A 54663-nucleotide genomic window follows, 5' to 3' on the forward strand; every position below is an offset into this window, starting at 1 on the left:
TTGGACATATGCGTGATGGCGACGAGCTTGGTGCGCTCGGTCAGGCATTTCTCGAAGGCTTCGAGGTCGAAGGCGCCGTCGTCGGTGACCGGCGCCCAGACGAGCTTCGCGCCCTTGCGCTCGCGCAGGAAATGCCACGGCACGATGTTGGAATGGTGCTCCATGATCGACAGGACGATCTCGTCGCCTTCGCCGATATGGGTCATGCCCCAGCCATAGGCGACCGTGTTGATCGCCTCGGTCGAAGACTTGGTGAAGACCAGCTCGTCGACCGAACCGGCATTGAGGAAACGGCGCACCTTTTCGCGCGCGCCTTCATAGGCATCCGTCGCGGCATTCGACAGGAAGTGCAGGCCGCGGTGAACGTTGGCATATTCGTTTGAATAGGCGTGGCTGATGGCGTCGATCACCTGTCGCGGCTTCTGCGCAGAGGCGGCGTTGTCGAGATAAACGAGTGGCTTGCCATAGACTTCGCGCGACAGGATCGGGAAGTCGCGGCGCACCGCCGCGACGTCATATCCGGTCTGGGCGGTGAGATGATCAGCCATGATTGTCCAGCCAGTCGGTGATGATCCCTTCCAGCGCCTCGACCAGCGCCTCGTCTTCCAGTTCCTCGACCACTTCCGCCACGAAGGCATTGATCAGCAGGCCGCGCGCCTTCTTTTCCGGAATGCCGCGCGCCATCAGGTAGTAGAGGTGATTGTGATCGATGTCGGTGACCGTCGCGCCATGGGCGCACTGCACGTCGTCGGCAAAAATCTCGAGTTCGGGCTTCACCGAGAACTCGCCGTCGTCCGACATCAGCAGCGTGTTGCAAGCCATGCGGGCATCGGTCTTCTGGGCGTCCGGCGCGACGCGGATCATGCCCTGGAACACGCCTTTGGCGCGGTCGAACACGACGCTGCGGACGATTTCCGTCGACGTTGTGTTCGGCACGTCGTGGCCGAGCGTCATGGTCAGGTCGGTGTGGGTCTCGCCACCGAGCAGGTTGACGGCGCGCAGCTTGAAGTCCGAGCCTTCACCGGCCGTGCGAAGGTGGATTTCCTGGCGCACCAGCTTGCCGCCGGCCTTGACGACGAAAAGGCGGAACTGGGCATTGGCGCCGAGTTCGACCTTGATCTGGCCGAGATGGGTATCGTCCGGACCTTCAGTCTGCAGGATGATCCAGGTGACCTCCGCGCCGTCGTCGATCTTCAGATCGGCGACGCTGGAGACGAGGCTTGCCCCTGCGCCATTGCCCAGATGGCGCTCGATTACCGTCGCGCGGCTTTCCTTGCCGAAGCGGGCGGGAAACCGGACATGCACCGGGCCGCAGGAATGAACGCTCTGCAACTCGATCGGCGCGTCAAGGCTGGCGCCGTCTTCGATGTGCAGTTCGATGCCGTCGCGCACGAAGCTGCCGTTCAGACGGCCGATCGTATCATCGCCATCGCGGGCGAAAAGCTTGGCGGCAGCGGAACCGTTCGCCAGGCTGTCGCGATAGGCGGTCGCCTGGACGCCGTCCGGCATCGGGCCAAGGTCGGCCCTGCCCTGCACGAGGGACAGCACGGTGGCGCCGGCAACGACCGGTGCCACCACGGTGGCGGTGGCGGACAGGTCGAGGGCCGGGACACCGCGCATCAGCGCCTTGAGGTCGGTATAGTGCCAGGCCTCGATGCGGCGGGTCGGCAGGCCGGCCCGCTTCAGTTCGTCGAACAGGCGGTCACGGGCGACGAGCACGTCGCCATCGCCCGGCAGCCCGCCGATCTGGTTCGTATAAGCCTCGATCAACTGGGTTTCGGCCGCCGTCAGACGGTTCGCTGCTTGCAGTGTCATCGTCGGAACTCCTTTCCGGCCGATCAGGCCGCTTCTCCGATGATGTCGGCATAGCCGTTGGCTTCGAGGTCGAGCGCCAGGCTCTTGTCGCCGGTCTTGATGATCTGGCCCTTGTAGAGGACGTGGACGGTGTCCGGGACGATGTAGTCGAGCAGGCGCTGGTAGTGGGTGATGACGATAACGGCGCGATCCGGCGACTTCAGCGCGTTGACGCCGTCGGCAACGATCTTCAGGGCGTCGATATCGAGGCCCGAATCGGTCTCGTCAAGCACGCAGAGCTTAGGCTCCAAGAGCGCCATCTGCAGGATTTCGGCACGCTTCTTCTCGCCGCCGGAGAAGCCGACATTGAGCGGCCGCTTCAGCATGTCCGGGTTGATCTTCAGCTCGGCCGCCGCTTGCTTGACCCGGCGCATGAAATCCGGGGTCGTCAGTTCAGCTTCGCCGCGGGCCTTGCGCTGCTCGTTCATCGCCACCTTGAGGAACTGCATGGTAGCGACGCCCGGGATTTCGACCGGGTACTGGAAGGCGAGGAAGATGCCCTTGGCGGCGCGCTCGGCGGCGTCGAGTTCCAGAATGCTCTCGCCATTGTAGAGAATGTCGCCCTCGGTGACTTCATAGTCTTCGCGGCCGGACAGGATGTAGGAGAGCGTCGACTTGCCCGAGCCGTTCGGGCCCATGATGGCAGCCACTTCGCCGGCCTTGACCGTCAGGTTCAGGCCACGGATGATTTCGGTGCCGTCTTCGGCGATGCGGGCGTGGAGGTTTCTGATTTCAAGCATAATGTTCTTCCTGTCTCTCAACGCGCGAGCAAGCTCAGCGCACGTCGTATGTTCAATTTCCAAAGAGGGCGCGGATGAAGGGAAAAACGAAGGCAGAGATTGCTCCCGCACCTAGTCCCACGACCGCACGTGCCAGCCTGTTCGGTACATTCGGGGCGAAGACGGCAATTCCGCCGCACACCAAAGCGTAGTAAATCAGGCCGACAGCATCCATCACCCCACGCTCCCCTCGAGCGAGATGCCGATCAGCTTCTGCGCTTCGACGGCAAATTCCATCGGCAGTTCCTGAATGACCTCACGGACGAAGCCGTTGACGATCAGGGCGATCGCCGCTTCCTGCGGAATGCCGCGCTGCAGGCAGTAGAACAGCTGGTCCTCGGAGATCTTCGAGGTGGTCGCCTCGTGCTCGAACTGCGCCGTCGAGTTCTTCGCCTCGATATAGGGCACGGTATGCGCGCCGCACTTGTCGCCGATCAGAAGACTGTCGCACTGGGTAAAGTTGCGCGCATTCTCCGCCTTGCGGTGGGCCGAAACCTGGCCGCGATAGGTGTTGTTGGAGAAGCCGGCGGAAATGCCCTTGGAGATGATGCGGCTCGACGTGTTCTTGCCGAGATGGATCATCTTGGTGCCACTGTCGATCTGCTGGTGGCCGTTCGACACGGCGATCGAGTAGAACTCGCCGCGCGAACCGTCGCCGCGCAGTATGCAGGACGGATATTTCCAGGTGATCGCCGAACCGGTCTCGACCTGGGTCCAGGAAATCTTGGAATTCTTGCCGCGGCAATCGCCCCGCTTGGTGACGAAGTTGTAGATGCCGCCTTTGCCGTCCTTGTCGCCCGGATACCAGTTCTGGACGGTGGAATACTTGATCTCGGCATCGTCCAGCGCCACCAGTTCGACCACGGCGGCGTGCAGCTGGTTCTCGTCGCGCTGCGGCGCGGTGCAGCCCTCGAGATAGGAGACGTAAGCCCCTTCCTCGGCGATGATCAGCGTGCGCTCGAACTGGCCGGTGTTCTTCTCGTTGATGCGGAAATAGGTCGACAGTTCCATCGGGCAGCGAACGCCCTTCGGCACGAAGACGAAGGAACCGTCGGTGAAGACCGCGGTATTCAGCGTCGCATAATAGTTGTCGGTGACCGGCACGACCGAGCCGAGATATTTCTGCACCAGCTCGGGATGCTCGCGGATCGCCTCCGAGATCGACATGAAGATGACGCCGGCCTTCTTCAGCTCTTCCTTGAAGGTGGTGACGACCGAGACGCTGTCGAACACGGCGTCGACGGCGATCTTGGAGGTCTGCACGCCGGCCAGGATCTCCTGCTCGCGCAGCGGAATGCCGAGCTTCTCATAGACCTTCAGCAGTTCCGGATCCACCTCGTCGATCGAAGTCGGGCCGGTCGTGCTCTTCGGCGCGGCATAATAATAGAGGTCGTTGAAGTCGATCTTCGGATAATTGACGCGCGCCCATGTCGGCTCTTCCATGGTGAGCCAACGCTTGTAGGCGTCGAGCCGCCACTGGAGCATCCAGTCCGGTTCGTTCTTCTTTGCGGAAATGAAGCGGATAATGTCTTCCGACAAGCCCTTGGGAGCCTTGTCGACTTCGATCATCGTCTCGAAACCGTATTTGTACTGGTCCACATCGATCTGGCGCACCTGATCGATCGTTTCCTGCACAGCAGCCATTCGCGTTCTCCAATCTTGCCGGATCAAAGGCCGGCAGCTTGTCAACGTATTGAGCGGAAACCCGCACTTATGTAGTTGCCAGAGGCGTGTTTTTCACCCTCGCGGCAAGGAGAAAAATGGTTATTGCCAATTTTTCCCGGTCTTTCATGCGGCTTCGCCGGAGATTTTCCGGCGCCCCGCGATCTTCGCAAATATCTCGACCGTGCGGTCGATATCGTCTTTCGTCGTCGTCGCCCCGAGCGAGATGCGCAAGGCGCCCGTCTTGGCGTCCTGCCCCATGGCGGTCAGCACATGGCTGGCGCCGAGTTTGCCGGACGAACAGGCGGCCCCCGCAGAGAGCGCAACCCCCTCCAGATCGAAGGCGATCTGGCCGGTTTCCGCCTTCAGACCCGGCAGGGTGAAGAAACTCGTATTGGCGACCCGCCCGACAGTCTCGCCATGAATGACGAGATCCGGCGCCGCGCTCCGCATGCCTTGCTCCAATCGGTCGCGCAAGGCGCCGATTGCCGCATTTCTGGCCTCGAACCCGGTTCGTGCCCAGGCGGCAACCGCGCCGAAGCCGGCGATCGCTGCGACATTCTCCGTCCCCGCCCGGTGGCCCTTCTCCTGGCCGCCGCCACGGATCAACGGCGCGGGCATCAGGGTTTCGCCGCGGGCGATCAGCGCGCCGGCCCCCTTCGGTCCACCCAGCTTGTGGGCCGAAAGAATGAGGAAGTCGGCACCGATCTCCGGCAGATCGAGCGGAATTCGCCCGGCCGCCTGCACCGCATCGACCAGCAGCAGGCCACCGCGTCTATGTACGATCGCGGCGACCTCCCGGATCGGTTGGATGATGCCGGTCTCGTTGTTGACCGCCATCACCGCCACCAGCGGCAGCCCCGTCGAGGCGTCATGGGCGGAAAGAAGCCGCTCCAGCGCTTCGAGATCCGTCAACCCGGCAGAGGTCACCGGAATCTCGCCGATCTGTTCAGGCGCGAATCGGCCACCCTCGCGCACAGCCGGATGCTCGATCGCCGAAACATGGAGCCGGCCGATCGGCAACGGCGCCTTTCCCATCCTGTAGGACGGCGTCAGCACCAGATTGGCGGCTTCGGTCGCACCGGCGGTGAAGACGACGTTCGCCGGCGTGGCACCGACAAGCGCTGCGACCTCGCGGCGGGCCGTCTCGATGACGGCCCTGGCGGCGCGACCCTCTGCATGCACGGAATTGGGGTTGCCCGTCAGAGCAAGTGCATCGAGCATGACGGAGCGCGCCGCCTCCATCAGGGGGGCGGTGGCATTCCAGTCGAGATAGATGCGCTCCTTGGCCATATCGGGTCCGTGTCGCGCCCGCTGGCAGCCAGCAAGCGCATTTTCCTTGAAATTTCCGTCGGGCTTGTCCTATGACACCTTCGACCTTGGATGGACAGCCACCCAGTTTCGAACAATTCTAAACTGGGTTTTATGAAAGTTGACTGACTTCGTCAAGTCAGCTGACAGGAAATGCTTGTCCAGGAACCACAGAAATTTGCACGGACCGGAGACCCAATGCCTGAAGTGATTTTCAACGGCCCGGCGGGCCGCCTCGAAGGACGGTACCAGCCGTCCAAGGAGAAAAGCGCGCCGATCGCGATCATCCTGCATCCGCATCCGCAGTTCGGCGGCACGATGAACAACCAGATCGTCTACCAGCTCTTCTACATGTTCCAGAAGCGCGGCTTCACGACGCTGCGCTTCAACTTCCGCGGCATCGGCCGCAGCCAGGGCGAATTCGACCACGGCGCGGGCGAACTGTCGGATGCGGCTTCCGCGCTCGACTGGGTGCAGAGCCTGCATCCCGATTCGAAGAGCTGCTGGGTCGCCGGCTATAATTTCGGCGCCTGGATCGGTATGCAGCTCCTGATGCGCCGGCCGGAGATCGAGGGCTTCATCTCGATCGCGCCGCAGCCCAACACCTATGACTTCTCCTTCCTCGCCCCCTGCCCGTCGTCCGGCCTGATCATCCATGGCGACGCCGACAAGGTCGCGCCGGAAAAGGACGTCCAGGGCCTTGTCGACAAGCTGAAGACGCAGAAGGGCATCCTGATCACCCAGAAGACGCTGCCCGGCGCCAACCACTTCTTTTCCGGCCAGACGGAAACGCTGATGGCCGAATGCGAGGACTATCTCGACCGTCGCCTCGAAGGCGAACTGGTCCCGGAACCGGCCGCCAAGCGTATCCGCTGAGCCTCGGTCATGCAATTATAGAGAACGCCGGTCAAAAGGCCGGCGTTTTTTATTGCACGGATTTTGCTTGTGGGGGACCGGATAGGCACAACCGGCGTTGACAAAGCACGGCAAGATTGTTCTGACTTGAACAATAGTCACCTGATTTTTCAACACGTCCTCAGACCTGCCAATATGCCCGACGCCCTGTCATTCGATGCGATCGGCTTTGCCGGCGGCGGAAACCGCTGCTACTGGCAGAGCGGCTTTTTCCTGTCGCTGAACCTGCGCTATCCGCAGCGTCCATCCTATTATGTGGCGGTGTCTGCGGGCGCCTATCACTGCGCGATGAACCTGGCCGGTATCGGCGAGCGGGTGCGCAACGCGGCCTTCAGCTTCGCCGAACGCAATATCCCGGACTTCGACTGGGCCGCGCTGAAGGAGCGCCGTTCGCCGCTCGTCGTCGGCGGCCTATACCGGCAGTTCTTGGCAGAGCAGTTCGGTGAGGGTGAACTGGCGGCACTCAAGGCCGCGCCGCCAATGCTGATCCAGCTGGCGCGCCCGCCGGGCTGGATGCCGGGTGGACTTGCGGCGCTCGGCTCGATCGCTGCCTACCAGATCGAGAAACGCCTGACCGGCGGCGCCCATTCCAAGGCCGGCCGCTATCTGGGGCTGACACCCGCCTGGATCTCCACGCACGAGCTTTCGTCCGCGGCCGATCTGGTCGACGCCATGATGGCAACCTCGTCGGTGCCGCCCTTCATGCCGGTAGGCCGCATCGCCGAACGCGACCATCTCGACGGCGGGCTGGTCGACAATCCGCCAACGATCCGGCTTGCAGAGACCGAAGCGACGGGCGGCCGGACGCTGCTCTTGACCACGCGCTACGGCCGCCTGCCGCTGGCCTCGCCCAACCGCGTCGTAGTCGGTCCGAGCGAGGACATCCGCGTCAACAAGTTCACGGTTTCGGACGCCGCCGGCCTCAGGCACGCTTTTGAGGTGGGCCTGAGAGACGGCGCGACCTTCGCCAAAACCATGCCGAGGCTATTTGGCCGCTGACGGCGATAGGGCCTCGGCACGCGCCAGGACACCGCCTGCCACCGGCGCCTTTACCCCCGTCGTCCCCGGAAAGGTAAGCGGCAGCCGTTTCAGCGAGCGCACGGCAAGATAGGCCCAGGCCTCGGCCTCCGTCGCATCGCCGTCGAAACCGGCCTCTTCCGCCGTCAGGACGGTCGCGCCGCTTCGCGCGGCGATCTCGGTCAGGTCGGCCATGATCGTGCGGTTGAGCCGCCCGCCGCCGCTGATGATGTAGGTTTGCGGCGCATGGGGCAAATGCCCCGCGGAACGCAGAATGGCTGCGGCTGTCACATAGGCCAGTGTGCGGGCGCCGTCGTGCAGCCCCGCCTCATCCGATTGCGGCGGGCGAAAATCACTGCGGTCGAGCGAACGGCGCTGGTCGGTGGTGAAGAAGGGGTGATCGAGATAGCGCTCGGCGAGATCCATGAGCACCTGGCCCTCGGAAGCGATCCTGCCGCCCTGGTCGAAAGGCACGCCGGCATTGACCTCCACCCACTGGTCGATCAGCGCATTGCCCGGACCGCTGTCGAAGGCGAGGATTTCCCCCTCGGCACCGATATAGGTGAGGTTGGAAATGCCGCCGATATTGACGAAGCAGATCGGGCGGGCGGCCTGCTTGAGCGAGGCCGCGAGCGCCGCGTGATAGGCGGGCACCAGAGGTGCGCCCTGCCCGCCATGCGCCATGTCGTTGGCACGCATGTCATGGACCACGTCAATGCCGGTTTCCCGCGCAAGTAGCGCACCATCGCCGATTTGCACGGTCAGCCGCTGGTCCGGGCGATGCAGGACGGTCTGCCCGTGAAAACCGATCACGTCGATCTCACCCGCCGATAGATTGTGGGCACCGAGGAAGGCCTTGACCGCCCCCGCGTGACGAAGCGTCAGGTCGTGCTCCAGTTCAGCGAGACAACCCGGACGCGCCGAGCGCTCGGTCATCGTCCTGGCGTCTTCCAATCCCTGCTTCAGGCGATCACGGAAGGCCGGATCATAGGGAATGATGAGAAATGGCCCTCGCTCGACGAAGCTTTCGCCGTCCGTTTCCAGCATGGCGACGTCTATCCCGTCCATCGAGGTGCCGCTCATCAGTCCGATCGCCCGCATCCTGCCACCCACAAGGTCTCTCCATCGATTCGAATGAATGTCATCAGTGTTATTCATGGCCGAAACGGGTGCACATTTCAAAAAACAATGCTAAAGCCGCCGGCAAATTCCCGTTCCCGATACATTCCAGAAGGCCTGAAGGTCATGACGAAGTTCAAGTCCGATTTCCTCCGCACCATGCAAGAGCGCGGCTTCATTCATCAGATTTCCGATGAAAGCGGCCTCGACGACCTGCTCGCCAAGGAGAGCGTGACGGCCTATATCGGCTTCGACCCCACGGCGCCGTCGCTGCATGCGGGCGGCCTTATCCAGATCATGATGCTACACTGGTTCCAGGCCACCGGCCACCGGCCGATTTCGCTGATGGGCGGCGGCACCGGCATGGTCGGCGACCCTTCGTTCAAGGAAGAGGCCCGCCAGTTGATGACCGTCGAGACGATCGAGAGCAACATTGCCTCGATCAAGCGCGTCTTTGCCAATTACCTGGACTACGACAAGGGGCCCAAGGGCGGCGCCCTGATGATCAACAATGCCGAATGGCTGCGTTCGCTCAACTATCTGGAATTCCTGCGCGACGTCGGCCGGCACTTCTCGGTCAACCGCATGCTGTCCTTCGACAGCGTCAAGACGCGCCTCGACCGCGAGCAGTCGCTGTCCTTCCTCGAGTTCAACTACATGATCCTGCAGGCCTACGACTTCGTCGAACTGGCCAAGCGCTACGACTGCCGCCTGCAGATGGGCGGCTCCGACCAGTGGGGCAATATCATCAACGGCATCGACCTTGGCCATCGGATGGGCACGCAGCAGCTCTACGCGCTGACCTCGCCGCTCCTGACCACGTCGTCGGGCGCCAAGATGGGCAAGTCGGTGAACGGCGCTGTCTGGCTCAATCCGGACATGCTCTCGGCCTATGATTTCTGGCAGTACTGGCGCAATACCGAGGATGCCGACGTTCCGCGCTTCCTCAAGCTCTACACCACCCTGCCGATGGCTGAGATCGGCCGCTTGGCGAGCCTCGGCGGTTCGGAGATCAACGAGGTGAAGAAGATCCTCGCGACAGAGATCACCGCCATGCTGCACGGTCGCGAAGCCGCCGAGCAGGCGGCGGAGACCGCGCGCAAGACCTTCGAGGAAGGTGGGCTTTCGGAAAACCTGCCGTCGATTGAAATTCCAGCTGCCGAACTCGAGGCCGGCATCGGTCTCCTGTCGCTGATCGTGCGCGCGGGCCTTGCCGCCTCGAACGGCGAAGCCCGCCGTCATGTCCAGGGCGGCGCCGTGAAGATCAACGATGCTGCCGTCAGCGACGAACGCATGGCGATCGGCATGGGTGAGATGACCGCAGACGGCGTGATCAAGCTGTCCCTCGGCAAGAAGAAGCACATGCTGGTGCGCTCCGTCTGACAGGATGGCGGCGCCGGGCGTTTCCACCGCCCGGCCATCGCCACGGAGTGGCGAAGCGCCAGGACATGCTGCTCCCGGCCCGACCAAAAAAAGACGTCGTCCGGAAAATAAATTTATCGGCCTTCCGACCCGATCCGCGCCTCGCTCCGCATTCTTGCTGCGTGAGGCGCAAATCCGGTCGCACGACAAGCGTCGGTTCCTGGCCATTCCGCAACCCGCGCATCGCCGGCCACCACTCTCTCGGCGCCCCGCGATATTCTATTTTTCTCTTTTGGATCAGAGCCTTATATCCTATATCGCTCCAGCCCACTTGTGCCGATTCGTTAAAATTCGAGCCAAACTTTCGACAAAATATAATAAATTACAATTTCAATTTTATACTTGTTTTATTATCGTTTTTCCTTGTTTTGATTAGATTTAACCTCGGTTTTTACTTCGCAATTTTGCGAGAGATCAAAATCTCCCTGTCATTGTCTCCTCAACACGGGGAGACGACCAATGACAACAAAAAGAACTCTGGGTATTGGACTCTTGGCCATCGCAATGTCCGGCGCTCTCGCGCTTCCGGCCATGGCACTGCCGGCAAATATGCGGGTCGTCGGAAAGGCAAATCCGCCGATCGGCCACTATGAATTCTGCAAGACCTATGGCGGCGAATGCGTTGCGGCGAGCCGGGATGGCGGCCCAGCCCAGCTCACCGAAACGAGCTGGAAGACCCTGCTCGACGTCAACTATACGGTCAACAGCTCGATCACGCCGCTGACCGACCAGGACATTTACGGCGTCGAGGAGCGTTGGGCCTATCCGCGCACGGTCGGCGATTGCGAAGACTTCGCGCTGCTGAAGCGCAAGATGCTGATCGATCGCGGTTTCGCCCCGTCCGACCTCCTCCTCACCGTCGTGCTGCAGCCGAATGGCGAAGGACATGCCGTGCTGACGGTGCGCACCGATCACGGCGACTTCGTCCTCGACAACATGCGCAACAAGGTCATGCTGTGGTCCGAGACGGAATACACCTATCTCAAGCGCCAGTCGTCCGACGATCCGGGACGCTGGGTCAAGCTCCAGGACGGTCGGGCTACGGCCGTCGGTAGCGTCAAGACGAACTGAGGTCGCCGCCCGACGCGGCAGCCCTTGAGCCCCTGGCCCGGTCCGTCCCCCGCATACCCCGTCCCCGACCGGAGCCAACGAGCCGGTCCCGCCATAAGCGGGACCGGTTTTTTCTTGCGCGCCCTTGCCCTGCCCGCACAGGCCTTAACCGCCCGTTAACCATAGTCGCCGAGTGTCGATCTTATCGCGAAGGCGAGAATCGGCGGGGCGAGACGGTCGTCGCCCGGAACGATACTGGCCCTTCGTTTGCCGTTGCCTCGGGGGCAGAACCATGGAAGCAACCCGCATCGCGAAAGAAACCGAAGAGCAGGCCCCTCTGGTCTCGGTTCGATTTCTGATCATTCTGACAGCGGCCGTCACAGCCCTTGCACTTCTGTCTCTGGCCATCAGCCTGCTCGGTGATCGCATAGGCGAACGCTGGTCACTGGCGGGCCACAGCGCGAGTGCCGAGCCTGTCGACGTCTCAATCGGCCTCGATCGCCTGCATGTTCCCGCCAATGCGATCCGCTTCGAGGATCAGAGAAGGAGCGGCAGGTCCGAGCGCCTCGACCTTTTCGTGCTCTGGCCGGAGATGACAGGCTACAGCAAGGGGAACCGCCGGCGTTTCGATGACCTTGCGCACGCAAAATCGCTGATCTTCCTGCAACTGTCGCAAAGCACGATGTCGCGCGACATGTCGGGACGGGTCGATCCCATTTACTCGCATCTCTTCACTGGAACCCCGGAAAGCGGCCCTTTCGGCCTTTCCCTCCATCGCTTCCGGGCCGGCACGGGGTATGATCGCGAAGTCCTCTTAACCGCGCCGCGGCCCGGGCAGGCCGACTACGCGGTGCGCTGCCTGCTGCCAGGCCCCGGCGACCTGCCGAGCAATAGCGATTGCCAGCGCGACATTCACGCCGGACGCGACCTGACGGTGCTCTACCGCTTTTCCAGCGAACTGCTTTCCGACTGGCAGCAGATCGACAAGGCCATCGAGGCCTATATTCGCGACCGCGTCATCAGCGGGTCGACGTCCCCGAATCCGCCAATGCGCAGCAATACGGCAACGAATGATTCATTATAAACCTCTTGGTAAGGCTGTTTCCGTACTCTGGTCGGAGTGGTCGCGTGGGGGTGCGTCCGATCCGAAATTCAGCATGTGAAGAGTCTTGCGGTGAAAAATACATTCCGACGCCTTAATCTCGCTTCCCAGATGCGCAAGCTGGCCGTTGCCGCCCTGGTATTCGTGACTGCATTGGGCATGAGCGCCTCACTGGCCGCAGCAAAGCCGACCTATGGCGGCATCGTCGTCGACGCGAAGACCGGCAAGGTTCTCTACAGCGAGAATGCCGACAGTCTGCGCTATCCGGCATCGCTCACCAAGATGATGACCCTTTACCTGACGTTCGAGGCTCTCGAAGCCGGCCGGATCCGACTTGGCGATAAGGTGCCGGTCTCGGCCAATGCCGCCAAGGAGCCGCCGTCGAAGCTCGGGGTCGGCGCCGGCCGCTCGGTCACCGTCGAGCAGGCAATCCTGGCTCTCGTCACCCGTTCGGCCAACGATATTGCCACCGCGCTCGGCGAATTCCTCGGCGGCTCCGAGCAGCGATTCGCGCAGATGATGACCGCCAAGGCCCGCAGCCTCGGCATGACCAAGACCACCTATCGCAATGCCCACGGCCTGCCGAACACAGCGCAGATGACCACCGCCCGCGATCAGGCGCGTCTCGGCATCGCTCTTCGCCAGCACTTCCCGCAGTATTACGGCTATTTCTCCACCCGCAGCTTCAAGTTCGGCAAGCAGACCATCGGCAACCATAATCGCCTGCTCGGCGCAGTGCGGGGCGTCGACGGCATCAAGACCGGTTTCACCCGCGCCGCCGGCTTCAACCTGGTCACCTCCGCCCAGGCGGACGGCCGCTCGATCGTCGGCGTCGTCATGGGTGCGCCTTCGGGGGCCAACCGCAATGCGCGCATGACCAAGCTGGTTCAGGCCTACCTGCCCAAGGCGTCGCGCGCGGGAGGCGGCGACCTGATCGCCAAGATGAACACGTCGGTCGCGCCGGCCGCAGCCGCAATGGCCGCCGAAGCCCCGAATATGGCTTTGGGCGTGCCCTCCCTGCCGTCCACCGGACCGCTGCCGGAAGTGCGCTACGAGGCGGCACCCGTCGCTTCGGCCTATGCCGCACCCGCCAGCCCCTCTGCCGCCGCGGCAGCGCTGGACGCCACGCGTGGAGCCGGACCCCAGCCGCTCGGCGCAGGCATGCCTGTCCCGCAGCCGGCCCCGGCCTATATGCCCGACAGCCAGGCCTCGATCGCGCCTGCCAGCGCGCCTCAACCGGCGGCCCAGCCGGAAGCTGTGGCATCCGCAGATATCGACCAGACGACAACCGCCTCCACCCAGCCTTCCGGATGGGTGATCCAGGTCGGCACCTCGCCGGACCGGGAACAGGCCATGACCCTTCTGCGCAATGCGCAGGACAAAGGCGGAAAGGTATTGCGTTCCGCCACCCCCTTCACGGTCGCCTACAAGACCGGATCCGAGCAGCTCTATCGCGCACGCTTCGGCGGGTTCGGCGACCAAAAGATGGCCGTCAACGCGTGCAAGTCGCTGAAGAAAATAGGCATCGGCTGCTGGGCGGCGTCGCAGTAGCAACCGGTTTTCCACCTCGATTTTTGTATCGTGTACGAGGTAATCGCAATGGCATCGAACGAGAATCACTTCGATCTCGCCCCGACCCAGGACAATAGCGGCAAGGATGGCCGCTACAGCCTGCACCCGCTGCATGAGGCGGCCTATCGCCTCGCCGATCTCGGACTCCAGCGCAAGCGGGGCTCGCGGACCAAGGACCTGATCGGCCTGCTGCTCTGCCATGGCGCCCGCGCCTGGCGCTATTCGCAGCCGGAGGCAAGCATCCATCTTCATGTCTCGACGCATGGCGGCCGTCTTCCCGTCGTCCTGCGTCTGCGCTGAACCTCCGATTCTGGTGCCCGAAGAGGAAACCATGCCGCTCTATTCGCTGGGCAATCTCACGCCCAAGCTTCCGCCATCGGACCGGTTCTGGATTGCGCCTGGAGCCCATGTGATCGGCCAGGTCGAGCTTGGCGAGGATGTCGGCATATGGTTCGGCGCCGTGCTTCGCGGCGATAACGAACCGATCGTCATCAGTGCCCGCAGCAATATCCAGGAAGGCGTGATGATCCATACGGACCCGCACTTTCCGGTCACGATCGGCACCGGCTGCACGATCGGCCATCACGCCATCATCCATGGTTGCACGATCGGCGACAATTCCCTGGTCGGCATGGGAGCGACGATCCTCAATGGCGCCAGGATCGGCAGGAACTGTCTGGTCGGCGCCAATGCGCTGGTGACGGAGAACAAGGAATTTCCCGACAATTCGCTGATCGTCGGCTCGCCGGCCCGGGTCGTGCGCAGCCTCGACGAAGCGGCTGCTGCGGGCCTTGGCCTTTCAGCGGAAAACTACGTGCGCAACTGGCAGCGCTTCGCCCGCGATCTCAAGGAAATCTGACGCGCCCCTGGGCAGCCGCTCGAGGCCTCAGGCCGCACAGGCGGCGCACACCCCGCGTAGCTCGATGGTCGTCTTTTCGGCCTTGAAGCGCTTGGACTTGGCCCAGTCGGCCAGCCGATGATCGATGGCGTGGTCGTGGAATTCCTCGACCCGACCGCATGTGTTGCAAATGGCGAAGGCCACCGTGCCATGGGCGCAGCAGTCGCTCTTTTGATGGGCGCAGGCGACGAAGGCGTTGATGCTTTCCAGCCGGTGCACCAGGCCGGACTCCACCAGCTTGTCGAGCGCCCGGTAGACCTGCAGAGGCGCCCGGAACCCCTTTTCGCGGAGAAGGTCGAGTATGCCGTAGGCCGATAGCGGCGCGCCTGTCTGCGAGAGCGCATCGAAGACAAGCGACTGGTTCTTCGTCAGTTGCGGCTGGGTCATGGCATCCTCACGAGGCGGCATCGCCGCGCTGCCGGTAGGGCGACGGCAGGAGGCTGAACAGGAACAGAATGAGCGCCGCGACCACGATGGATGGGCCGGACGGCGTGTCATAGGTCAAGGAGCCGAACAGGCCGAGCACGACGGCGACAGCGCCGATCAGCGAGGCGAGGATCGCCATCACCTCCGGCGTCGCGGAAAAGCGCCGTGCGGCAGCGGCCGGGATAATCAGCAGCGAGGTGATCAGCATGATACCGACGATCTTCATGGCGATGGCGATCACGAGCGCCATCAGCAGCATGAAGGCAAGGCGGGCGCGCTCGGGATGAAGGCCCTCGGCTTCCGCCAGTTCGGCATTGACGGTCGCGGCCAGAAGCGGCCGCCACAGCCAGGCGATCAGGGCCAGCACCAGCGCGCCGCCGCCCCAGACCACCGCAATGTCGGCGGTGGTCACCGCCAGGATGTCGCCGAACAGGAAGGCGATGAGGTCGATCCGCACCCAGGACATGAAGGCGACGAGGACGAGGCCGATCGCCAGCGTCGAATGGCTGAGTATGCCGAGCAGCGCGTCGGCCGACAGCGCCTGCCGCTTCTGCAGAACCAGCAGCAGCAGCGACACCATCGCTGCCACGACGAAGACGCTGACCATGAGGTTCAGCGAGAGGAGCAGCGACAGCGCAACCCCGAGCAGGGCCGAATGGGCCATGGTGTCGCCGAAATAGGCCATGCGGCGCCAGATGACGAAGCAGCCGAGCGGTCCCGTGGTGATCGCCAAACCGATGCCGGCAAGGATGGCGCGCAGGAAGAAATCGTCAAACATCGCCCTTCTCCCCGATACGTCCGGAAACCGGCGCAGCCGGTGCATGGGCTACAGGAGCGCCATTGTCCGCATGATGGTGTCCGTGGTTCCCACCGGCCGCGTGGCCGTGCGCGTGAACATGGCCTTCATGACCGTGCCCTTCGTGACCGTGCCCTTCCGGACCGTGGACATGGTCATGGTGATGACCGTCGCCGGCGTGGCAATGGTCGGTGATCGTGCCATCCTCATGGCGAACCCGCCCGTCGGGCAGATGGGTGTGATCGTGGTGATGGCTGTAGACGGCGAGCGTGCGACCGGCGGCAGCGCCGAAGAGGCGCATATATTCCGGGCTGCGGCTGACGGCGGCCGGCGTTCCCCGGCAGCACACATGGCCGTTCAGGCAGATGACGGTATCCGTCTCGGCCATCACGACATGCAGGTCGTGCGAGATCAGCAGGATGCCGCAGCCGGCAGAATTGCGGATCGAGGTGATCAGATCATAGAGCGCAATCTCGCCGGCAAAATCGACGCCCTGCACCGGTTCGTCGAGAACCAGCAGATCCGGCTTGCGGGCGATCGCGCGTGCCAGGAGCGCGCGCTGGAACTCGCCGCCGGAGAGATGCTGGACTTCGGCACCGGCGAGATGGCCGATGCCGACCGAATCGAGCACGGCTGCGATTTCCTTGTCGCTCAGCCGCATGGTGAGCGTCATCAAGCGCTTGACGGTGAGCGGCATGGTCCAGTCGACCGCCAGCTTCTGCGGCACGTAGCCGACGCGAAATCCTGGCTGGCGCTCCACCCTGCCCTCGTCCGGCGACAGCACGCCGATCGCCATCTTGGCGCTGGTCGACTTGCCCGAGCCATTGGGACCGATGAGGGTGACGATTTCTCCGCGCCGGACGGAAAAGTCGACGCCGCGCACCAGCCAGCGGCCGTTGCGCCGGACGCCGGCACCCAGAAGCGTCACAAGGGGGGGCTCAGTCTTCAATGTCGATGCGGTCATGTCCGACCCGAAAATTTGCTGTTGCATGATCCTATGCCACACGTTATAGCATTACGCAATTCATGTAATGTTATTACATAGCAAACGCAAGACGGAGTTGCTCCCATGTCGATTTCCCGGTCTCACCTTTTCGCCTCTGCCGCAGCCCTTTTTCTGACCCCCACCCTGGCGTTCGCCGCCCCTCAGGTCGTTGTCTCGATCAAGCCGGTGCATTCGCTGGTGGCGGCGCTGATGCAGGGTGTCGGCGAGCCGTCGCTGATCGTCGAAGGCACGGCCTCCGCCCATACCTACAGCCTGAAGCCGTCGCATGCCCGTGCGCTGGAGAACGCCGACCTGGTCTTCTGGGTCGGGCCTGGCCTCGAGGCCTTCCTCGAGAAGCCGCTTGACGCGTTGGCGGGCAAGGCGACGGTGGTCGAGCTCGAGGACGCGCCGGGGCTGGTGCGCCTGCCCTTCCGCGAAGGCGGCGCCTTCGAGACACACGAGGACGAAGATGAAGATGCCCATGCCGGCGGCGAGGATCACGCGACCGAAGAACATACCGCCGATGAGCACGATCATGCGCATGAGCACGAAGGCTTCGACATGCACTTCTGGCTCGATCCGATGAATGCCAAGGCCATGGCCGCCTATATCGAGAGCGCCCTGGTTACCGCCGATCCGACCAATGCCGACCGCTACAAGGCCAACGGCCTGGCCCTTGCGCAGGAGATTGACACGCTCGACAAGGAAATCTTCAGCGCCCTGGCGCCCGTGAAGGACAAGCCCTCCGTCGTCTTCCATGACGCCTACCAATACTTCGAGAACCGCTACAAGGTGCGCATCGCCGGTTCGATCACGGTGAGCCCGGAAACGATGCCGGGCGCCGAGCGGGTCGCCGAGATCCATGCCAAGGTGAAAGAACTTCAGGCAGTCTGCGTCTTCGCAGAGCCGCAGTTCGAGCCCAAGCTGATCTCGGTCGTGACCGAGGGAACCGACGCCAAGGCCGGCACGCTCGACCCCGAAGGCGGCGCCCTTGAGGCAGGCCCTGCCCTCTATCCCGCACTGATGCGCAATCTCGCCACCTCACTGACGGAGTGCCTGTCGCGATAGCACGCGGCGCCACGCCTAGGGGGCGGGCCCGCACAGGCGCGGCGGTTTGCGGCGGTATGGCGAGCGTTGAGATCGGAATGGCGGCTCCGGCCACCGCTCCTAGATCCGGCCGCGTCTTCGCAGCAGATCCAGCACGATGCGGCTCCCCTCGACGCCGGCGGGCTTCTCGGTCTGGAGCCTTTGCCAGACGAGTTCGAACCCTTCGAGCATGGCGCGTCGCTGTAAGGTGTCGGCGGCCAGCCGCTCGGCCATGCGCAGGAGATTGCCGGGGCGAACATAGTCGTTGAGAAATTCCGGTACGAACGGATAGTCGGCAATGAGGTTGGGGAGCGCCCCGGTCCAGGTCTTGATGCGGTGGCTCAGCATCGTCATCAGCCAGTCGGTCTTGTAGGTCGAGACGACGGGCACGGTTGCCAGCGCCAGTTCGAGGATGACGGTGCCCGATGCGGCAATCGCCGCATCGGCCTCGGCAAATGCCCGCCATTTTTCCTCCTCGCCCATGAGCACTTCGGGCTTGAGAGGCCAATCGGCGATCATCTGCCGCACACGCGCCTCCTGGCGCGTAACGGTCGGAAGCAGGAAGCGGGTCGGTCCGTTGCGTTCGACGAATTCGACCATGGCCCGGCCGAAGATCGGCAGCAGTGTCGCGATCTCCGCGCCGCGCGACCCCGGCAGCAGCAGGATCGTTTTTGCCTCGTCGAGACGCTTGGCCGGCTTGCCGGCCCGCGCCGCGCGCGTCTGCAGCAGTTTCTCGTTAGTTGCCAGCCGATGGCCGACGAAATGGGTGGGCGGGCCGCCGAGATCACGCATCACCTGCGGTTCGAACGGCAGCACGGCCAGAACCTCGTCGACAAAGGCGAGCATCGCCTTGGCGCGGTATTCCTTCCACGCCCAGACGCTCGGGCAGACGTAATCGACCACGGGCAGATCGGGCAGCGCCTGGCGCACCTTCTTGGCCACACGGTGGGTAAAATCGGGGCTGTCGACGATCAGCAGGAGATCCGGCCTTTCCGCGATGATCGCCTTGGCCGTCAGGCCGATCAGCCGGATGAAGCGCGGCAGGCGCGACAGCACCTGGGTGAGGCCCATCACCGACAATTCGGAAAAATCGAAGAGCGAGTTGAGGCCCTGTCGTTCGAGCGCATCGCCGCCAACCCCGACGAGTTCGATCGGGCCGCCATGGCGTTCCTTCAGCGCAGCGATCAGGTCCGCGCCGAGCAGGTCTCCCGACACCTCGCCGGCAATGACGGCAATCTTGAGGGGCTTCGCACTCATGGCGTTCCCCGCGCAAGCCCGCGATCGATGCCGATGACGAACAAGCCTGCCTCGTTGGCAGCACGGATCAGTGCCTCGCGCTCGATCACCAGCGCCCTGCCCGCCTCGACGGCGATGCCGGCCAGCCCGGCGCGCTTGGCATTCTCGATGGTCGAGCGGCCGATCGACGGCAGGTCGGCGCGCACATCCTGCTGCGGCTTGCAGAGCTTGACCAAAACGCCCTTGCGGTGCTGCGAGATGCGCTTCTCCGCTCTCAGATGGGCGACGCGCTCCAGCATGGCGTCAGTCCCCTCGACGCCCTCGAGCGCGACGATTCGGCCGCCGACGGACACCGCTCCCTGCCCGACATCGAGCCGGCCAAGCGCCTCGGCGGCTTCCGCTCCGCGCGCGATGTCGCGCCAGTCATCGGCGGAGGGTGAAACCGCACCGATCGGCCCCGTCTCGGCCAGCAGGTCGGGGGCAATCTCATGCGCGCCGATCACGTGGCAGCCTTGCGCTTCGATGAGGCCGATCACCATCTTCAGTACAACATCGTCGCCGCCGGCAAGCAGGGTCTTTACCGCCATGGGCAGCTTCAGCAGCGACTTCAGATTGGCCCTTATCTCGCCGAAGGCCGGCCGTCGCTTGACACCACCGGACAACACGACGCGATCAATCGCGTTGGCCTTCAGCAGCGCCGACAGGCCCGCCATGTCGCCGACGCCGATGATGGCGGAATCAAAACCCTGCCATTGCTGGTCGGCTTCATTCTTGAGGCGGAGGATGAGGGGATTCTCGCCAGTTGCCCGCGCGGCTTCTGCGACGTAGAGCGGCAGGAATCCGCCACCGGCGACGATCGCCAGGCGGCCTTTGCGAGCCCCGGTCGGCGCCACGGCGATCAGCTCTTGCCGCGGAACGGCGATGACAGGGCGCGGTCGCTGTCGGCCGCGATAAAATCGAGGATTTCAATGACCGGCGGGCAATCGAGATACTCGTCGCGGATCGCGGCGGCATTGACGCGGGCCGAAGCTTCGCCCTCGAAGATCTGTTTGAAGGCGCGGCGCACCTGATGGATGACCGAACGCTCGATACCGGCGCGCGTCATGCCAACGACGTTGAGACCTCCAAGCACGCCCGGATTGCCGTTCAGCATGCCGTAAGGGATGACGTCGTAGCTCACCGCGGACAGCCCTCCGACAAAGGCCTGGCGACCGATGCGGGTAAACTGGTGCACGGCCGAACCGCCACCGAGAATGACCCTGTCCTCGACCTTCACATGGCCGGCGAGCATCACATTGTTCGACAGGATGATGTTGTCGCCGAGCTGGCAATCATGGGCGACATGCGAATTGGCGAGGAAAAGGTTGTTGCTGCCGACCACCGTCTTGCCACCGCCCTCGGCGGTTCCGGTGTTCATCGTCACGCCTTCGCGCATCGTGCAGTTGTCGCCGATGGAAAGCGTGGTTTCCTCACCCGCATGATGAATGCTCTGCGGATCGCCGCCAATGACGGCGCAGGCATGAATCCTGGCATTGCGCCCGATCGTCGTGCGACCGGTGACGACGACGTTGGAGAGAAGTTCGCAACCGTCGCCAAGTGTTACCTTCGGCCCGACATGGCAAAAGGGACCGATCTTCACATTCGCCCCGATCACGGCCCCGTCCTCGACAACGGCCATGGGGTGAATGACGGCGCCTTGCCCGATCTTGCTCATTTCTCGTCCTTGCGCATGATCATGGCGCCAATATCGGCCTCAGCCGCCAGAGCGCCATCGACCTTGGCTTCGCAATGGAATTTCCAGATATTGCCGCGCTGCTTCTGCTTGACGACATGGAATTCGACGCGATCGCCCGGCACTACCGGCCTGCGGAATCGCGCATTGTCGATGGTCATGAAATAGACGAGGTTTCCGCCGCCGCCCTGTTTGCGCGTACAGATCGCACCCGCGGTCTGGGCCATGCCCTCGACGAGCAGGACGCCAGGCATGATCGGCGATTCGGGAAAATGCCCGGTAAAGTGCGGCTCGTTGGCGGTGACGTTCTTGATCCCGATCGCCGAATTGTCGCCGTCGATCTCGATGATCCGGTCCACCAGGAGGAACGGATAGCGATGCGGCAACAACTTCATGATTTCGATGATATCAACGGAACCAAGTTCGGTCTTTGCCTGATCAGTCATTCTTTCCACTCTTCTGCTTGCGGCTCTCCGACTGGCTCAAGGCAGCCGCCACGTCTTTTAGAAAATCCTTCATCGGTCGGGCCGGAACGCCGCCATAGCGCTCGCCGGCCGGTACGTCGGACAGGACGCCGCTCATCGCGGCGATCTGCGCGCCGTCACCGATGGTAATATGGCCGTTCACGCCACAGGCGCCGCCGATCATGACGCCGTCGCCGACCGTGGTGCTGCCGGCAATGCCGACCTGGGCGACGATGCCGCAGTGACGACCGATGCGAACATTGTGACCGATCTGCACCAGATTGTCGATCTTGGTGCCCTCGCCGATGACCGTATCGTCCATCGTGCCGCGGTCGACCGTCGTGTTGGCGCCGATCTCGACATTGTCCTGGATGATGACGCGGCCGATCTGCACGATCTTCAACATGCCCGCCGGGCCGGGTGCATAGCCGAAGCCATCCTGGCCGATGCGGGCGCCGTTGTGAATGATCACATTGTTGCCGATCAGCGCCGACTGAATCGTCGCACCGCCCGCTATCGTGCAACCGCGCCCGATGCGAACACCGGCACCGATCACAGCGCCTGCGCCGATCCGGCTACCGGCACCGATTTCGACATCCGCACCGATCACGGCCATGGGCTCGACCAGCACGTCCGCCTCAAGCCGCGCCGATTTATCCACGAAAGCGGCCGACGAAACACCGGACACTGTAGGGGTGACTGGGACCGGACGAAGTGCTGTCGGAAACAGCAGCGCTCCGGCCCGCGCAAACGCTGTAGCCGGCGAAGAAGACAGAAGAACGGGAATATGCTCCGGGATAAGCGACTTGAGCGCCTTGTCGCACAGGATCGCCGAAGCCTCGCAGGTCTTCAGCTCCTCCTTGCTGCGGCGCGACAGGATGTAACAAATGTCACCCTGCCTGGCCCTATAGACCGGAGCGACCGAGCGGATAACCCGCTCGCCCGCGCCCGCATCCGTCACTTCCGCCCCGATCTGCGCCGCGAGCGACGCAAGGGAGACCCCGTCCTGGGGCGGAAAGAAATGTTTATGCTCCATTAGCCAAAGCCCCAGAACGTCAAACTACCAGCAGCTCTGGACCGCGAACTTAGAACGCATTCGCCATGCTGAAGCGGAAGTTCTGAACCTTGTCGAAATCTTCCTTGGCGACCGGAACCGCATAGTCGAAGCGCAGCGGGCCGAACGGCGACAGCCACAGAATACCGGCACCAACGGAGGCGCGCAGAGACATGTCGGTCCCCACCACACCGGCGCTGTTGCCGACATCGTTGCCATAGAGCGTGCCGGCATCGGCAAACACCGTACCGCGGATGTTGAGATCCTGCGGGAAGAGCGGGAGCGGGAAATTCGCTTCGGCCGAGGCGGTGAAATAGGTCGTGCCGCCAAGCGCATCGCCCTCGAGCCGCGGGCCGATACCGCTGCTTTCAAAGCCGCGCAACTCCTTGCCGCCGATCTGGAACTGATCGAACACGTTCAGGTCGCCGCCGGTGGAAACGACATGGCCGGCACTGGCACTCAGCGAACCGATCAGATCGAACTCGTCGGACAAGGTGTGGTAATAGCGGAATTTCGCATAGGCCTTGTAATATTCGGAATCGCCGCCGAGACCCGCATATTCGTGCGTGAAGCTGGCGTAAATGCCCTCACGCGCCATCATCCGGTCGTCGAGGCTGTTATAGACGATCGAATGACCGACGATCGACTGCTTCCAAGGGCTGTTCTCGATCAGGTCCATATACGGGGCCGAGACGTTGTCGTCCGCCGTGTAAGGCGTGTCGTCCGCGCCATAGGCACCGTCTTCGGTATACTTCAGTTCCTTGTAGGTATAGCGAACCGTCGTCGCCAACTCTTCGGTGATCGGCGCCGTCACACGAAGCGTTGCGCCGGTTTCCTCGTAGTTGTAATCGGAATTGCTGCTGGTCTCGCTGCGGAACACGTCGAAGCCCGCGGCCAGACGATAGCCGAGGAAATAGGGCTCGGTGAACGAGAAGTTATAAGTGCGCGCGTCATCCAGACCGCCGCCAACGGCGACGCGGATGAACTGACCGCGACCGAGGAAGTTCTTTTCCTCGACCGAGGCTTCGAGCACGAAGCCATCGCCACCGACCGAGTAACCGGCACCAATGCTGAACGACCCGGTCGGCTGATCGACGACGTCGACCACGACCACGACGCGGTCGGACGCGCTGCCGGGGGCCGTCGAAATGTTGACCGAGGTGAAGTAGCCCAGAGCCTCAAGGCGGCGCTTCGCGCGGCTGATCGTTTCCTGGTTGAAAGCATCGCCTTCGGAAATGTCGAACTCGCGGCGAATGACATAGTCACGCGTGCGGGTGTTGCCGCGGATCTCGATCCGCTCGACATAGGCGCGCTCGCCCTGGTCGACCAGATAAGTCACACCGATCGTGTTGTTCTCAAAATTGCGGTCACCACGCGGCACGACGCGCGCAAACGGATAACCAGCAGCCGAGACCCGCTGCGAGATCGCTTCCATCGACTTCTGCACGTCACGGGCGCTGTAGGTATTGCCCGCACGGGTTTCCACCAGGCGCTCGAGCTCCGCACCATCAATACCCTCGACGGTCGATTCGACGGCGATATTGCCGAACTTGTAGCGCTCGCCCTCGTCGACGGTGATCGTGATTGCATATTCATTGCCCGTCTCGTCGAGCGTCACGTCCGATGAAATCACACGGAAGTCGGCATAGCCGTGATTGTAATAGAACTGGCGCAGCGCTTCTTCGTCGGCGCGCAGCTTGTCCTCATTGTAGACGTCCTTGCGGGTCAGGAAGGACAGCATGTTGGAACGCTTGGTCTGGATCAGCGCGGACAGGCGGCCATCGCCATACGCATTGTTGCCGACGAAGTTGATCTTGTTGATCTTGGTGCGATCGCCCTCGTTGATGACGAAGGCGAGATTGACGCGGCCTTCAGCGACCGGAACGACCTGGGTCGTCACCTCGACGTCGCTTCGCCCGATGCCGGCATAGGCTTCCTTGATCCGCTCGATGTCGGCCGAGATCAGGCTTTCGCTATAGGGACCCATCGGCTGCGTCTGAACAACGCCGCGCAGCTTGTCGTCCTTGAGCTTGCGGTTGCCGTTAAACACGACCTGGTTGACGAGCTGGTTCTCGCTGACGTTGACCACCAGCGTGCCGCCGGACACGGAAATGCGCACATCCGAGAAGAAGCCGGTCGCGTAGAGCCGCTTGACCGATTCATCGATGTCGACATTGGAGAAACTCTGGCCGGGACGGATGGTGATATTGGAGCGAACCGCATCCACACCGACGCGCTGGGCACCGCGGACCTCGATGCGCTGGATCACCGCAGCCTCGGCAACAGCCGCAGACGCGAGAACAGCCATGCCTGCGCCCGAAGAAACAACACCAGCAGACAGCGCGATCGCCGATACCGCGTTCAAAAATCTTGAACCAGCCTTCATGTGTATTCTCAACCTTCTTCCATTGTCCCGCAGTCGTTCCCGACTCCGGCCCGTGTGTGGTTTTACCGGCTTTTACCCTACAAGCAAGTACGGACGTTAAATTCTATTTACTTCATTTGCAGCCGTGGCCCAATCGCCACTATGAGTTTGAAACATCGTAAACAAATCCTTTTCGCCGGAGCAAGCCGGAACGCTAGCCGATTAACCGGCTGATATCATTCCATGTTGCGAACACCATCAGCGACAGGATCATGGCCAGACCGACCCGAAAGGCAATCTCCTGCGCGTTCTGCCCGACGGGCTTCCCGCGAATTGCCTCCAGCGCGTAGAGGACCAGATGGCCGCCGTCAAGGACCGGAACTGGCATCAAATTGAGAAGCCCCAGCGAAACCGAGAGAACGGCCGCCAGATTGAACAGAGCGACGATGCCGAGGGTCGCCATCTGGCCCGAAGCCTGGACCACCCGAACCGGTCCGCCCAGCTGATCGGCGTTCATTCGTCCGGCAAAAAGATTGGACAGGTAGTCGAACGTCCCGGTAACGATATGCCAGGTCTGCAAAACCCCCTCGCCCACCGCCTGCAGCGGCGTCAACTCGACGATGCGAAAATTGCCGCTCTGCTGGTTGGTGACGATGCCGATCTGCCCCACTTCCATCTCGTTTCCGAAGCGGTCGGTGGTCACGGTGCGTCGCGGCACCATGTTGAGATCGACCTCGCTTCCGTTGCGGCGGACGGTCACCACGACCGGCATTTCCGGACGCATGCTGATATAGCGCACCACTTCATCGAAGGTCTCGATCCGGTCCCCGTCAAGCGCGACCAGCACATCGCCGGGCTGCACGCCAGCCTCGAAGGCCGCACTGTCGGCCTTGACCTCGGCGACCACCGGATCGGCGACAGGCTTGCCCTGGGTGGCGAACAGGACGGCGAAGATGGCAATTGCTGCGAGGAAATTGGCGATCGGGCCGGCCGCGACCGTGACGGCGCGCTTCCAAAGCTTGGCGGCGGCCAGCGTCTGGGCGCGCTCGGCCAGCGACATCGCGGCCAGTTCATCGCCATCGGCAAGGCTTGCCGCGTCGGCATCGCCATAGAAGCGCACATAACCGCCGAGCGGGATAGCGGAGAGCTTCCACCGCGTCCCGTGGGTGTCCGTGTAGCCGACGATCTCCGGCCCGAAGCCGATTGAGAACGCCAGAACCCGGATCCCGGACCAGCGCCCGGCCAGATAGTGTCCCATCTCGTGCACGAAGACGAGCAGCGACAGAACGACCACATAGGGAAGAATGTAACCGGCAAGAAAGCCGAAGAAGGCGGTCAATTGATCCATCATTCGATCCTGTTCATGGTGCCATTCGGTCGTTCAGAGACCGAAGAGAAAAGCACCGAGCGAGTCGACAGCCCCCATGCCGACCGCGGAAAAGCCTATCGCAAGAAAGAATACAGCGAAACAGGCAAAGACAAGTGCGTCAACCCGGTCCATGACGCCGCCATGTCCGGGAATGAGATGACTGGAATCCTTCACGCCGAAACGCCGCTTGATGAAGGATTCGAACAGGTCGCCGATCTGGCCGGCAACCGACAGGAACAAGGCCACAAGGGGCACCCACAGGCCGCTCCACTGGAAGAAGGACAGCGCCACGGCCACACCGCCCAGGACGCCGGCGATCGTCCCGCCGATCGCACCGGACCAGGTCTTGCCGGGTGAGATGCGCGGCGCAAGCTTCGGACCGCCAATGGCGCGGCCGACGAAATAGGCCAGGATGTCGGTCGACCAGACGACGGCAAAGACGAAGATCATCGCGGCAAAGCCGAGCTGATCGTCGCCGCGGATCGCCGCAAGCGAGACCGCACTTAGGCCCGAATAGAAGATGCCGCCGGCCTGCCACCAGCTCCAATTGCCGACGAGCGCCGGCAGGGTCGCGGTGAGCACCAGACCGGCGAAAAGCGGAACCGTCAGATCCGGCTCGCCGAACAACATGTTGGCGACGATCGCAGCCATGGAGAACCAGCCGAAGGCGTGGCCACGCATGCTGCGCTCGCCAAGCTTGGTCATCGACGCCCATTCATAATAGACGAACAGTCCGATCGCGCCGGCAAGAAGCCTGAAAGCAAAACCGCCGAACCAGGTTGCCGCCAGCACGACGGCGACCATGACGATGGCGGAATAGATGCGGAGGGTGAGTTCCCGGCTCATGATCGCGCCTTAGGACCCGAGCGCCACGGCTTTGGCCGACAGGCCGCCAAACCGCCGGTCACGCGCGCCGAAGCGCTCCAGCGCCGCAAAGAACACCTCGCGACTGAAATCGGGCCAGAGCTCCGGCACGAACATCAATTCGGAATACGCGGCCTGCCACAGCAGGAAGTTCGACAACCGTTCCTCGCCGCTGGTGCGGATGATCAGGTCGGGATCGGGAATGTCACTGGTGTCGAGCCGCTCGTCGATCATTCGCGCGTCGATGTCCGATACCTTGAGGCGACCGGCAGCGACGTCCGCGGCCAGGCTCGCGGCGGCGCGGGCGATCTCGTCGCGGGCGCCGTAGTTGAAGGCGATCACGACGGTCAGGGCCGAATTGCCACGGGTCGTCTCCTCGGCCTCGAGCAGCAGCGAGCGGATGTCGTCGCGCAGATTGGCGCGATCGCCGATGATGCGAATCCGGACGTTCTCGCGATGCAGTTCGGCCAGGTCCCGCCGAATGAAGGTCTTGAGAAGGCCGAAGAGGTCGTTGATCTCCGATTCCGGACGGCGCCAGTTTTCCGAGGAAAAGGCAAACAGCGTCAGGTAGCGGATACCCGCCTCGGCTGCTGCCTTCACCGTTTCGCGCACCGCCTCGACACCCTTGCGATGACCGAAGGTCCGCGGAAGTCCGCGCGCGCTTGCCCATCGACCATTGCCATCCATGATGATGGCAACATGCTCGGGTGCGGCGCGGTTCTCAGCTGTCGACATATTCGGTCCGGTTCAAGGCATCCTGGGCGGGCAAACGAAACGCGCATGCTAGATCTGCATGATTTCCTTTTCCTTCTCGGCGAGCAAGCGGTCGACATCCGAAATCGTGTCGTCGGTCATCTTTTGCACTTTCTCGGAGGTGGCGCGGCTTTCGTCCTGACCGATTACGCCGTCCTTCTCGGCCTTTTTAAGGCCGTCCATGCCATCGCGGCGCACATGGCGAATCGCCACCTTGGCCTTTTCGGCATATTCGTGGGCGATCTTGACCAGCGACTTGCGGCGCTCCTCGTTCAGTTCGGGAAGAGGAATACGCAGGTTCTGGCCGTCGACGATCGGGTTGAGGCCGAGATTGGCCTCGCGAATGGCGCGGTCGACGGCGTTGACCATCGACTTGTCCCAGACGGAAATGCCGAGCATGCGCGGCTCCGGCACGGTGACGTTGGCGACCTGGTTCAGCGGCATGCGCGAACCATAGGCTTCGACCGTCACCGGGTCGAGAATATTGGCCGAGGCGCGACCGGTCCGCAACGACGCAATGTCGTGCTTGAACGCGTTGATCGCGCCATCCATGCGGCGCTTGATGTCGTTGAGATCAATACCTTCGCTCATGATGAACTCCTTTTTCACTGAGCCTGGGGACCGCAAGACCGGTCGCCTGCCCTCAATTGTCGCTGACGATGGTCTTGCGCCCACCGCCGGATAGGATCTCGCCGAACCCACCCTTCTCATGGATGGAAAAGACGATGATCGGAATGGAATTTTCCCGCGCCAGGGCAACGGCCGCGACGTCCATCACGGCGAGGCCCTTGTCCAGCACCTCGCTGTGGGTCAGCTGATCGAAGCGCGTCGCGGTCGGATCCTTCTTCGGATCGGCCGAATAGATGCCGTCGACCTGCGTTCCCTTGAAAATCGCCTCGGCGCCGATTTCGGCGGCGCGCAATGCGGCGGCGGAATCCGTGGTGAAGAAGGGGTTGCCGGTGCCGCCGGCGAAAATCACCACGCGGCCCTGCTCGAGATGATGAAGCGTGCGCAACTGGGTGAAGCTCTCGCAGATTTCCGGCATGGCGATCGCCGAGAGAACGACGGTGTCGATGTCGAGCTTGCGCAGCGAGGTGGCAAGCGCCAGCGCGTTGATCACGGTTGCCAGCATGCCCATGTGGTCGCCGGTCACCCGGTCCCCGCCCTTGGATGCGACGGCCACGCCGCGGAAGATGTTGCCGCCGCCGACAACCACCCCGACCTCCACGCCCATGGCGCGGGCCTCGGCGATGTCACTGGCAATGCGGTCGGCAACCGCGACGTCGATACCGAAGCCCTGGCTGCCCATCAGGGCTTCGCCGGAGGCTTTGAGAAGGACGCGCTTGTAGAGTGGCTTGGAAGTCATGCTGTATCCTCGGATAATTCTGAAGCCGGATACACGAAGGGCACCGCGTTGTCACGCGATGCCCCGACTTTTCCCTAACAAGGTCGATCGATGGAAAGGCGATCAGCCCTTGGCGACGGCTGCCACTTCCGCAGCGAAATCGCTCTCTTCCTTCTCGATGCCTTCGCCCAGCAGCAGGCGGGCCATGCCGGTCACTTCGATCGGCGCGCCGGCTTCCTTTTCGGCTTCCTTGATGGCGGCGCCGACGGTCAGGTCCGGATTGACGACGAAAGCCTGGCTCAAAAGCGCGACTTCTTCGAAGAACTTGCGCATGCGGCCGTCGACCATCTTCTCGATGATCGCGTCCGGCTTGCCCGAAGCGCGCGACTGCTCGATGAAGACGTTGCGTTCGCGCTCGGCGACCGCGGCGTCGACTTCTTCCGCGCGGATGGCGAGCGGGTTGGTGGCGGCGATGTGCATGGCGACCTGGCGGCCGATGGCGGTCAGGACATCCTTGTTGCCGGTCGACTTGAGGGCGACCAGAACGCCGAGCTTGCCGAGACCGTCGGAAACGGCATTGTGGACGTAGGTGGCGACAACGCCGTCCTCGACCGACAGCCGCGAAGCGCGACGCAGGGTCATGTTCTCGCCGATATGGGCGATGGCGTCCTTGATGGTGTCGGAGACGGACTTGCCGGTTGCCGGATATTTGGCCGCAGCGATCGCATCAACGGTACCGTCGGTCGAAAGCGCAACCGAAGCGACGCCGCGAACGAGCTCCTGGAAGGCATCGTTGCGGGCAACAAAGTCGGTTTCGGAATTGACTTCGACGACGACGGCCGAGGTGCCGGCGCCGGCGATGCCGATCAGGCCTTCAGCCGCGGTGCGGCCCGACTTCTTGTCGGCCTTGGCGATGCCCTTGGCGCGCAGCCAGTCGATCGCGGCTTCGATGTCACCGTTGTTTTCGGTGAGCGCCTTCTTGCAATCCATCATGCCTGCGCCGGACTTTTCGCGCAGTTCCTTAACCAGTGCTGCAGTGATTTCAGCCATTGTGTGCCTCTTGTCTGTTCAGGCGGTGCCAGTCATCCGCGAGATTCCTGGACTGCACCCTGTTTGGGGGACGAAATGTACCCGGAAATATGACAGCGTGATGAAGCAAAGCCACCACGGACATGGTCGTCGCCTTGTCCGTCCGGCGATGCTCGACGCCGGACATCAAAGGGACAAGGCCGCCTGTCAGCCCTTGGCTTCCAGGCGGCCGTTCCCAATCGGGAAAGCCGGCCGGCCCTCAAGGACCGGCCGCGCGGCGCGATCAGGCGCCGGCTTCTTCTTCGAGTGCCGGCTCGATCGGCGCTTCGGCGGCGGCGCCGATGTCACGGCCCGAGGCGCCCTGCTGGCGAGCAATGCCATCGATGGCGGCGCGAGCGATCAGGTCGCAGTAGAGCGAGATGGCGCGCGAGGCGTCGTCGTTGCCCGGGATCGGATAGTCGATCAGGTCCGGATCGCAGTTCGAGTCGATGATGGCGACGACCGGGATGCCGAGGCGCTTGGCTTCGTCGATCGCGATCTTTTCCTTGTTGGTGTCGATGATGAACATCAGGTCCGGGGTGCCGCCCATGTCACGAATACCGCCGAGAGCCTTTTCAAGCTTCTCGCGTTCGCGCTCGAGGTTCAGGCGCTCCTTCTTGGTGAAGCCGGAAGCGTCCGAATTCAGGATCTCGTCGAGCTTGCGCAGGCGAGCGATCGAGTTCGAGATCGTCTTCCAGTTCGTCATCATGCCGCCGAGCCAGCGCGAATTGACGTAGTACTGGGCCGAACGCTTCGCCGAGTCGGCGATCAGCTCGGACGCCTGGCGCTTGGTGCCGACGAACAGGACGCGGCCGCCGCGAGCTACGGTGTCCGACACGACCTGCAGGGCGCGAGACAGCATCGGAACGGTCTGGGCCAGGTCGATGATGTGGATGTTGTTACGATCGCCGAAGATGTACGGCTTCATCTTCGGGTTCCAGCGATGAGTCTGGTGGCCGAAGTGAACACCAGCTTCAAGAAGCTGACGCATGCTGAAATCAGGCAATGCCATGCCTTTTTCTCCTTTTCCGGTTGAACCCCCGCGAGACAAACAGCACCTTTTTCAAGGACGCCACCGGCGGAACCTTCCGGATGTCTCCCGGTCGATCCCAAGTCTCGCGTGTGGAATGCTGGTGGCCTTATAGCGACTCTTTCGGGAAATCAAGGCATTTCCGGGAGAAATCTGGTTTCGACCCGGGCTTGGCGGATATTCACCGGCACTCGCCCGAGCCGAGCATTTCAAGCTTGGTCAGCTTGCCGGTGAGAACGAAATCGCCGTAGTCGAGCGTCAGGTCGCGCGAGATGCCGTTCTCGTAGAGCTTGAATGACTGGGTGTAGATCGGCAGCAGGTCGCCCGAAGCCTTTTCGTCGAAATAGGCGATCGACACGGGCCAATAGGCCTCGGCCGCCATCGCTCCGGCCGACTTGTCGGCGGCCTCGAGGGAGGTCGGAGTGTGCGCGCGGCCGACGACGGTGGTGGTCAGATAGCTCTTGTCGCCGTCCTCGGACCCGTCGAAGATGCGGGCCTCGAACAGGGACTTGCCCTTGCGGGCGTTCGCGATCACATCCATCATGTGCGCGGTGGGAAAGCGACTGTCGGCCAGCTCGAGCGCCCGAGGCTCGGGCTCCTCGATTTCGATCCTGACCTTGCCATCCTCGTCTTCCGCAGCGCCGCTCACATCCTTGTCCAACTGGTCGTCGGTGAACGACTTGGTCTCGAAGCGGAATTTTCCGGCCGCCAGATCCTCGAAGGTCATGCTCTGCTGATCGGTGACGCGGATCTGCTCACCGGTATCGATGCGGGTGACGAAGCGGAAATTGGTGGTGAAACCCTGGCATTCGGAACCGCTGAACTCATAGACCATGCGGCCACGCATACCCTCGATGCCAGACCGTTCCGAGGCCTGCTTGAGCTGGATGTCGTAGACCGCCCGGTGTGGCACGAGACCGCCCGCCCCCGCCGCATTGGCAATGGCTGCCGAAAGGCCAACGGCGGAGCCCGCAACCGCGACCACGGCTAAGCTCGAACGAAACATCGACATCCTCCTGTTGCACATGGCGGCGATGTTATAAGAACAGATCCGGCAAAAGCGAGACAAGCTTTTGATGGGAACGCGATTCTTTCAACAATTTTACGCAGACCGGGAAACGAACATGTCCGATACGATCGACGGCCGCCTCAACGCCATGGGAATCACCCTGCCAGAGGCGGCAGCCCCCGCCGCCAACTATGTACCCTATGTCATCAGCGGCAACCTTCTCTACCTGTCCGGCCAATTGCCGATCGAAGGCGGCAAGATTGCCGTCACCGGCCTGGTCGGCAGCGACGTTGCGCTCGCCGACGGCCAGCGGGCCGCCGAACTTTGCGCCATCAACATCCTCGCCCAGGCGAAATCCGCCCTGTCCGGCGATCTTTCCCGCATTGTGCGCGTCATCAAGCTCAACGGCTTCGTCGCTTCGGCTCCGGGCTTCACTGAACAGCATCTCGTCATCAACGGCGCATCCAACCTGATCGCCGGCGTACTCGGTGATGCCGGCAAGCATGCGCGCGCCGCCGTCGGCATGGCCGCGCTTCCGCTCAATGCCGCCGTCGAGATCGACGCGATCCTGGAGATCGCCCTGTGAGCGACGTCAGCTGGATCAAGGACGTTCCGGTCGCCCATCGCGGCTTCCACGACCAGAACAAGACGGTATGGGAGAACACGCTCTCGGCCTTCCAGCGCGCCATCGACGCGGGCTTTGCCATCGAGTGCGACATCCAGCTGTCGTCCGACAGCGTGCCGATGGTGTTTCACGACCATGACCTGCAGCGGCTGTGCGGGCTTACCGGCGAGGTACGCGAGCGCACGGGTGGCGAGCTTGGACTGCTGTCGATCGGCGGCACGGCCGACAAGATCCCGTCGCTCAAGAAGATGCTGGCCCTGGTCAAGGGTCAGGTACCGCTCGTGATCGAGCTCAAGGGCATCGATGCGGAGCAGGACGACGGCCTGGCGGAAGCCGTGCTCGAGGTGCTGGAGGGCTATCAGGGCAAGGTTGCGCTGATGAGCTTCGACTATTGGCTGTTGCGGGACCTCAAGAAGCTCGACTGCCCCTACCCGGTCGGATTGACCGCGGAAGGCGTGAAGCCGGAACAGCTCGCAGCCCACGAAGAGGCGATGCAGCTCGGCCTCGATTTCATTTCCTATTGTGCCCCTCACCTGCCCAACAGCTTCGTGACGGCGCAACGCGAGCGCGGAATTCCGGTGATAACCTGGACCGTCAGGGATGAAACCATGCGCGCGCATACCTATACTCATGCGGACCAGATGACCTTCGAGGGTTTTGATCCACGCGAGATGGCCATCGCCAGCGCATGATGGGAGCCGCATGCCAGGAGACGTGACGATCCGGGTCGAAAGATCCCTTGCCGGAATTTCTCCTGAACGCTGGGCCAGGCTCGGCGGCGCCAGACGCGGCGCGGACGGCTACAATCCGTTCGCCTCGCACGCCTTCCTGTCGGCGCTCGAGGAGTCCGGCTCGGCCACGGCCGAAACCGGCTGGCTCGGCCATCACCTGCTCCTGGAAGACTCAGCCGGTGACCTGCTCGGCGCCATTCCCTGCTATCTGAAAAGCCACAGCCGCGGTGAATATGTCTTCGACCAGGGCTGGGCCGACGCCTTCGAGCGGGCCGGCGGCCGCTACTATCCGAAACTGCAGAGCGCCTTTCCCTTCACCCCCGCAACGGGGCCGAGGCTGATGGTGGCCGAGGGTCGCGATCCGGCGAAAATCCGGCCGCTGCTCGCCGGCGGACTCCGTCAGGTGGCCGACGAGCTCGGCGTCTCCTCGGCGCACGCCACCTTCATTCCCGAGGGCGAATTGCCGGCCTTCATCGCCGGCGGCTACCTGCATCGCACGGACCAGCAGTTCCATTTCCTCAATCCCGGTTACCGCGACCACGACGATTTCCTCGACACGCTCGCCTCGCGCAAGCGCAAGACACTGAAGAAGGAACGGCGGGCGGCACTGGAGAACGGCATCGAGATCGACTGGCTGACCGGGTCGGATCTGACCGAGAATATCTGGGACCAGTTCTTCGCCTTCTACATGGATACCGGCAGCCGCAAATGGGGGAAGCCCTATCTGACGCGGGCCTTCTATTCGCTGATCGGCGAGCGCATGGCCGACGACATCCTGCTGGTCATGGCCAGACGCGACGGGCGCTATGTGGCGGGCGCCATCAATTTCATCGGCGCGGATGCGCTTTACGGCCGGCACTGGGGCTGCATCGAGGATCACCCCTATCTGCATTTCGAGGTCTGCTATCATCAGGCGATCGACTTTGCGCTATCGAAGGGTTTGAAACGCGTCGAGGCGGGGGCGCAGGGCGAGCACAAGCTGGCGCGCGGTTACCAGCCGATCACGACCCATTCGGCGCATTACATCGCCCATCCGGGGCTGAGGCGTGCCGTCGCCGACTATCTCGAGCATGAGCGGCGCGAGGTCGAGCAGATGGGCGAGATCCTCGGAGAGCATACGCCGTTTCGCCGGGGCGAGCGCCAGCAACGCGACAGCGAGAGCGACGAATAGGCCGCTTGATCCTTTCCCGCCGGCTGCCTTAACTACGGCAAACCACAGGAGATTCCCGATGACCAACCCCGCCTATGATCCAGACAACATCTTCGCCAAGATCCTCAAGGGCGAGATCCCCTCGGTGAAGCTCTACGAAGACGACGACACGCTCGCCTTCATGGATGTCATGCCCCAGGCGACAGGTCATCTCCTGGTCATCCCCAAGGCCGCCTCGCGCAACATGCTCGACGCCGATCCTGCGGTGCTTTCCAGGCTGATGCCGATGGTGCAGAAACTTGCCGTCGCCGCGAAAGAAGCTTTTGACGCAGACGGCGTGTCCGTCGCCCAGTTCAACGAAGCGGCGGCCGGCCAGACCGTCAACCACCTGCACTTCCATATCATCCCGCGGCACGAGGGCGTGCCGCTCAAAGCCCATGCCGGCAAGATGGAGGACATCGAAGTGCTGAAGGCGAATGCCGAGAAGATCAAGGCGGCGCTTTAGGCGTCCACGCGCAGAAGCCGATCGGGCGTATCTCAGATGTCTTCAGTCCTCAGGTCTTCGACAAGACGCCCGATTTCCCGAACGGCAGCAGAGGCGCGCGATGCCGTTTTGTCGCTGATGCCAAGGCCAAGGCCCATGTGAACTGACTCAATATCACAGAGATAGGTCGCCAAGTGGTCAGCGGTCTCGCCCGCCAGAAAACGCGCAACGACTTCAAGCAAGTAGCGGTCGTATTCGTCCTCGAACGGGCTCCCGCTCCATACCTCGCCATCCACGTTCAAACCGATCGGATCCCAAAGCCCAAAACCGATCGCGCGCAGCGCGAGGAGTGTCCCAGCGGGCAGAGGCGTCTCATTCTGGACTGACATAGGCGTTCCGCTCCGGGAAGGGCCAGGTTTTCAGCAGGTCCATGTCCGGCCGAAAGATCTCGACCTTGAGCGGATAGCAGGCAGCGACGTCGCTCGAATGCTTGGCGCTGCAGTCACCACCCGGGCAGGCCGACAGGCCGCCCAGCAAGTCGATTTCGGCGAAGAACTCGATGTAGTCGCCGGGCCGAACCGGGCTCGCCTTCATGAAATACTGGTGGGTGTCGGCGGTAAACCCGGTGCACATGAAGACGTTCAGCACGTCGTGGACGAAGGGCTCGGCCTCTGCGAACGACATGCCCTTGGTGCCAGCCAGTGCGCGGGTCAGGTTGGAATGGCAGCAGTGATGATAGTCACCACCCGACAGCAGCCGGTTGGTGTAAGGATCGCAGCGCGTGCCGATGACGTCGTGCACGCTGCCACCAAACTCGTCGAAGCCGTACCAGCCGAGCGTGTCGTGGGTGATCGTTGCCATTGGACGAAGATTGGGAAGGGTACTCCACAGACGGTTGCCCGTCGTCACATGGGTGGCATGCAATGCGCGTGTCTTGCCGGAAAAGAAGCGCTCGGTGAGGTCGTTGGCGTTCCACAGGTTGAGGTCGCCGACCTGCGGGCCGTCGATGCTGAGGATTCGGAAGAAATGCCCCTTCGGCACGGAAAATGTGGCGCCCTCGCGCGGCGGGACGGTCACCTCGTCGATTTTGGTCAGCGTCTCGCGGGCGCGTTGCAGCGTTGCCATGTCCGGCACAGGCAGCGTCTCGACGGGATAGCAGACCACGGGCTTGACGGCGCGGCGCTCGGCGGCATCGGCCGGAGCGGTGACGAAGGGTATCGAAGACATGAGTGGTTCCTGTGTTTGCGGTTCCGAAAGATGACACGTCTACAAATCGACGACGACTGCCGCGCGCGTCCAAATGCGCAGTCGCCCTTGCCGCCCGACGGTGGCGCTCATAGCGCCGCAAGCCCGAGCGACAGCAGCGCAAGCGACACGACGACACCGACGATGACGCGCTGCCCGGCGCCAAGGAAGGCGACGAAGCCGAGGCCGGCGGCGGCGAGCCTCAGCCACAGCGGCGAATCCGCCAGGCTGCCGGTCGGAAAGACGATCAGCTTGGCCGTCACTGCCATGACCAAGGCGGTTGCGACCGCCCTCACCCAGCTCAGCGCCTCAGAGCCTTCGGCCAGCCGGTTGCCGGCGATCACGCCGAGCCAGCGCCACAGATCGGTGGCGAACCAGCCGGTAAACAGGATGATCGCATAAGGCCAGAGGTCGGCTGCGGTCATGGCGCGTCTCCAACGCCTGGCGGAACGGCCCCGCGTCGGCGCACGACAAAGCGGTCGATGAGGTAGGCAAGCGTTCCCCCGCCGATCCCGGCGATCAGGATGTCGAAACCGGGTACGACCACCGCCAGGAGAGGACCGGCGACCACCCCGATGACGAAGGCGATCCTCACCACGGAATGGCGGGCCGAGGCCCAGATCGAACCGACGAAATAGACCGGCGTCAGGAAGAACAGAACCCCGGCAACGGAAGGGGGAAAGGTGGAGACGATCCCGTAGCTCAGGCCCACCAGGATGGTATTGGCCGCAACCAGCGTCAGGCCGAAGCCGGCGAAATAGGCGACGCGCGCCTCGCGCGGCACGTCCTTGAGGTGTCCCATGGCGAAGACCCAGGCGGTGATGGCGACGAAGTGCGACAGCACCAGCAGGAGCCAGGTCGGCGTGCGGGCCCCACGCAACTCGGGGACGAGCGAAGCGACCATCGGCATCATCCGGATCGATGAAAGTGTTACCGCAAGAAACATCGCCAAGATATTGGCACCGCTCGCCATCATGCCGATCAGGATCATCTTTGCCGGCAGGGCCCAGATCATGGCGGTCATGAACATTGCCTCGCCACGGCTGACCCCGGATTCGAGAGCAAAGGCACTGAAACCAACAAACGAGGTCATCAGGATGAAGGCCGGAAGGGAAAAGATGCCGCGCGCGCCCTCGAGGAACCAGCGAAACGAAGCGTTATCGGCAAGGGATGCGGGCATGAACGGATCCGGCGGATGAAGGACGCGGGCGTGCGGAGCGAATCTGAAGGGTCGTAACACGACTTAGGACGTATACAGCGGATCGAAGGTCTGAGACAGGGACTTCTTGGTCCTTCAAGCCGTCAGCGCATGCCGTCCGGACCGCCGCTGACCGCGATCATCAGCCAGGCATTGCCGCGTCGCTTATAAACCTCGGTCCATCGACCACCGACATGCTGTGCCGATCCGGAGGCCGACTCGACATCCGCCTCATAACTGTAATGCACAACACCCACCTCGTGGTCGAACACGCTCACTTTCAGCGGCTTCAACCGATAGCGCAGCACGCGCGGCGTCTCCGGCCCGACCGATGCGACAGCCGCCTCGTAATCGTGTGGTGTCTCCAGGCCTGTCACCCAGCCCGAATAATTGCGATGCAGGAGCTTGCGGATCGGCGCTGTTTCACGACGACGGGCGATTTCCCAAAGTTCCGTCACATGGTCCCAGAGGTCGCGCTCTTCATGCGAAAAATGCTGCGCTTCCCGGTCGTCGCTGTCCATCCGGCCATCCCTGCCCCGTCTGCCCCTATTGAGTCTATCGTCGGGCCGACACTGCCCGCAAGCCTCACGGCATGGTTTCACCGGCCGATCACAGAAACGTCAACCGTTTGACGACAAAACCCCTCGCAGCGATGCCGCGAGGGGTCGATTTCCAGCATATGACACGAGCGCGGCCAGGACATATCTCCCGGAACAACCAATGCTATTTCTTCTTCGGCACCTTCGGCACGGAACTGCGCTTGGCCGACACCTTTTCCGCCGCCGATCCGGCTTTGGCCGCACCTGCCTTGGTTGCCGATTTCGTCTTGCGGGGCTTGGTTGCGCCTTCCGCTTCTGCTTCGACCAATTCGGCTTCGGGTTTCGGCTTCACGGGGGCGGCCTCTGCCAGCGATTCGAGATCGAGCACGTCCGCGCCGTTCTCGTCCTTCTTGACGCCAACCTTGACCACGCCGCCCTTCTTCAGCTTGCCGAACAGGATCTCGTTGGCGAGCGGCTTCTTGATGTGCTCCTGGATGACACGCGACAGCGGCCGGGCGCCCATCTTCTCGTCATAGCCGCGCGAGGCCAGCCAATCGATCGCGGCTTCCGACAGGTCGAACGTGACGTTGCGCTCCGACAACTGGGCTTCCAGCTGCATGACGAACTTCTGCACCACCTTGTGGATGACCTCGGTCGGCAGCGGTGCAAAGGCGATCGTCGCGTCGAGACGGTTGCGGAACTCAGGCGTGAACAGGCGGTTCAAGGCCTCTTCGTCCTCGCCGGTGCGTTTGGACGAGCCGAAGCCGATCGCCGCCTTGGCCATTTCGGATGCGCCCGCATTGGTCGTCATGATCAGGATGACGTTGCGGAAATCGATCTTCTTGCCGTTGTGGTCGGTGAGCGACCCATGGTCCATGACCTGCAACAGGATGTTGAAGATGTCCGGATGGGCCTTCTCGATTTCGTCGAGCAGCACGACCGAATGCGGATGCTGGTCGACGCCGTCGGTCAGAAGACCGCCCTGGTCAAAGCCGACATAGCCCGGAGGTGCGCCGAGCAGACGCGAAACCGTGTGCCGCTCCATGTATTCCGACATGTCGAAGCGCAGCAGTTCGACGCCGAGCGAGGCGGCGAGCTGCTTGGCGACCTCGGTCTTGCCGACACCGGTCGGGCCGGAGAAGACGTAGGAGCCAATCGGCTTGTTCGGCTCGCGAAGGCCGGCACGGGCGAGCTTGATCGCCGTCGACAACGCCTCGATCGCCGCATCCTGGCCATAGACGACCGAACGCAGTTCCTTCTCCAGGTTGGCGAGAACCATCTCGTCGTCCTTGGATACGGTCTTGGCCGGGATTCGGGCCATGGTGGCGATCGTCGCCTCGATTTCCTTTTCGGTGATCAACTTGCGGCGCTTGGAGGCCGGCAACAGCATCTGCGCCGCACCGGTCTCGTCGATCACGTCGATCGCCTTGTCCGGCAGCTTGCGGTCGGAGATGTAGCGGGCCGAGAGTTCGACCGCCGACTTGATCGCCTCGTTGGTGTACTTGAGCTTGTGATAGTCCTCGAAATAGGGCTTGAGGCCCTTCATGATCTCGATCGCATCCTCGATCGTCGGCTCGTTGACGTCGATCTTCTGGAAACGGCGAACCAGCGCCCGGTCCTTCTCGAAGAACTGGCGATATTCCTTGTAGGTGGTCGAGCCGATGCAGCGGATCGCGCCGGACGACAGCGCCGGCTTCAAGAGGTTGGAAGCGTCCATCGCGCCGCCCGAAGTGGCGCCGGCACCGATGACGGTGTGGATCTCGTCGATGAACAGCACCGCACCCGGATAGTCCTCGAGTTCCTTGACGACCTGCTTCAAGCGCTCCTCGAAGTCGCCGCGATAGCGCGTTCCGGCGAGCAGCGTGCCCATGTCGAGCGAGAAGATCGTCGCATCTTTGAGCGCGTCGGGAACCTTGCCCTCGACGATGCGCTTGGCGAGCCCCTCGGCGATCGCCGTCTTGCCGACGCCCGGATCACCGACATAGAGCGGATTGTTCTTGGAACGGCGGCACAGAACCTGGATGGTGCGGTTGACCTCGCTGTGGCGGCCGATCAGCGGATCGATCTTGCCGTTCCTCGCCTTGTCGTTGAGGTTGACGCAATAGGCCTTCAGGGCCTCCTGCTTGGTCTTGGCCGTGCCTTCGTCCTGCTCGCGGGCCTGCTTGGCTTCGCCCTCGCTTTCGTCCGCGCCCCTCGGCGGGCGGGTCTGGGCGGAACCCGGACGCTTGCCGATGCCGTGGGAAATGTAGTTCACAGCATCGTAGCGGGTCATCTCCTGCTCCTGCAGGAAGAAGGCCGCATGGCTTTCGCGCTCGGCGAAGATCGCGACAAGCACGTTGGCGCCGGTCACTTCCTCGCGACCGGAGGACTGGACGTGGATGACGGCGCGCTGGATGACGCGCTGGAAGCCGGAGGTCGGCTTGGAATCCTCGTCATAGCCGGTCACCAGATTGGCGAGCTCGTTGTCGACGTATTCGATCACCGTCTTGCGAAGGGCATCCAGATTGACATTGCAGGCACCCATCACGGCGGCGGCATCCGCATCGTCGATCAAGGCCAACAACAAATGCTCGAGCGTGGCATATTCGTGATGCCGCTCGTTTGCAAAGGTCAGTGCCTGGTGCAGTGCCTTCTCGAGGCTGGGAGAGAATGTTGGCACGTCAGTTCCTCACTTCTTTTCCATGACGCATTGAAGCGGATGCTCATGCTGCCGGGCGAAATCCATGACCTGGCTCACCTTGGTCTCGGCGACTTCGTAGGTGAAGACGCCGCATTCCCCGACACCATGATTGTGCACGTGCAACATGATGCGGGTGGCTGCTTCCCTGTCCTTCTGGAAGAACCGCTCCAGTACATGGATCACGAATTCCATCGGGGTATAGTCATCATTGAGAAGCAGGACGCGGTACAGGTTTGGTTTCTTCGTCTTGGGCTTGGTACGCGTGATCACCGAGGTGCCACGATTGGCGTTATCCCCGTCCCGCTGGCTTTGCATGAAGACCGGCTTGGCGATCATTTCAGTTCATTCTCCAATTGTCCGGCCGATCTGCCGAAGACGCAACGCGACGGACAAACACTCAGCTCAGTAAGGTAGTTCATAATTCGGTGATTTTAAGCCCCCCTTTGCACAGCGCAAACAGAATTGCGCGAGGTGTCCGCAGAGCAGGGTCAAAAAGATGCCCAAGCCTTATACGAGCCGGCACAAATGGCAAGACCGGCCGCGCGAGCGCGCGGCCGGTCTTGCTGCATTCTTGATCTGTCAGACCGGGGTCAGGCAGCCGTCGGCATCGACATGCCGGTCGCCTTGGCGACCGGGGCCTCGAACGGCTTGTAGACGGTCTTGGCGAGATCGGCGTACATTTCGCTCATCTTGGTGGCTTCGGCGACGAAGCTCTCGTAGGACGACTTGAGAAAATTGGTCTGCAGCTCGAGAGCGGTCTCGATGCTCTTGGCGCCCGACAGCGCTTCCATATGGGAGGCAGCGTCCTGGAACGACTTCTTCGAATACTCGGAGGCTTCGGTCGTGATGGCCTGGAAACCCTTGGCCACTTCCGAATAGTTCTTCAGCATGGCGTCCATGGCTTCCTTGCCCTTCTTGTTGGCGTCGTCGAAATTGATCATGCCACTCTCCTTCCGGTCCGTTCATTTGGTGCCCAACTACATAGCAGTTGCACAAAAACAGTCAAGTGTTTTGTGCGATGCGATATCGCGCTCAGGTTGCGTATGAGGGCAAAAGAAAGGCCGACCGGACGACGGTCGGCCCTGTTTCCTTGAAAAGGAAAACATATATCAGTCAGCCTGCAACCACCGGCTTAGAGGTCGACGTCGAGGATCGCCATCGAAAAATTGTAGGACAGATCGCCATCCTCATCGTCACGGAAAACCACGCCGAGGAATTCGTCGCCGACGTAGACTTCGGCAGAATCGTCCTTGCGGGGGCGAGCCTTCACCACCATGCCCGGGTTGAACATCCGCTTGAAATAGGCGTCGAGCTTCTTGATTTCTTCGGGTTTCACGATCCAGTCTCCATCGGGGATTCAATTTCGGCCGCTTGTCGCATGCGCCGTCCGCCGCTGTAAAGACGCGAAAGCCCATTCTTTGCCAAGCATGGCGCCCCAACAACGGCGCGGGACCCGGATAGGTCCGCGCAGTCGTCGGAAAATCAGTCCGCGGCCAGCATCTGGTCCATGGAACGCGCCGGCTCCGCGCAGCCCGCCTCGCCGACGACACGCGCCGGAACGCCGGCCACGGTGCAACCGCGCGGCACAGGCTTCAGCACCACCGAACCGGCGGCGATGCGCGAGCAGCAGCCGACCTCGATATTGCCGAGCACCTTGGCGCCGGCTCCGATCAGCACGCCGTCGCCGATCTTCGGGTGGCGATCCGCGCCCTCCTTGCCCGTGCCGCCGAGCGTCACGCCGTGGAGGATCGAGACATTGTCGCCAATCCGTGCGGTCTCGCCGACGACGAGGCCGGTCGCGTGATCGAGGAAGATCCCCTTGCCGATGCGTGCGGCCGGGTTGATGTCGGTCTGGAATACACTCGACGCCCGGCTTTGCAGGTAGAGCGCGAAGTCGCGGCGGCCGTGGTTCAAAAGCCAGTGGGCCAGGCGATGGGTCTGGATCGCGTGAAAACCCTTGAAATAGAGGACCGGCTCCATAAAGCGGATGCAGGCCGGGTCGCGATCGTAGACCGCCTGGATGTCGACCCGCATGATCGACCCCCATTCCGGCCAGTCGCGCAGCATCTCGTCAAACGTCTGACGCAGCAGGATGGCCTGCAGATCGGGATGATCCAACCGTTCGCAGATCCGGTAGATGACGCAATCTTCAAGCGAGCGATGGTTGAGCACCGTGGAATAGAGAAACGCCGCCAGCAGAGGATCGAAGTCGGCTGCGGCGCGCGCTTCGCTGCGCAGACTGTCCCAGATCGGATCCATCGACTGCACTGGCTCTCTCTTGAGGATTTCGCTTTTTGCGGCCATTGCCGGTCTCCTCGTTTCCTGTTCGAGCGCATTATATAGTCGATCCGTGAATCAACACAAATGGGCCTTCCAGATGAAACGCATCCATGATTTCGCCGCCGGGAAGATCCGTGCCGCCAGCCAGGCCGGAACGGGCCTGCTGTTGATCGACAATCCGGACCGCAAGAATGCCGTGACCGCGGCGATGTGGCGGGCCATCCCGGAAGCGATGCACTGGCTGTGCGACGAGGGCGAGGCAAGGGTCATCGTTCTGATGGGCGCCGGAACGACGGACTTCAGTGCCGGTGCCGACATTTCCGAATTCCCGACGGTTCGCAAGGACACGGCAACCGCTCGGCTCTACGAGAGCGAAAACAGCAAGGCCTTTTCCGCGATCCGCAACGCCCGCGTGCCGGTGATCGCCGCGATCCGCGGCATCTGCTATGGCGGCGGCTTCGGCCTTGCCGCGGCCGCAGATCTGAGGATCGCGGCGGAGGGAGCCGCCTTCGCCGTGCCGGCGGCGCGCCTCGGCCTCGCCTATCCGGCCGATGCGGTTCAGGACTTCATCCGGACGCTCGGTGCGCAAATGGCCGGAAAGGCGCTCTACACCGGCTTGCCCATGTCGGTGAACGATCTGCTTGCCGCCGGTTTCCTGCTCGAAATGACGACGGCCGAGGGACTGGAAGCAACCGCACTGACGCTGGCCGAGACGATCGCCGCCAATGCACCTTTGTCGGTGCAAGCCTCCAAGCTCGCGCTGCGCGCCGCGAGCCAGCAGGACGATGACTTGCTGCGCGAGGCGGAGGTCATCGGCGCCGCCACCTTCGACAGCGCAGACTATGCCGAAGGCCGAAACGCCTTTGCCGAGAAACGCCGGCCGCAATTTACCGGCCGCTGATCGCCGACCCGCGAGGCCTGAGCGCCCGCCTCAGCCGGCCTTGATCCCACGGTAGAAGTCGAGCACCGCCCGCTTGAAGACCTTGTCGCCGACGGCGAGCATATGGTCGCGGTTGGGAATGTCGATCGCTTTTGCGTTCGGCATCAGGGCGGCCAGTTCGGCGGCCGAGCCGGCAATGTCATCCTTGGTGCCGACCGCGATCAGCGTCGGAACGTCGACCTTGGCGATGTCGGCGCGCGCGACGTCGACGCGCGAGGTCCGGATGCAGGCGGCCAGGGCGAAACGGTCGGAATGGGTCTGGTCGGCGAAGGCCCGGAACATGCGCCCGCGCGGATGGGTGACGTCCGACAACTGCGGCGCCAGCAACGCGTCCGCGATCGGATCCCAATCACCGACGCCGTCGCACAGGCCGATGCCGAGACCACCGAAAACCAGCGAGCGGACGCGATTGGCGTGTTCGATGGCAAGAAATGCGGAAATCCTCGCCCCCATGGAATAGCCCATGACATGCGCCTGCTCGATGCCGAGATGGGTCAGAAGCGCAGCTGCATCACCGGCCATCAGCGAGGGGTGATAGGCTGCGGGGTCGTGCGGCCGGTCGCTGGCGCCATGGCCGCGATTGTCGAGGGCGATCACGCGGTAGCCCGCCTCCCCCAGGGTCTTTAGCCAGCCCGGATAGACCCAGTTGACGCTGGCGGTCGAAGCGAACCCGTGGATCAGCAGAACCGGATCGCCCGCCGGATCGCCCTCGTCGAAAAAGGCGAGTTGCAGACCGTCATGATAAAAGAGCGAGAAAGGCGGGGCATCGAGATTCATGGGTCTGTCCTGTCGGCCGCGAAAAAAATCGGCATGGGTTTTGTCCCACAGTATAAATTGTCGGCGATGGGTCAAACCCGGTCGCTCGATTTTCTGTGGGCGGCGGGGGCGTTTGGCTCTACACTTTCCCATCGAAGGACGATATGGTCCGCCGCGTTGAATGGCAGAGCGGAGACGAACATGGCCGGGCACAGCATTCCCCATTTCCAGAACGACGGCGGTCACCAGGTAATCGAGATCGGCGTAAAGGAATTCATGTGCACCGGCGCTTCCGCTCCCTTCGACCATCCGCACATCTACATCGACATGGGCCATGACAACGAGAAAGTCTGCGCCTACTGCTCGACGCTCTATCGCTTCAATCCTTCGCTCAAAGCCGAGCAGACCAACCCGCCGGGCTGCGTCTATCACGTCAAGGCCGCGTAACCGGCGCTTCGCCTGATCGGATAGAACATGTCGATCAAGACCGCCGCCATCATCGGAGCCGGGGTGGCGGGTCTTACGACCGCACTCGCCATGGCGCGTCACGGCATCCGCACCGACATCATCGAGCAGGCTGCGCAACTTGGCGAGGTCGGCGCGGGTCTGCAGATCTCTCCCAACGCCTCGTATATTCTGGGCAAACTCGGCGCTCTCGACGAGATCGAGAACCATTGGCTGGAGCCTGACGCGGTGCGCCTCTCCTCCGGCGTGACGCTGAAGCCGCTCGCCACCGTGCCGACTGGCGGCTTTGCACGCAAGCGCTGGGGCGCGCCATATGGCGTTTTGCATCGCTCCACCCTGCAGCAGGCGCTCCTCAGGCAAGTCCTGCACAATCCTCTTTGCCGAATGCATCTCGGTTGCCGACTCGATCTGCCGGACCACACGACGATCGAACGCCTGACCGGGCGGCAGCCCGACCTCGTCGTCGGGGCGGACGGTGCCTGGTCCTGCATGCGCAAGCTGGTCAAGGACAGTCCGAAGGTCAGCTTCTCCGGCAACGTCGCCTGGCGTTTCACCATCGCGGCGGAAGCCGCTCCGGCCTTTCTCGACCCGTTGAACGTCACCGCCTATCTCGGCCCGAATTCGCATCTCGTCGCCTATCCGTTGAAAGAGATCGACGGCTTCAACATCGTCGCGATCGCGGCAGGGCTAGACCCCGGCGAGACCTGGAGCGCGGAAGGAAGTGCGGGACAGCGCGCCCTGCTGCTGCGCCAGTTTGCCGGCTGGAACATCGAGATCTGTACCCTGCTCGCCTCGATCGAGCGAGCAACCTTCTGGCCGCTCTACGAGGCCTCGGACGGCCACTGGCAGAATGGCCGCGATACGGTGCTGATCGGCGACGCGGCGCATGCGATGATGCCGTTTGCCGCGCAAGGGGCCGCCATGGCGATCGAGGACGGATTCGAACTGGCCGGAGAGATAGCCGGCTCCCTGCCCCTGCGCGAGGCGCTTTCCCGCTTCGAGGCGTCCCGCAAGGCGCGAGCAGGCAAGGTTCGCCATCGCGGCGCGTTCAACAAGTTCGCCTATCACGCCCGCGGCCCAATCCGGCTCGGTCGCGACCTCGTCCTGTCGCTGCGCTCCCCGGAGAGCCTCGCCGGCGATCTCGACTGGCTCTACGGGTATCGCGCCCGGGGCTGACGATAAGCACCGCCGCCTAGACGGAGGCGGCAGCCTTGAAGCCCCGATGCAGGTCGGCAAGGATATCCTCCACATTCTCCAGCCCGATCTGCAGGCGGATGACCGGGCCTTCGCTCGGCGCCTTGCGGATCCTTCGGTCGTCGAGATTGACCATAACCGCCAGGCTCTCGAAGCCGCCCCAGGAATAGCCGAGGCCGAACAGTGACAGTTCATCCAGGAAGGCGCGAGCCTTCGGTTTGAACTTTTGCGGCGCATCGACGGCGAGCACGAAGGAGAAAATGCCGCTCGCACCCTTGAAGTCGCGCTTCCAGATGTCGTGGCCGGGGAAGCTCGGCAGCGCCGGATGCAGCACGCGCGCCACGTCATCGCGGCCCTCCAGCCACTCGGCCACCACAAGAGCGCTGCGGCCATGGTGCTCAAGGCGCAGGTTCATCGTCCTCAGGCCGCGCAGGATCATGTAGGAATCGTCGGGCGAGCCACAGATGCCGAGCGTGATATTGGCTTCTCTCAAGCGATCCCAATGCGCCGCATTGGCCGACACCGTACCCATCAGGATGTCGGAATGGCCGGAGGGATATTTGGTCGCGGCATGGATGGAGATGTCGACGCAGAAATCGAGCGGCCGGAAATAGAGCGGCGTGGCCCAGGTATTGTCCATGGTCACCACGCAGCCATGCTTGTGAGCGGCATCGGCGATCGCCCGAATGTCCTGCATCTCGAAGGTGTTGGAGCCTGGCGCCTCGGTATGGACCAACTTTGTGTTCGGCCGAATCATCCCTTCGATGCCGGAGCCCACTTCTGGATCATAATACTCGACCTCGACGCCGAGCCTGGTCAGCATCGTGTCGCAGAAATGGCGGCAGGGTGAATAGACCGAATCGACGATCAGCGCATGGTCGCCGGCCGAGAGGAAGGCGAGGAAAGGCACCGTGATGGCGGCAAGCCCCGAGGGAACGAGAATGGTCCCGGCCGAGCCTTCGAGCTCGTCAATCGCCTCGCACAGCGCGTCCGTCGTCGGTGTCCCCCGCGTGCCGTAGGTGTATTTCTGGGCGCGAGTCTCCATGGTCTTCACGTCGGGAAACAGCACGGTCGATGCGTGCACGACCGGCGGATTGACGAAGCCATGGAAGCTCGACGGGTCGTGGCCGATGTGACAAAGCTTCGTATCCGTGCCGGCGCCGGCCAGCATGTCTTTCCTGTCCTTCATGAAACCTTGGGCCTTCTGATTGCGAGGTATGAAGCGGCGATTTTTGAAGGCGGCAGGCTTGGCGGTCAAGCCGAGATTTGTCACCCGGCCATTGTCCGGAGCGCCATTCAAATCGCTTTTGCCCGAACCGTTTTTAATCATCGAATGACCGAAAACAGTGATTCGTGCCTGTTTTTCCAGCTGATTTGGCAATTTGCCGCTTTTCGCCGCAATTTCCGGCGTCAAGACTTGACCGTCGATCCATTTAAGACTGTGATAGTCGGGTTCGCGCCGGGAGGGCAGCGAGCCGGCTTGCTGCACCGAAGTTAGGGACGCGGCGGTCGAGAGCAAAAGACAACGGAAAAAAGGTTGGGAAAAATGAACAAGAATCTCCTGTCAGCCGCACTCGGCGCTGCAGTCCTGGGAATGGGCGCGTCGGCTGCATTTGCTGGCACGCTCGATGACGTGAAGGCCAAGGGCTTCGTGCAGTGCGGTGTCAACGGCTCGAACCTCGCCGGCTTCGGCGCACAGGATTCCTCGGGCAACTGGACCGGCATTGACGTCGACCTTTGCAAGGCCGTGGCTGCCGCCGTGTTTGGCGACGTGACCAAGGTCAAGTTCACGCCCCTTTCCGCCAAGGACCGTTTCCCGGCCCTGCAGTCGGGCGAAGTGGACATGCTGGCCCGCAACACCACCTGGAGCACAAGCCGCGATTCGCAGCTCGGCTTCGACTTCCGCGCCGTAAACTATTATGACGGCCAGGGCTTCATGGTGAAGAAGGAACTGAACGTGAAGTCGGCGCTCGAGCTCAATGGCGCCTCGATCTGCGTACAGTCCGGCACCACCACCGAACTCAACCTCGCCGACTACTTCCGTGCCAACAACATGGAGTTCAAGCCGGTCGTGTTCGAGGCCCAGGATGAAGCCGACGCCGCCTACAATGCCGGCCGTTGCGACGCCTACACCACCGACGCCTCGGGCCTCTATTCGATCCGCCTGAAGATGGCTAATCCAGATGATCACCAGGTCCTGCCGGAGATCATCTCCAAGGAACCGCTCGGCCCGGCCGTTCGCCAGAACGATTCCAAGTGGCTCGACGTCGTGACCTGGGCACACTTCGCCATGGTTGCCGCCGAAGAATTCGGCATCACCCAGGCCAATGTCGAGGAAATGAAGAAGTCCGAAAACCCTGACATCAAGCGCTTCCTCGGCGAAGAAGCCGACTCCACCCTCGGCGCCGACCTCGGCCTGCCGAAGGACTGGGCCGCCCAGATCATCAAGGCCGTGGGCAATTACGGCGAAAGCTTCGAGCGCAATGTGGGCCAGGGTTCTCCGCTCAAGATCGATCGCGGCCTGAACGCTCTGTGGACCAAGGGCGGCCTGCAGTACGCTCCGCCGATCCGCTGATCGCCAGCTTGAGAACGGGAAGGCGGAGAAATCCGCCTTCTTCTTTCAGACGATAACACCCGGCGAAAAGGGTGGATGAAAGACAGGGGAATTATCGATGGCTGTCACCGATGCCCGTACCCAGGGCGGCGACGACCGTCCGAAGGTGTCGCTAATCTACAATCAGGCCTTCCGACGCGCCGCCTATCAGGCACTCACGCTGGCGATCATTGCCTGGGTGATCTATTTCGCCTGGAGCAATGCCGCGCAAAATCTCGCCCGCGCCAACATGACCTCGGGTTTCGGCTTTCTCAACAGCCGAGCCGGCTTTGACATATCCCAGGCGCTGATCGCCTATTCGAGCGATTCGACCTATCTGCGTGCGCTGCAGGTCGGCCTCATCAATTCACTGGTCGTCGGCTTTTTCGGCATCATCACGGCGACCATCGTCGGACTTCTGGTCGGCATCGGACGGCTGTCGCACAACTGGCTGATTGCCCGGCTGTCGACCGTCTATGTCGAGATCTTCCGCAACATTCCGCCGCTGCTCGTCATCTTCTTCTGGTATCTCGGCGTGCTTGCCCTGCTGCCGGCGATCCGCACGATCTTCCAGCATGTGAAGGACAATCCGGACGCCGTCTTCTTCATCTCGAACCGCGGCATCTACATGCCCGCCCCGATGTTCGGCGAGGGCTTCGTCTATGTCGCCGCGGCATTTCTCGCCGGCCTGATCGGCGCCATCCTCTACACGATCTGGGCCAACCGTCGCCAGCTGGCGACCGGGCTGCGCCCGCCGGTTCTCTGGGTCAATCTCGCGCTGATGGTCCTTTTGCCCCTCGCCGTCTTCCTCGCGGTCGGCGCCCCCTTGTCGTTCGACTACCCGATTCCGGGGTCATTCAACATGCGCGGCGGCATGGTCGTCGGGCCGGAATTCCTGGCGCTCTATCTCGCCCTGTCGCTCTATACCGCATCCTTCATCGCCGAGATCGTGCGGGCCGGTATTCGCGGCGTTCCCAAGGGACAGACCGAGGCCGCCTATGCGCTCGGCCTGCGCCCCGGCCTGACGACCCGCCTCGTCGTCCTGCCGCAAGCCCTGCGCATCATCATTCCACCGCTGACGTCGCAATACCTGAACCTGATCAAGAACTCCTCGCTGGCGGTTGCCGTCGGCTATGCGGATCTGGTGGCCGTGGGTGGCACCATCCTCAACCAGTCCGGCAAGGCCGTCGAGATCATCGCCATCTGGATGATGATCTATGTCACCATCAGCCTCGTGACCTCGTTGTTCATGAACTGGTTCAACGCAAAAATGGCCCTGGTGGAGCGCTGACATGAATACCGAGACCGCCTTTGTCCGCCACACATTCCTGCCCGCGGAAGCCGCGCCGCAGAAATCGTCTTCCGTCGTCGGCTGGCTGCGGAAGAACCTCTTCGCGTCGATCAGCGACACGATCCTCACCCTGATTGCCATCGTGGCGCTCGTCACCTTCCTGCCGGGCATCATCGACTGGCTGTTCATCTCGGCGGTGTGGACCGGCGCCGACCGCTCGGTCTGCACCACGGCCGTCCAGGGCGGCATCCAGCCTGAGGGCTGGAACGGCGCCTGCTGGGCCTATGTCAATGACCGCTTCGTCCAGTTCATGTTCGGCTCCTATCCGCGCGGAGAATTGTGGCGGCCGCTACTGGTCGCCCTGCTGTTCGTCGCGCTGCTCATTCCGTTCCTCATCCCAAAGGCTCCGCGCAAGGGGCTCAATGCCCTGTTGCTTCTGGTCGGTCTGCCGATCGTTGCCTATGTGCTGCTGCTCGGCGGCTCGTTTGGCCTGTCGCATGTCGAGACGCCGCTATGGGGCGGGCTGATGGTCACCATGATCCTCTCCTTTGTCGGCATCGCGGTCTCGCTGCCGCTCGGGATTCTCCTGGCACTCGGCCGGCGCTCGCCCATGCCGATCGTCAGGACGCTGTCGGTCGCCTTCATCGAACTCATCCGCGGCGTGCCGCTGATCACGGTCCTGTTCATGGCCAGCGTGCTCCTGCCGCTGTTCCTGACGCCGGGCAACAATATCGACAAGTTCCTGCGCGCGCTGATCGGCGTGTCGATCTTTGCCTCCGCCTACATGGCGGAAGTCATTCGCGGCGGGTTGCAGGCCATTCCGAAGGGGCAGTACGAGGCGGCGGATGCGCTGGGCCTCAGCTACTTCCACAAGACGGCCTTCATCATCATGCCGCAGGCGATCAAGCTCGTCATTCCGGGCATCGTCAACACCTTCATCGGTATCTTCAAGGATACATCACTCGTCACCATCATCTCGATGTACGACCTTCTCGGCATCGTGAAGGCATCGTTCGGCGATTCGGGCTGGCAGACTCCGGTCACGCCGCTCACCGGTCTGATCTTCGCCGGTTTCGTTTTCTGGATTTTCTGTTTCGGCATGTCACGCTATTCAGGTTTCATGGAACGGCACCTCGATACCGGCCACAAGAAATAACATCAGGGGAAAACAATGGCTGAAGTCCAACCCACCAAGATGACCGTCTCGGACACCGATGTCGCGGTCGAAATCGTCAACATGAACAAGTGGTACGGGGATTTCCATGTGCTGCGCGACATCAACCTGAAAGTGATGCGTGGCGAGCGCATCGTCATTGCCGGCCCATCGGGCTCCGGCAAGTCGACGATGATTCGCTGCATCAACCGCCTCGAGGAACACCAGACGGGCCAGGTCTTCGTCGACGGCATCGAATTGACCAATGACCTGAAAAAGATCGACGAGGTGCGCCGCGAAGTCGGCATGGTGTTCCAGCACTTCAACCTCTTCCCGCACCTGACCATCCTGGAAAACTGCACGCTGGCGCCGATCTGGGTCCGCAAGATGCCGAAGAAGAAGGCGGAAGAAATCGCCATGCACTTCCTCGAGCGCGTGAAGATACCGGAACAGGCCAACAAGTATCCGGGCCAGCTGTCCGGCGGCCAGCAGCAGCGCGTGGCGATCGCCCGCTCGCTGTGCATGAGCCCGAAGATCATGCTGTTCGATGAGCCGACCTCGGCGCTCGACCCGGAAATGATTAAGGAAGTGCTCGACACCATGGTGGGGCTGGCCGAGGAAGGCATGACCATGCTGTGCGTCACCCATGAAATGGGCTTTGCCCGCCAGGTCGCCAACCGGGTGATCTTCATGGACCAGGGCCAGATCGTCGAGCAGAATTCTCCGGCCGAGTTCTTCGACAATCCGCAGCACGAGCGCACCAAGCTCTTCCTCAGCCAGATCCTGCACTAGGACCTGTCCTCGACATGCAGCAGCCCGCGCCGGGAGACCGCCGCGGGCTTCTTCCATGCTGTTCAGCGTCATGGCGCTGTGGTTGTCCTCAGCGCGAAGCCTTGGCAGGAAGATCAGCAGCAGCAGTCACGAGGCTTACGGGCACCAGAACTGCTGTCTGCCGAAGCGAGGCCGGGCCAGCCCCTCCGCCACCAGGGTCGCGCCGAGCGAACGGCCGTTGCGCGTGACCACGCGCATGGCCGGGCCCGTCGTGGGCACGTTCTGGCCCTTCAACTGCGAAAACTCGAAGCTTCCGGCATTGAGCAGGTCGCGCAGCCGTACCTTGGCGGCAAAGCCCTTGTCCCGCTCCTGCTGGCATTTGGCGTCCTCGGTCGCCGGCGCCACCACGTCGGCGAGCACGATGCGCCCCTTTCGGAACCAGAAGCTGTCGCCGGAGACGACGCAGTTGTCGAGGCCGGAGGTTCCGCAGAAATAGAACTTGCCGGTGAAGTCCTTGCCATCCGACGAGGCATCACCCGGACGTCCGCCGGGCACGGGAACGGCAGCCGGCGACGCGCCCGGCGCGGTGCCGACCGGGGCTGGCGGGACCGGGCCGCTGTCGCGCCTGTCGACCGGTTTCGCCGGCTGGGCGGGCTTCGCATCCGCATTCGCACGCGGAGCTGCCGCATTCCCGGATCCATTTTCCGCCGGCTTGCCGGATGGGCTGTGGGCGTTCTTCGGCAGGTAGGCCGCGATCATCCGGGGCAGCTTTTCGCGATTGTCATAGGCCGCGATCGCACCGGCAACCAGGACAAGCGCCAAGACCCACGGCCAGAGGCCGCCGCCGCCCGACGACTTCTTGCGCGCCGTGCTGCTGCGCTTGCGCGGCTTTCGCCTCGTAGTGGTGGGACGTGCCATGAAAAACCCTCGCGTCGATGGCTGCCGATCACCTCAAATGCGATCACCGCCAGCCCCATGACGGCGCGACCGGCCGAATCCGGCCGCGCGAATCATGCTGAGGCAGCGATAGCCGATTTGACCTAGAAAATGCCAGTGGGTCTTGCGCCTGACCGACGACGACAACCCGTTCGGCACGAGGTTGTCACGGATGTCTTAGGTACGCGATGTTACCTATCTCTTCGGTATGGCCACATAGAGGATGGCGACCCCTGCAGGACTCGAACCTGCGACAACCTGCTTAGAAGGCAGGTGCTCTATCCAGCTGAGCTAAGGGGCCTTGTCGATGAAGGACCAATCGACGGGCAAGGTTTGCCGGTCCGGAGCGGTCCGGCGCGAGCGATGATCAGTGCGTCCAGGGCTGCAGGCGGCTGTACTTGAAATTGTCGGTGTAGGAGACGACCTGGCGCTTGGCTTCCTTCGGTGGGATGACGCGGTAGTCGATGCCTTCGCGCTTGGCATAGGCCTCGGCCTGTTCCTGCGTCTCGAACAACAGCTTCAGCTGCTGACGGGTGTCGGCCGAGGTCGTGTAGCCCATCATCGGATCGATCTTCTTCGGAATGGCCTGGTCGAATTCGAGGATCCACACTTGCGTCTTCGCCTTGCCGGACTGCATCGCGGTCTTTGCCGGGCGGTAGATCTTTGCAGACATGTCGCATCCAACTCCAAAGAGACGGACAGGCGTTACCCTGCCCCGTCTGGTTCCTGGTACCATCCACGGCAGAGCGCCGCGGCGAAATCCTGTTTTCAAGCCTGTTGACAATCGGCTTCAAAAGCTCCGGCGCAATGCCGGATGACGGTTCCCGTCGTAGCGACGATTGCGAACATTTTCAAGCGGAACCTCCAGCCAGCCGGCGCAAAGAACAAGCGCGCCGCGCCTTGCCGGCGAAGCGCTCTGTGAATGTGGCCGGGACCATGCAGACGGCGATCCTCTCGACTAGTTCAGCCAAACCATGGCAATCGAGCCGCGGCCGGTGCGATCGGGTCCATACCCCGTTAGTCGGCGCACTTGTCCTTGTCCGCCGCGGACGCGGCCGCCGTTTCTTCGCCCTGCTGCTGGGCGGCCACGTCCTGGCTGGAGGTCGCCAGATCCTTGTCGGCCGAAAGCGGCATGGTGTTGCCGTCCTTCTGCACGCCGCCGGAGGCGCTCGCCTGGGTATCGGCCGAACTTTCGAGGGGAACATGGGTTCCGTCCTTGGAGATGCCCGCAGCGGCCGTGCCGTCGATCGAGCCCGTCACTTCGGGGCAAGCCGCGAGACTCGGACCCGCTACAAAGGCCGCCATGCCGACGGCAGCGACCATGGTTGTGAGTTTTGTCATGGTTCTAT

General features: G+C 62.7%; 58 protein-coding genes and 1 tRNA gene (1 of these 59 running past the window's edge). 20 read left to right on the plus strand and 39 right to left on the minus strand.

The window, feature by feature from the left end; translation table 11 throughout:
• From RHIZ70P_RS09140 to RHIZ70P_RS09160, 5 genes are all read right to left on the minus strand, one after another.
• On the minus strand, positions 1 to 548 hold the beginning of the coding sequence (locus RHIZ70P_RS09140) for a cysteine desulfurase (protein WP_115670096.1). Its footprint begins 697 nt before the window's first position; only the first 548 of its 1245 coding nucleotides appear in the window; the start codon lies at positions 546 to 548; its stop codon lies beyond the left edge, outside the window.
• The gene (sufD, locus tag RHIZ70P_RS09145) at positions 541 to 1815 is read right to left on the minus strand and encodes a Fe-S cluster assembly protein SufD (protein ID WP_115670097.1); all 1275 of its coding nucleotides are present in this window, start codon (positions 1813 to 1815) and stop codon (positions 541 to 543) included. The genes RHIZ70P_RS09140 and sufD overlap by 8 nt, the downstream gene beginning before the upstream one ends.
• A 23-nt stretch (positions 1816 to 1838) precedes the next feature.
• A complete protein-coding gene (gene sufC / locus RHIZ70P_RS09150) occupies positions 1839 to 2594 on the minus strand; it encodes a Fe-S cluster assembly ATPase SufC (RefSeq protein ID WP_115670098.1) in 756 nt (251 codons plus the stop codon).
• Positions 2595 to 2807: 213 nt separating this feature from the next.
• Positions 2808 to 4277: a Fe-S cluster assembly protein SufB gene (sufB, locus tag RHIZ70P_RS09155; protein WP_115670099.1), complete on the minus strand. Its 1470-nt coding sequence runs from the start codon at positions 4275 to 4277 to the stop codon at positions 2808 to 2810.
• Between the two features lie 144 nt (positions 4278 to 4421).
• Complete coding sequence (locus RHIZ70P_RS09160; protein ID WP_115670100.1) at positions 4422 to 5588, minus strand: cysteine desulfurase family protein; 1167 nt, start codon at positions 5586 to 5588, stop codon at positions 4422 to 4424.
• Between the two features lie 216 nt (positions 5589 to 5804).
• Between RHIZ70P_RS09160 and RHIZ70P_RS09165 the strand changes: the two genes are divergently transcribed.
• Both RHIZ70P_RS09165 and RHIZ70P_RS09170 read left to right on the plus strand, forming a co-directional pair.
• Positions 5805 to 6482 carry an alpha/beta hydrolase gene (locus RHIZ70P_RS09165; RefSeq protein WP_028735059.1) on the plus strand — a complete coding sequence of 226 codons (678 nt, stop codon included), beginning with the start codon at positions 5805 to 5807 and terminating at the stop codon, positions 6480 to 6482.
• Between the two features lie 174 nt (positions 6483 to 6656).
• Positions 6657 to 7520 (plus strand): patatin-like phospholipase family protein, encoded by an 864-nt coding sequence (locus RHIZ70P_RS09170; RefSeq protein WP_115670101.1) that lies wholly within the window; start codon positions 6657 to 6659, stop codon positions 7518 to 7520.
• Here the strand turns inward: RHIZ70P_RS09170 and RHIZ70P_RS09175 are convergent.
• Positions 7506 to 8651, minus strand: coding sequence for an anhydro-N-acetylmuramic acid kinase (locus RHIZ70P_RS09175; RefSeq protein ID WP_235842192.1), 1146 nt, complete (start codon positions 8649 to 8651; stop codon positions 7506 to 7508). The two genes, RHIZ70P_RS09170 and RHIZ70P_RS09175, sit on opposite strands and share 15 nt — an antisense overlap.
• A gap of 132 nt (positions 8652 to 8783) precedes the next feature.
• Between RHIZ70P_RS09175 and tyrS the strand changes: the two genes are divergently transcribed.
• From tyrS to RHIZ70P_RS09205, 6 genes are all read left to right on the plus strand, one after another.
• Positions 8784 to 10040, plus strand: a complete 1257-nt coding sequence (tyrS, locus tag RHIZ70P_RS09180) for a tyrosine--tRNA ligase (RefSeq protein WP_115670103.1) — start codon at positions 8784 to 8786, stop codon at positions 10038 to 10040.
• 498 nt (positions 10041 to 10538) lie between these two features.
• The gene (locus tag RHIZ70P_RS09185) at positions 10539 to 11150 is read left to right on the plus strand and encodes a transglutaminase-like cysteine peptidase (RefSeq protein WP_115670104.1); all 612 of its coding nucleotides are present in this window, start codon (positions 10539 to 10541) and stop codon (positions 11148 to 11150) included.
• A gap of 271 nt (positions 11151 to 11421) precedes the next feature.
• Positions 11422 to 12213, plus strand: coding sequence for a hypothetical protein (locus tag RHIZ70P_RS09190; RefSeq protein ID WP_115670105.1), 792 nt, complete (start codon positions 11422 to 11424; stop codon positions 12211 to 12213).
• 177 nt (positions 12214 to 12390) lie between these two features.
• Positions 12391 to 13782: a D-alanyl-D-alanine carboxypeptidase gene (locus RHIZ70P_RS09195; protein ID WP_235842199.1), complete on the plus strand. Its 1392-nt coding sequence runs from the start codon at positions 12391 to 12393 to the stop codon at positions 13780 to 13782.
• A 48-nt stretch (positions 13783 to 13830) separates the two neighbouring features.
• Positions 13831 to 14103 carry a hypothetical protein gene (locus RHIZ70P_RS09200; RefSeq protein ID WP_115670107.1) on the plus strand — a complete coding sequence of 91 codons (273 nt, stop codon included), beginning with the start codon at positions 13831 to 13833 and terminating at the stop codon, positions 14101 to 14103.
• A gap of 31 nt (positions 14104 to 14134) precedes the next feature.
• Positions 14135 to 14662: a gamma carbonic anhydrase family protein gene (locus tag RHIZ70P_RS09205; RefSeq protein ID WP_115670230.1), complete on the plus strand. Its 528-nt coding sequence runs from the start codon at positions 14135 to 14137 to the stop codon at positions 14660 to 14662.
• A gap of 27 nt (positions 14663 to 14689) precedes the next feature.
• Here RHIZ70P_RS09205 and RHIZ70P_RS09210 read toward each other — a convergent pair whose 3' ends face one another.
• Genes RHIZ70P_RS09210 through RHIZ70P_RS09220 form a run of 3 tightly spaced genes read right to left on the minus strand, consistent with a single transcriptional unit; the run spans position 14690 to position 16887 of the window.
• Entirely contained in the window at positions 14690 to 15088 is a 399-nt protein-coding gene (locus RHIZ70P_RS09210) for a Fur family transcriptional regulator (RefSeq protein WP_115670108.1), read from the minus strand.
• Positions 15089 to 15095: 7 nt separating this feature from the next.
• Positions 15096 to 15905 (minus strand): zinc ABC transporter permease subunit ZnuB, encoded by an 810-nt coding sequence (znuB, locus tag RHIZ70P_RS09215; protein ID WP_115670109.1) that lies wholly within the window; start codon positions 15903 to 15905, stop codon positions 15096 to 15098.
• On the minus strand, positions 15898 to 16887 hold the full coding sequence (locus RHIZ70P_RS09220; protein ID WP_115670231.1) for a metal ABC transporter ATP-binding protein: 990 nt from the start codon (positions 16885 to 16887) through the stop codon (positions 15898 to 15900). Before RHIZ70P_RS09220 ends, znuB begins: the two co-directional genes overlap by 8 nt.
• A gap of 105 nt (positions 16888 to 16992) precedes the next feature.
• Between RHIZ70P_RS09220 and znuA the strand changes: the two genes are divergently transcribed.
• Entirely contained in the window at positions 16993 to 17976 is a 984-nt protein-coding gene (gene znuA, locus RHIZ70P_RS09225; protein WP_115670110.1) for a zinc ABC transporter substrate-binding protein ZnuA, read from the plus strand.
• A gap of 99 nt (positions 17977 to 18075) precedes the next feature.
• Here the strand turns inward: znuA and lpxB are convergent, their stop codons facing one another.
• The 14 genes from lpxB to RHIZ70P_RS09295 form a co-directional block, all read right to left on the minus strand.
• Positions 18076 to 19251 (minus strand): lipid-A-disaccharide synthase, encoded by a 1176-nt coding sequence (lpxB, locus tag RHIZ70P_RS09230; RefSeq protein WP_115670111.1) that lies wholly within the window; start codon positions 19249 to 19251, stop codon positions 18076 to 18078.
• Positions 19248 to 20123 (minus strand): LpxI family protein, encoded by an 876-nt coding sequence (locus RHIZ70P_RS09235; protein ID WP_115670112.1) that lies wholly within the window; start codon positions 20121 to 20123, stop codon positions 19248 to 19250. The genes lpxB and RHIZ70P_RS09235 overlap by 4 nt, the downstream gene beginning before the upstream one ends.
• A gap of 5 nt (positions 20124 to 20128) precedes the next feature.
• Complete coding sequence (gene lpxA, locus RHIZ70P_RS09240; RefSeq protein WP_115670113.1) at positions 20129 to 20944, minus strand: acyl-ACP--UDP-N-acetylglucosamine O-acyltransferase; 816 nt, start codon at positions 20942 to 20944, stop codon at positions 20129 to 20131.
• Positions 20941 to 21408 (minus strand): 3-hydroxyacyl-ACP dehydratase FabZ, encoded by a 468-nt coding sequence (gene fabZ / locus RHIZ70P_RS09245; RefSeq protein ID WP_115670114.1) that lies wholly within the window; start codon positions 21406 to 21408, stop codon positions 20941 to 20943. The genes lpxA and fabZ overlap by 4 nt, the downstream gene beginning before the upstream one ends.
• Positions 21401 to 22462, minus strand: a complete 1062-nt coding sequence (gene lpxD, locus RHIZ70P_RS09250; protein WP_115670115.1) for a UDP-3-O-(3-hydroxymyristoyl)glucosamine N-acyltransferase — start codon at positions 22460 to 22462, stop codon at positions 21401 to 21403. Before lpxD ends, fabZ begins: the two co-directional genes overlap by 8 nt.
• A 49-nt stretch (positions 22463 to 22511) precedes the next feature.
• A complete protein-coding gene (bamA, locus tag RHIZ70P_RS09255; RefSeq protein WP_115670116.1) occupies positions 22512 to 24866 on the minus strand; it encodes an outer membrane protein assembly factor BamA in 2355 nt (784 codons plus the stop codon).
• 193 nt (positions 24867 to 25059) lie between these two features.
• On the minus strand, positions 25060 to 26193 hold the full coding sequence (rseP, locus tag RHIZ70P_RS09260; RefSeq protein ID WP_115670117.1) for an RIP metalloprotease RseP: 1134 nt from the start codon (positions 26191 to 26193) through the stop codon (positions 25060 to 25062).
• A 33-nt stretch (positions 26194 to 26226) separates the two neighbouring features.
• Complete coding sequence (locus RHIZ70P_RS09265) at positions 26227 to 27060, minus strand: phosphatidate cytidylyltransferase (protein ID WP_115670118.1); 834 nt, start codon at positions 27058 to 27060, stop codon at positions 26227 to 26229.
• 9 nt (positions 27061 to 27069) lie between these two features.
• Complete coding sequence (locus tag RHIZ70P_RS09270; protein WP_115670119.1) at positions 27070 to 27813, minus strand: isoprenyl transferase; 744 nt, start codon at positions 27811 to 27813, stop codon at positions 27070 to 27072.
• A gap of 48 nt (positions 27814 to 27861) precedes the next feature.
• Positions 27862 to 28422, minus strand: a complete 561-nt coding sequence (gene frr / locus RHIZ70P_RS09275; RefSeq protein WP_115670120.1) for a ribosome recycling factor — start codon at positions 28420 to 28422, stop codon at positions 27862 to 27864.
• Positions 28423 to 28474: 52 nt separating this feature from the next.
• Positions 28475 to 29197, minus strand: coding sequence for a UMP kinase (pyrH, locus tag RHIZ70P_RS09280; protein ID WP_115670121.1), 723 nt, complete (start codon positions 29195 to 29197; stop codon positions 28475 to 28477).
• Between the two features lie 102 nt (positions 29198 to 29299).
• Complete coding sequence (tsf, locus tag RHIZ70P_RS09285; protein WP_115670122.1) at positions 29300 to 30226, minus strand: translation elongation factor Ts; 927 nt, start codon at positions 30224 to 30226, stop codon at positions 29300 to 29302.
• A 262-nt stretch (positions 30227 to 30488) separates the two neighbouring features.
• Complete coding sequence (gene rpsB, locus RHIZ70P_RS09290) at positions 30489 to 31256, minus strand: 30S ribosomal protein S2 (protein WP_115670123.1); 768 nt, start codon at positions 31254 to 31256, stop codon at positions 30489 to 30491.
• A gap of 199 nt (positions 31257 to 31455) precedes the next feature.
• A complete protein-coding gene (locus tag RHIZ70P_RS09295; RefSeq protein ID WP_115670124.1) occupies positions 31456 to 32280 on the minus strand; it encodes a cell envelope integrity EipB family protein in 825 nt (274 codons plus the stop codon).
• A 118-nt stretch (positions 32281 to 32398) separates the two neighbouring features.
• Here RHIZ70P_RS09295 and RHIZ70P_RS09300 point away from each other — a divergent pair, with 118 nt between their 5' ends.
• Genes RHIZ70P_RS09300 through RHIZ70P_RS09315 form a run of 4 tightly spaced genes read left to right on the plus strand, consistent with a single transcriptional unit; the run spans position 32399 to position 35294 of the window.
• Positions 32399 to 32869 (plus strand): RidA family protein, encoded by a 471-nt coding sequence (locus RHIZ70P_RS09300; protein ID WP_115670125.1) that lies wholly within the window; start codon positions 32399 to 32401, stop codon positions 32867 to 32869.
• A complete protein-coding gene (locus tag RHIZ70P_RS09305; protein WP_115670126.1) occupies positions 32866 to 33600 on the plus strand; it encodes a glycerophosphodiester phosphodiesterase in 735 nt (244 codons plus the stop codon). Before RHIZ70P_RS09300 ends, RHIZ70P_RS09305 begins: the two co-directional genes overlap by 4 nt.
• Positions 33601 to 33610: 10 nt before the next feature.
• Positions 33611 to 34810, plus strand: coding sequence for a GNAT family N-acetyltransferase (locus tag RHIZ70P_RS09310; protein WP_115670127.1), 1200 nt, complete (start codon positions 33611 to 33613; stop codon positions 34808 to 34810).
• A 58-nt stretch (positions 34811 to 34868) separates the two neighbouring features.
• Positions 34869 to 35294 (plus strand): HIT family protein, encoded by a 426-nt coding sequence (locus RHIZ70P_RS09315; RefSeq protein WP_115670128.1) that lies wholly within the window; start codon positions 34869 to 34871, stop codon positions 35292 to 35294.
• A gap of 32 nt (positions 35295 to 35326) precedes the next feature.
• Here the strand turns inward: RHIZ70P_RS09315 and RHIZ70P_RS09320 are convergent, their stop codons facing one another.
• The 10 genes from RHIZ70P_RS09320 to cysE form a co-directional block, all read right to left on the minus strand.
• Positions 35327 to 35662: a hypothetical protein gene (locus RHIZ70P_RS09320; protein WP_115670129.1), complete on the minus strand. Its 336-nt coding sequence runs from the start codon at positions 35660 to 35662 to the stop codon at positions 35327 to 35329.
• Positions 35646 to 36500, minus strand: coding sequence for an urea carboxylase-associated family protein (locus tag RHIZ70P_RS09325; RefSeq protein WP_115670130.1), 855 nt, complete (start codon positions 36498 to 36500; stop codon positions 35646 to 35648). The genes RHIZ70P_RS09320 and RHIZ70P_RS09325 overlap by 17 nt, the downstream gene beginning before the upstream one ends.
• Positions 36501 to 36607: 107 nt before the next feature.
• Positions 36608 to 36943, minus strand: a complete 336-nt coding sequence (locus RHIZ70P_RS09330) for an AzlD domain-containing protein (RefSeq protein WP_115670131.1) — start codon at positions 36941 to 36943, stop codon at positions 36608 to 36610.
• Positions 36940 to 37698, minus strand: a complete 759-nt coding sequence (locus tag RHIZ70P_RS09335) for an AzlC family ABC transporter permease (protein WP_115670132.1) — start codon at positions 37696 to 37698, stop codon at positions 36940 to 36942. Before RHIZ70P_RS09335 ends, RHIZ70P_RS09330 begins: the two co-directional genes overlap by 4 nt.
• A 122-nt stretch (positions 37699 to 37820) precedes the next feature.
• Positions 37821 to 38237, minus strand: a complete 417-nt coding sequence (locus RHIZ70P_RS09340) for a nuclear transport factor 2 family protein (protein WP_115670133.1) — start codon at positions 38235 to 38237, stop codon at positions 37821 to 37823.
• A gap of 202 nt (positions 38238 to 38439) precedes the next feature.
• Positions 38440 to 40914, minus strand: a complete 2475-nt coding sequence (gene clpA, locus RHIZ70P_RS09345) for an ATP-dependent Clp protease ATP-binding subunit ClpA (protein ID WP_115670134.1) — start codon at positions 40912 to 40914, stop codon at positions 38440 to 38442.
• 9 nt (positions 40915 to 40923) lie between these two features.
• Complete coding sequence (gene clpS, locus RHIZ70P_RS09350; RefSeq protein ID WP_115670135.1) at positions 40924 to 41271, minus strand: ATP-dependent Clp protease adapter ClpS; 348 nt, start codon at positions 41269 to 41271, stop codon at positions 40924 to 40926.
• Positions 41272 to 41525: 254 nt separating this feature from the next.
• A complete protein-coding gene (locus RHIZ70P_RS09355) occupies positions 41526 to 41876 on the minus strand; it encodes a phasin family protein (protein WP_115670136.1) in 351 nt (116 codons plus the stop codon).
• Positions 41877 to 42067: 191 nt separating this feature from the next.
• Entirely contained in the window at positions 42068 to 42271 is a 204-nt protein-coding gene (locus tag RHIZ70P_RS09360) for a DUF3126 family protein (protein ID WP_115670137.1), read from the minus strand.
• Positions 42272 to 42417: 146 nt separating this feature from the next.
• Positions 42418 to 43239 carry a serine O-acetyltransferase gene (gene cysE, locus RHIZ70P_RS09365; RefSeq protein ID WP_115670138.1) on the minus strand — a complete coding sequence of 274 codons (822 nt, stop codon included), beginning with the start codon at positions 43237 to 43239 and terminating at the stop codon, positions 42418 to 42420.
• 73 nt (positions 43240 to 43312) lie between these two features.
• Here cysE and RHIZ70P_RS09370 point away from each other — a divergent pair, with 73 nt between their 5' ends.
• On the plus strand, positions 43313 to 44116 hold the full coding sequence (locus RHIZ70P_RS09370) for an enoyl-CoA hydratase-related protein (protein ID WP_115670139.1): 804 nt from the start codon (positions 43313 to 43315) through the stop codon (positions 44114 to 44116).
• A 30-nt stretch (positions 44117 to 44146) separates the two neighbouring features.
• On the opposite strand, the gene RHIZ70P_RS09375 is transcribed toward RHIZ70P_RS09370, so the two are convergent.
• A complete protein-coding gene (locus RHIZ70P_RS09375) occupies positions 44147 to 44932 on the minus strand; it encodes an alpha/beta fold hydrolase (protein WP_115670140.1) in 786 nt (261 codons plus the stop codon).
• A 180-nt stretch (positions 44933 to 45112) separates the two neighbouring features.
• Here RHIZ70P_RS09375 and RHIZ70P_RS09380 point away from each other — a divergent pair, with 180 nt between their 5' ends.
• Positions 45113 to 45358 carry a zinc-finger domain-containing protein gene (locus RHIZ70P_RS09380; protein ID WP_115670141.1) on the plus strand — a complete coding sequence of 82 codons (246 nt, stop codon included), beginning with the start codon at positions 45113 to 45115 and terminating at the stop codon, positions 45356 to 45358.
• A gap of 27 nt (positions 45359 to 45385) precedes the next feature.
• Entirely contained in the window at positions 45386 to 46552 is a 1167-nt protein-coding gene (locus tag RHIZ70P_RS09385) for an FAD-dependent monooxygenase (protein WP_115670142.1), read from the plus strand.
• Between the two features lie 16 nt (positions 46553 to 46568).
• On the opposite strand, the gene RHIZ70P_RS09390 is transcribed toward RHIZ70P_RS09385, so the two are convergent.
• Positions 46569 to 47759: a cystathionine beta-lyase gene (locus RHIZ70P_RS09390; protein WP_115670232.1), complete on the minus strand. Its 1191-nt coding sequence runs from the start codon at positions 47757 to 47759 to the stop codon at positions 46569 to 46571.
• Positions 47760 to 48116: 357 nt separating this feature from the next.
• Here RHIZ70P_RS09390 and RHIZ70P_RS09395 point away from each other — a divergent pair, with 357 nt between their 5' ends.
• The 4 genes from RHIZ70P_RS09395 (at position 48117) to RHIZ70P_RS09410 (ending at position 52399) form a co-directional block, all read left to right on the plus strand.
• Positions 48117 to 49145, plus strand: coding sequence for an amino acid ABC transporter substrate-binding protein (locus RHIZ70P_RS09395; RefSeq protein WP_115670143.1), 1029 nt, complete (start codon positions 48117 to 48119; stop codon positions 49143 to 49145).
• A gap of 97 nt (positions 49146 to 49242) precedes the next feature.
• Positions 49243 to 50454, plus strand: a complete 1212-nt coding sequence (locus RHIZ70P_RS09400; protein ID WP_115670144.1) for an amino acid ABC transporter permease — start codon at positions 49243 to 49245, stop codon at positions 50452 to 50454.
• Position 50455: 1 nt separating this feature from the next.
• Positions 50456 to 51610 carry an amino acid ABC transporter permease gene (locus RHIZ70P_RS09405; protein ID WP_115670145.1) on the plus strand — a complete coding sequence of 385 codons (1155 nt, stop codon included), beginning with the start codon at positions 50456 to 50458 and terminating at the stop codon, positions 51608 to 51610.
• Between the two features lie 15 nt (positions 51611 to 51625).
• Positions 51626 to 52399 carry an amino acid ABC transporter ATP-binding protein gene (locus RHIZ70P_RS09410; RefSeq protein WP_115670146.1) on the plus strand — a complete coding sequence of 258 codons (774 nt, stop codon included), beginning with the start codon at positions 51626 to 51628 and terminating at the stop codon, positions 52397 to 52399.
• A 135-nt stretch (positions 52400 to 52534) separates the two neighbouring features.
• On the opposite strand, the gene RHIZ70P_RS09415 is transcribed toward RHIZ70P_RS09410, so the two are convergent.
• From RHIZ70P_RS09415 to RHIZ70P_RS09430, 4 genes are all read right to left on the minus strand, one after another.
• On the minus strand, positions 52535 to 53296 hold the full coding sequence (locus tag RHIZ70P_RS09415; protein WP_115670147.1) for a nuclease: 762 nt from the start codon (positions 53294 to 53296) through the stop codon (positions 52535 to 52537).
• Between the two features lie 242 nt (positions 53297 to 53538).
• Positions 53539 to 53615, minus strand: a tRNA-Arg gene (locus tag RHIZ70P_RS09420).
• A gap of 66 nt (positions 53616 to 53681) precedes the next feature.
• Positions 53682 to 53987 (minus strand): ETC complex I subunit, encoded by a 306-nt coding sequence (locus RHIZ70P_RS09425; protein WP_115670148.1) that lies wholly within the window; start codon positions 53985 to 53987, stop codon positions 53682 to 53684.
• A 344-nt stretch (positions 53988 to 54331) separates the two neighbouring features.
• Positions 54332 to 54655 carry a hypothetical protein gene (locus RHIZ70P_RS09430; RefSeq protein WP_115670149.1) on the minus strand — a complete coding sequence of 108 codons (324 nt, stop codon included), beginning with the start codon at positions 54653 to 54655 and terminating at the stop codon, positions 54332 to 54334.
• Between the last annotated feature and the right edge of the window lie 8 nt (positions 54656 to 54663).

Origin of the sequence: Paenirhizobium selenitireducens ATCC BAA-1503 (assembly GCF_900492185.1) — a bacterium.
GTDB lineage: Bacteria > Pseudomonadota > Alphaproteobacteria > Rhizobiales > Rhizobiaceae > Allorhizobium > Allorhizobium selenitireducens_A.

What these genes read in the sequence shown, in the direction of transcription:
- RHIZ70P_RS09405 (WP_115670145.1), top strand. Translation starts at nt 50,456, where the DNA reads ATGAATACCGAGACCGCCTTTGTCCGCCACACATTCCTGCCCGCGGAA.
- RHIZ70P_RS09205 (WP_115670230.1), top strand. Translation starts at nt 14,135, where the DNA reads ATGCCGCTCTATTCGCTGGGCAATCTCACGCCCAAGCTTCCGCCATCG.
- RHIZ70P_RS09325 (WP_115670130.1), bottom strand. Translation starts at nt 36,500, where the DNA reads ATGTCTTCGATACCCTTCGTCACCGCTCCGGCCGATGCCGCCGAGCGC.
- RHIZ70P_RS09340 (WP_115670133.1), bottom strand. Translation starts at nt 38,237, where the DNA reads ATGGACAGCGACGACCGGGAAGCGCAGCATTTTTCGCATGAAGAGCGC.
- RHIZ70P_RS09375 (WP_115670140.1), bottom strand. Translation starts at nt 44,932, where the DNA reads ATGAATCTCGATGCCCCGCCTTTCTCGCTCTTTTATCATGACGGTCTG.
- RHIZ70P_RS09220 (WP_115670231.1), bottom strand. Translation starts at nt 16,887, where the DNA reads ATGACCGCATCGACATTGAAGACTGAGCCCCCCCTTGTGACGCTTCTG.
- RHIZ70P_RS09395 (WP_115670143.1), top strand. Translation starts at nt 48,117, where the DNA reads ATGAACAAGAATCTCCTGTCAGCCGCACTCGGCGCTGCAGTCCTGGGA.
- RHIZ70P_RS09330 (WP_115670131.1), bottom strand. Translation starts at nt 36,943, where the DNA reads ATGACCGCAGCCGACCTCTGGCCTTATGCGATCATCCTGTTTACCGGC.
- rseP (WP_115670117.1), bottom strand. Translation starts at nt 26,193, where the DNA reads ATGGATCAATTGACCGCCTTCTTCGGCTTTCTTGCCGGTTACATTCTT.
- RHIZ70P_RS09380 (WP_115670141.1), top strand. Translation starts at nt 45,113, where the DNA reads ATGGCCGGGCACAGCATTCCCCATTTCCAGAACGACGGCGGTCACCAG.
- tyrS (WP_115670103.1), top strand. Translation starts at nt 8,784, where the DNA reads ATGACGAAGTTCAAGTCCGATTTCCTCCGCACCATGCAAGAGCGCGGC.
- frr (WP_115670120.1), bottom strand. Translation starts at nt 28,422, where the DNA reads ATGAGCGAAGGTATTGATCTCAACGACATCAAGCGCCGCATGGATGGC.
- RHIZ70P_RS09295 (WP_115670124.1), bottom strand. Translation starts at nt 32,280, where the DNA reads ATGTTTCGTTCGAGCTTAGCCGTGGTCGCGGTTGCGGGCTCCGCCGTT.
- RHIZ70P_RS09320 (WP_115670129.1), bottom strand. Translation starts at nt 35,662, where the DNA reads ATGTCAGTCCAGAATGAGACGCCTCTGCCCGCTGGGACACTCCTCGCG.
- RHIZ70P_RS09300 (WP_115670125.1), top strand. Translation starts at nt 32,399, where the DNA reads ATGTCCGATACGATCGACGGCCGCCTCAACGCCATGGGAATCACCCTG.
- sufB (WP_115670099.1), bottom strand. Translation starts at nt 4,277, where the DNA reads ATGGCTGCTGTGCAGGAAACGATCGATCAGGTGCGCCAGATCGATGTG.
- RHIZ70P_RS09425 (WP_115670148.1), bottom strand. Translation starts at nt 53,987, where the DNA reads ATGTCTGCAAAGATCTACCGCCCGGCAAAGACCGCGATGCAGTCCGGC.
- RHIZ70P_RS09195 (WP_235842199.1), top strand. Translation starts at nt 12,391, where the DNA reads ATGAGCGCCTCACTGGCCGCAGCAAAGCCGACCTATGGCGGCATCGTC.
- RHIZ70P_RS09185 (WP_115670104.1), top strand. Translation starts at nt 10,539, where the DNA reads ATGACAACAAAAAGAACTCTGGGTATTGGACTCTTGGCCATCGCAATG.
- tsf (WP_115670122.1), bottom strand. Translation starts at nt 30,226, where the DNA reads ATGGCTGAAATCACTGCAGCACTGGTTAAGGAACTGCGCGAAAAGTCC.
- RHIZ70P_RS09370 (WP_115670139.1), top strand. Translation starts at nt 43,313, where the DNA reads ATGAAACGCATCCATGATTTCGCCGCCGGGAAGATCCGTGCCGCCAGC.
- sufC (WP_115670098.1), bottom strand. Translation starts at nt 2,594, where the DNA reads ATGCTTGAAATCAGAAACCTCCACGCCCGCATCGCCGAAGACGGCACC.
- RHIZ70P_RS09165 (WP_028735059.1), top strand. Translation starts at nt 5,805, where the DNA reads ATGCCTGAAGTGATTTTCAACGGCCCGGCGGGCCGCCTCGAAGGACGG.
- znuB (WP_115670109.1), bottom strand. Translation starts at nt 15,905, where the DNA reads ATGTTTGACGATTTCTTCCTGCGCGCCATCCTTGCCGGCATCGGTTTG.
- RHIZ70P_RS09210 (WP_115670108.1), bottom strand. Translation starts at nt 15,088, where the DNA reads ATGACCCAGCCGCAACTGACGAAGAACCAGTCGCTTGTCTTCGATGCG.
- pyrH (WP_115670121.1), bottom strand. Translation starts at nt 29,197, where the DNA reads ATGACTTCCAAGCCACTCTACAAGCGCGTCCTTCTCAAAGCCTCCGGC.
- RHIZ70P_RS09170 (WP_115670101.1), top strand. Translation starts at nt 6,657, where the DNA reads ATGCCCGACGCCCTGTCATTCGATGCGATCGGCTTTGCCGGCGGCGGA.
- lpxB (WP_115670111.1), bottom strand. Translation starts at nt 19,251, where the DNA reads ATGAGTGCGAAGCCCCTCAAGATTGCCGTCATTGCCGGCGAGGTGTCG.
- clpS (WP_115670135.1), bottom strand. Translation starts at nt 41,271, where the DNA reads ATGATCGCCAAGCCGGTCTTCATGCAAAGCCAGCGGGACGGGGATAAC.
- RHIZ70P_RS09390 (WP_115670232.1), bottom strand. Translation starts at nt 47,759, where the DNA reads ATGAAGGACAGGAAAGACATGCTGGCCGGCGCCGGCACGGATACGAAG.
- RHIZ70P_RS09265 (WP_115670118.1), bottom strand. Translation starts at nt 27,060, where the DNA reads ATGAGCCGGGAACTCACCCTCCGCATCTATTCCGCCATCGTCATGGTC.
- RHIZ70P_RS09310 (WP_115670127.1), top strand. Translation starts at nt 33,611, where the DNA reads ATGCCAGGAGACGTGACGATCCGGGTCGAAAGATCCCTTGCCGGAATT.
- lpxA (WP_115670113.1), bottom strand. Translation starts at nt 20,944, where the DNA reads ATGAGCAAGATCGGGCAAGGCGCCGTCATTCACCCCATGGCCGTTGTC.
- RHIZ70P_RS09355 (WP_115670136.1), bottom strand. Translation starts at nt 41,876, where the DNA reads ATGATCAATTTCGACGACGCCAACAAGAAGGGCAAGGAAGCCATGGAC.
- RHIZ70P_RS09385 (WP_115670142.1), top strand. Translation starts at nt 45,386, where the DNA reads ATGTCGATCAAGACCGCCGCCATCATCGGAGCCGGGGTGGCGGGTCTT.
- rpsB (WP_115670123.1), bottom strand. Translation starts at nt 31,256, where the DNA reads ATGGCATTGCCTGATTTCAGCATGCGTCAGCTTCTTGAAGCTGGTGTT.
- fabZ (WP_115670114.1), bottom strand. Translation starts at nt 21,408, where the DNA reads ATGACTGATCAGGCAAAGACCGAACTTGGTTCCGTTGATATCATCGAA.
- RHIZ70P_RS09415 (WP_115670147.1), bottom strand. Translation starts at nt 53,296, where the DNA reads ATGGCACGTCCCACCACTACGAGGCGAAAGCCGCGCAAGCGCAGCAGC.
- znuA (WP_115670110.1), top strand. Translation starts at nt 16,993, where the DNA reads ATGTCGATTTCCCGGTCTCACCTTTTCGCCTCTGCCGCAGCCCTTTTT.
- RHIZ70P_RS09430 (WP_115670149.1), bottom strand. Translation starts at nt 54,655, where the DNA reads ATGACAAAACTCACAACCATGGTCGCTGCCGTCGGCATGGCGGCCTTT.
- RHIZ70P_RS09400 (WP_115670144.1), top strand. Translation starts at nt 49,243, where the DNA reads ATGGCTGTCACCGATGCCCGTACCCAGGGCGGCGACGACCGTCCGAAG.
- sufD (WP_115670097.1), bottom strand. Translation starts at nt 1,815, where the DNA reads ATGACACTGCAAGCAGCGAACCGTCTGACGGCGGCCGAAACCCAGTTG.
- lpxD (WP_115670115.1), bottom strand. Translation starts at nt 22,462, where the DNA reads ATGGAGCATAAACATTTCTTTCCGCCCCAGGACGGGGTCTCCCTTGCG.
- RHIZ70P_RS09200 (WP_115670107.1), top strand. Translation starts at nt 13,831, where the DNA reads ATGGCATCGAACGAGAATCACTTCGATCTCGCCCCGACCCAGGACAAT.
- RHIZ70P_RS09410 (WP_115670146.1), top strand. Translation starts at nt 51,626, where the DNA reads ATGGCTGAAGTCCAACCCACCAAGATGACCGTCTCGGACACCGATGTC.
- RHIZ70P_RS09335 (WP_115670132.1), bottom strand. Translation starts at nt 37,698, where the DNA reads ATGCCCGCATCCCTTGCCGATAACGCTTCGTTTCGCTGGTTCCTCGAG.
- bamA (WP_115670116.1), bottom strand. Translation starts at nt 24,866, where the DNA reads ATGAAGGCTGGTTCAAGATTTTTGAACGCGGTATCGGCGATCGCGCTG.
- cysE (WP_115670138.1), bottom strand. Translation starts at nt 43,239, where the DNA reads ATGGCCGCAAAAAGCGAAATCCTCAAGAGAGAGCCAGTGCAGTCGATG.
- RHIZ70P_RS09315 (WP_115670128.1), top strand. Translation starts at nt 34,869, where the DNA reads ATGACCAACCCCGCCTATGATCCAGACAACATCTTCGCCAAGATCCTC.
- RHIZ70P_RS09190 (WP_115670105.1), top strand. Translation starts at nt 11,422, where the DNA reads ATGGAAGCAACCCGCATCGCGAAAGAAACCGAAGAGCAGGCCCCTCTG.
- RHIZ70P_RS09160 (WP_115670100.1), bottom strand. Translation starts at nt 5,588, where the DNA reads ATGGCCAAGGAGCGCATCTATCTCGACTGGAATGCCACCGCCCCCCTG.
- RHIZ70P_RS09270 (WP_115670119.1), bottom strand. Translation starts at nt 27,813, where the DNA reads ATGTCGACAGCTGAGAACCGCGCCGCACCCGAGCATGTTGCCATCATC.